The 47011-nt window shown below is 36.8% G+C and carries 50 protein-coding genes, 4 tRNA genes and 1 pseudogene; 46 read left to right on the top strand and 9 right to left on the bottom strand.

Features of this window, described 5'->3' with window-relative positions; all coding sequences use genetic code 11:
• The first annotated feature begins 81 nt into the window (after positions 1-81).
• The 10 genes from GKP30_RS21300 to GKP30_RS21255 all read left to right on the top strand — a co-directional run bounded on the left by GKP30_RS21300 (position 82) and on the right by GKP30_RS21255 (position 8017).
• Positions 82-156: transfer RNA gene (locus GKP30_RS21300), tRNA-Gly, on the top strand.
• A gap of 75 nt (positions 157-231) precedes the next feature.
• A tRNA-Gly gene (locus GKP30_RS21295) sits at positions 232-305 on the top strand.
• Between the two features lie 11 nt (positions 306-316).
• Positions 317-392 (top strand) — tRNA-Ala (locus tag GKP30_RS21290).
• A 204-nt stretch (positions 393-596) separates the two neighbouring features.
• Positions 597-1160 (top strand): RNA polymerase sigma factor SigW, encoded by a 564-nt coding sequence (gene sigW / locus GKP30_RS21285; protein ID WP_216831478.1) that lies wholly within the window; start codon positions 597-599, stop codon positions 1158-1160.
• 13 nt (positions 1161-1173) lie between these two features.
• Entirely contained in the window at positions 1174-1812 is a 639-nt protein-coding gene (locus GKP30_RS21280) for an anti-sigma factor family protein (RefSeq protein ID WP_216831477.1), read from the top strand.
• A gap of 131 nt (positions 1813-1943) precedes the next feature.
• On the top strand, positions 1944-2765 hold the full coding sequence (gene cdaA, locus GKP30_RS21275) for a diadenylate cyclase CdaA (protein WP_216831476.1): 822 nt from the start codon (positions 1944-1946) through the stop codon (positions 2763-2765).
• Complete coding sequence (locus GKP30_RS21270) at positions 2758-4008, top strand: CdaR family protein (protein ID WP_216831475.1); 1251 nt, start codon at positions 2758-2760, stop codon at positions 4006-4008. The genes cdaA and GKP30_RS21270 overlap by 8 nt, the downstream gene beginning before the upstream one ends.
• Before the next feature lie 25 nt (positions 4009-4033).
• A complete protein-coding gene (gene glmM / locus GKP30_RS21265) occupies positions 4034-5380 on the top strand; it encodes a phosphoglucosamine mutase (protein WP_216831474.1) in 1347 nt (448 codons plus the stop codon).
• Between the two features lie 454 nt (positions 5381-5834).
• Complete coding sequence (gene glmS / locus GKP30_RS21260; protein ID WP_216831473.1) at positions 5835-7637, top strand: glutamine--fructose-6-phosphate transaminase (isomerizing); 1803 nt, start codon at positions 5835-5837, stop codon at positions 7635-7637.
• Positions 7638-7813: 176 nt separating this feature from the next.
• Positions 7814-8017 (top strand): small, acid-soluble spore protein, alpha/beta type, encoded by a 204-nt coding sequence (locus GKP30_RS21255; protein WP_216831472.1) that lies wholly within the window; start codon positions 7814-7816, stop codon positions 8015-8017.
• A gap of 48 nt (positions 8018-8065) precedes the next feature.
• On the opposite strand, the gene GKP30_RS21250 is transcribed toward GKP30_RS21255, so the two are convergent.
• Positions 8066-8521: a DinB family protein gene (locus tag GKP30_RS21250; protein ID WP_216831471.1), complete on the bottom strand. Its 456-nt coding sequence runs from the start codon at positions 8519-8521 to the stop codon at positions 8066-8068.
• A 184-nt stretch (positions 8522-8705) separates the two neighbouring features.
• Between GKP30_RS21250 and GKP30_RS21245 the strand changes: the two are divergent.
• Positions 8706-9021, top strand: a pseudogene (locus GKP30_RS21245) (YbjQ family protein).
• 67 nt (positions 9022-9088) lie between these two features.
• Here the strand turns inward: GKP30_RS21245 and GKP30_RS21240 are convergent.
• Complete coding sequence (locus tag GKP30_RS21240) at positions 9089-9925, bottom strand: MBL fold metallo-hydrolase (protein WP_216831470.1); 837 nt, start codon at positions 9923-9925, stop codon at positions 9089-9091.
• A gap of 149 nt (positions 9926-10074) precedes the next feature.
• Here GKP30_RS21240 and GKP30_RS21235 point away from each other — a divergent pair, with 149 nt between their 5' ends.
• From GKP30_RS21235 to GKP30_RS21225, 3 genes are all read left to right on the top strand, one after another.
• Positions 10075-10992 carry a YncE family protein gene (locus GKP30_RS21235; RefSeq protein WP_216831469.1) on the top strand — a complete coding sequence of 306 codons (918 nt, stop codon included), beginning with the start codon at positions 10075-10077 and terminating at the stop codon, positions 10990-10992.
• 140 nt (positions 10993-11132) lie between these two features.
• A complete protein-coding gene (locus tag GKP30_RS21230; RefSeq protein WP_216831468.1) occupies positions 11133-12131 on the top strand; it encodes a Gfo/Idh/MocA family protein in 999 nt (332 codons plus the stop codon).
• Positions 12132-12212: 81 nt separating this feature from the next.
• A complete protein-coding gene (locus GKP30_RS21225) occupies positions 12213-13760 on the top strand; it encodes a peptide chain release factor 3 (RefSeq protein WP_216831467.1) in 1548 nt (515 codons plus the stop codon).
• A 60-nt stretch (positions 13761-13820) separates the two neighbouring features.
• On the opposite strand, the gene GKP30_RS21220 is transcribed toward GKP30_RS21225, so the two are convergent.
• Together GKP30_RS21220 and GKP30_RS21215 are read right to left on the bottom strand one after the other, a co-directional pair.
• Positions 13821-14624: an alpha/beta hydrolase family protein gene (locus GKP30_RS21220; RefSeq protein WP_216831466.1), complete on the bottom strand. Its 804-nt coding sequence runs from the start codon at positions 14622-14624 to the stop codon at positions 13821-13823.
• 142 nt (positions 14625-14766) lie between these two features.
• Entirely contained in the window at positions 14767-14958 is a 192-nt protein-coding gene (locus GKP30_RS21215) for a hypothetical protein (protein WP_216831465.1), read from the bottom strand.
• 151 nt (positions 14959-15109) lie between these two features.
• On the opposite strand from GKP30_RS21215, the gene GKP30_RS24065 reads away from it, so the two are divergent.
• Positions 15110-15223 carry a KxYKxGKxW signal peptide domain-containing protein gene (locus GKP30_RS24065; protein WP_216831464.1) on the top strand — a complete coding sequence of 38 codons (114 nt, stop codon included), beginning with the start codon at positions 15110-15112 and terminating at the stop codon, positions 15221-15223.
• Between the two features lie 45 nt (positions 15224-15268).
• On the top strand, positions 15269-15688 hold the full coding sequence (locus GKP30_RS21205; protein ID WP_216831463.1) for a hypothetical protein: 420 nt from the start codon (positions 15269-15271) through the stop codon (positions 15686-15688).
• A gap of 61 nt (positions 15689-15749) precedes the next feature.
• Here the strand turns inward: GKP30_RS21205 and GKP30_RS21200 are convergent, their stop codons facing one another.
• Positions 15750-16352: a DedA family protein gene (locus GKP30_RS21200; protein ID WP_216831462.1), complete on the bottom strand. Its 603-nt coding sequence runs from the start codon at positions 16350-16352 to the stop codon at positions 15750-15752.
• A gap of 346 nt (positions 16353-16698) precedes the next feature.
• Here GKP30_RS21200 and GKP30_RS21195 point away from each other — a divergent pair, with 346 nt between their 5' ends.
• The 4 genes from GKP30_RS21195 (at position 16699) to GKP30_RS21180 (ending at position 19710) form a co-directional block, all read left to right on the top strand.
• Positions 16699-17118, top strand: a complete 420-nt coding sequence (locus tag GKP30_RS21195) for a universal stress protein (RefSeq protein WP_216831461.1) — start codon at positions 16699-16701, stop codon at positions 17116-17118.
• A 184-nt stretch (positions 17119-17302) separates the two neighbouring features.
• On the top strand, positions 17303-17497 hold the full coding sequence (locus GKP30_RS21190; RefSeq protein ID WP_216831460.1) for a transposase: 195 nt from the start codon (positions 17303-17305) through the stop codon (positions 17495-17497).
• Positions 17498-18044: 547 nt separating this feature from the next.
• Positions 18045-18578, top strand: coding sequence for an RNA polymerase sigma factor SigX (sigX, locus tag GKP30_RS21185; protein ID WP_216831459.1), 534 nt, complete (start codon positions 18045-18047; stop codon positions 18576-18578).
• 1 nt (position 18579) lies between these two features.
• A complete protein-coding gene (locus GKP30_RS21180) occupies positions 18580-19710 on the top strand; it encodes a hypothetical protein (protein ID WP_216831458.1) in 1131 nt (376 codons plus the stop codon).
• 199 nt (positions 19711-19909) lie between these two features.
• On the opposite strand, the gene GKP30_RS21175 is transcribed toward GKP30_RS21180, so the two are convergent.
• Positions 19910-20497, bottom strand: coding sequence for a YitT family protein (locus GKP30_RS21175; RefSeq protein WP_216831457.1), 588 nt, complete (start codon positions 20495-20497; stop codon positions 19910-19912).
• Positions 20498-20702: 205 nt separating this feature from the next.
• The gene (gene mgtE, locus GKP30_RS21170) at positions 20703-22061 is read right to left on the bottom strand and encodes a magnesium transporter (RefSeq protein WP_216831456.1); all 1359 of its coding nucleotides are present in this window, start codon (positions 22059-22061) and stop codon (positions 20703-20705) included.
• 332 nt (positions 22062-22393) lie between these two features.
• On the opposite strand from mgtE, the gene GKP30_RS21165 reads away from it, so the two are divergent.
• The 10 genes from GKP30_RS21165 (at position 22394) to GKP30_RS21120 (ending at position 32977) form a co-directional block, all read left to right on the top strand.
• A complete protein-coding gene (locus GKP30_RS21165; RefSeq protein WP_209125174.1) occupies positions 22394-22654 on the top strand; it encodes a metal-sensitive transcriptional regulator in 261 nt (86 codons plus the stop codon).
• A 134-nt stretch (positions 22655-22788) separates the two neighbouring features.
• Positions 22789-24309 (top strand): spore germination protein, encoded by a 1521-nt coding sequence (locus GKP30_RS21160; protein ID WP_216831455.1) that lies wholly within the window; start codon positions 22789-22791, stop codon positions 24307-24309.
• Positions 24299-25399 carry a GerAB/ArcD/ProY family transporter gene (locus tag GKP30_RS21155; RefSeq protein WP_216831454.1) on the top strand — a complete coding sequence of 367 codons (1101 nt, stop codon included), beginning with the start codon at positions 24299-24301 and terminating at the stop codon, positions 25397-25399. Before GKP30_RS21160 ends, GKP30_RS21155 begins: the two co-directional genes overlap by 11 nt.
• Complete coding sequence (locus tag GKP30_RS21150) at positions 25389-26540, top strand: Ger(x)C family spore germination protein (protein ID WP_216831453.1); 1152 nt, start codon at positions 25389-25391, stop codon at positions 26538-26540. Before GKP30_RS21155 ends, GKP30_RS21150 begins: the two co-directional genes overlap by 11 nt.
• A gap of 98 nt (positions 26541-26638) precedes the next feature.
• Positions 26639-27694 carry an ABC transporter ATP-binding protein gene (locus tag GKP30_RS21145; protein ID WP_216831452.1) on the top strand — a complete coding sequence of 352 codons (1056 nt, stop codon included), beginning with the start codon at positions 26639-26641 and terminating at the stop codon, positions 27692-27694.
• 278 nt (positions 27695-27972) lie between these two features.
• Positions 27973-29085, top strand: a complete 1113-nt coding sequence (locus GKP30_RS21140; protein WP_216831451.1) for an extracellular solute-binding protein — start codon at positions 27973-27975, stop codon at positions 29083-29085.
• A 37-nt stretch (positions 29086-29122) separates the two neighbouring features.
• Positions 29123-30808: an ABC transporter permease gene (locus tag GKP30_RS21135; protein WP_216831450.1), complete on the top strand. Its 1686-nt coding sequence runs from the start codon at positions 29123-29125 to the stop codon at positions 30806-30808.
• Between the two features lie 210 nt (positions 30809-31018).
• On the top strand, positions 31019-31342 hold the full coding sequence (locus GKP30_RS21130) for a DUF2325 domain-containing protein (RefSeq protein WP_216831449.1): 324 nt from the start codon (positions 31019-31021) through the stop codon (positions 31340-31342).
• Between the two features lie 15 nt (positions 31343-31357).
• The gene (locus GKP30_RS21125) at positions 31358-31855 is read left to right on the top strand and encodes a hypothetical protein (RefSeq protein WP_216831448.1); all 498 of its coding nucleotides are present in this window, start codon (positions 31358-31360) and stop codon (positions 31853-31855) included.
• 249 nt (positions 31856-32104) lie between these two features.
• Positions 32105-32977: a metal ABC transporter substrate-binding protein gene (locus tag GKP30_RS21120; protein ID WP_216831482.1), complete on the top strand. Its 873-nt coding sequence runs from the start codon at positions 32105-32107 to the stop codon at positions 32975-32977.
• A gap of 153 nt (positions 32978-33130) precedes the next feature.
• Here the strand turns inward: GKP30_RS21120 and GKP30_RS21115 are convergent, their stop codons facing one another.
• Positions 33131-33877 carry a rhomboid family intramembrane serine protease gene (locus GKP30_RS21115; RefSeq protein WP_216831447.1) on the bottom strand — a complete coding sequence of 249 codons (747 nt, stop codon included), beginning with the start codon at positions 33875-33877 and terminating at the stop codon, positions 33131-33133.
• 182 nt (positions 33878-34059) lie between these two features.
• Here GKP30_RS21115 and acpS point away from each other — a divergent pair, with 182 nt between their 5' ends.
• From acpS to GKP30_RS21045, 14 genes are all read left to right on the top strand, one after another.
• Positions 34060-34422: a holo-ACP synthase gene (acpS, locus tag GKP30_RS21110; RefSeq protein WP_216831446.1), complete on the top strand. Its 363-nt coding sequence runs from the start codon at positions 34060-34062 to the stop codon at positions 34420-34422.
• 384 nt (positions 34423-34806) lie between these two features.
• Positions 34807-35823 (top strand): LolA family protein, encoded by a 1017-nt coding sequence (locus tag GKP30_RS21105; protein ID WP_328703196.1) that lies wholly within the window; start codon positions 34807-34809, stop codon positions 35821-35823.
• A 274-nt stretch (positions 35824-36097) separates the two neighbouring features.
• Positions 36098-37276: an alanine racemase gene (gene alr / locus GKP30_RS21100; RefSeq protein ID WP_216831445.1), complete on the top strand. Its 1179-nt coding sequence runs from the start codon at positions 36098-36100 to the stop codon at positions 37274-37276.
• 109 nt (positions 37277-37385) lie between these two features.
• Positions 37386-37670, top strand: coding sequence for a CopG family ribbon-helix-helix protein (locus GKP30_RS21095; protein WP_236035276.1), 285 nt, complete (start codon positions 37386-37388; stop codon positions 37668-37670).
• A gap of 3 nt (positions 37671-37673) precedes the next feature.
• Positions 37674-38024: a type II toxin-antitoxin system PemK/MazF family toxin gene (locus GKP30_RS21090; RefSeq protein ID WP_075387512.1), complete on the top strand. Its 351-nt coding sequence runs from the start codon at positions 37674-37676 to the stop codon at positions 38022-38024.
• Positions 38025-38562: 538 nt separating this feature from the next.
• Complete coding sequence (locus GKP30_RS21085) at positions 38563-39381, top strand: STAS domain-containing protein (RefSeq protein ID WP_216831443.1); 819 nt, start codon at positions 38563-38565, stop codon at positions 39379-39381.
• A gap of 33 nt (positions 39382-39414) precedes the next feature.
• On the top strand, positions 39415-39771 hold the full coding sequence (locus GKP30_RS21080; protein ID WP_216831480.1) for an STAS domain-containing protein: 357 nt from the start codon (positions 39415-39417) through the stop codon (positions 39769-39771).
• A gap of 2 nt (positions 39772-39773) precedes the next feature.
• Positions 39774-40187, top strand: coding sequence for an anti-sigma regulatory factor (locus GKP30_RS21075; RefSeq protein WP_216831442.1), 414 nt, complete (start codon positions 39774-39776; stop codon positions 40185-40187).
• An 11-nt stretch (positions 40188-40198) separates the two neighbouring features.
• Complete coding sequence (locus GKP30_RS21070; RefSeq protein WP_216831441.1) at positions 40199-41221, top strand: PP2C family protein-serine/threonine phosphatase; 1023 nt, start codon at positions 40199-40201, stop codon at positions 41219-41221.
• Positions 41222-41277: 56 nt separating this feature from the next.
• Positions 41278-41610: an anti-sigma factor antagonist gene (locus tag GKP30_RS21065; RefSeq protein WP_216831440.1), complete on the top strand. Its 333-nt coding sequence runs from the start codon at positions 41278-41280 to the stop codon at positions 41608-41610.
• Positions 41607-42083, top strand: coding sequence for an anti-sigma B factor RsbW (gene rsbW, locus GKP30_RS21060; protein ID WP_216831439.1), 477 nt, complete (start codon positions 41607-41609; stop codon positions 42081-42083). Before GKP30_RS21065 ends, rsbW begins: the two co-directional genes overlap by 4 nt.
• The gene (gene sigB, locus GKP30_RS21055; protein WP_216831438.1) at positions 42052-42840 is read left to right on the top strand and encodes an RNA polymerase sigma factor SigB; all 789 of its coding nucleotides are present in this window, start codon (positions 42052-42054) and stop codon (positions 42838-42840) included. Before rsbW ends, sigB begins: the two co-directional genes overlap by 32 nt.
• Positions 42837-43439 (top strand): PP2C family serine/threonine-protein phosphatase, encoded by a 603-nt coding sequence (locus GKP30_RS21050; RefSeq protein ID WP_216831437.1) that lies wholly within the window; start codon positions 42837-42839, stop codon positions 43437-43439. Before sigB ends, GKP30_RS21050 begins: the two co-directional genes overlap by 4 nt.
• 467 nt (positions 43440-43906) lie before the next feature.
• Positions 43907-46063: a Tex family protein gene (locus GKP30_RS21045; protein WP_216831479.1), complete on the top strand. Its 2157-nt coding sequence runs from the start codon at positions 43907-43909 to the stop codon at positions 46061-46063.
• A 33-nt stretch (positions 46064-46096) separates the two neighbouring features.
• On the opposite strand, the gene cmpA is transcribed toward GKP30_RS21045, so the two are convergent.
• Complete coding sequence (cmpA, locus tag GKP30_RS21040) at positions 46097-46237, bottom strand: cortex morphogenetic protein CmpA (RefSeq protein WP_216831436.1); 141 nt, start codon at positions 46235-46237, stop codon at positions 46097-46099.
• A 108-nt stretch (positions 46238-46345) separates the two neighbouring features.
• Between cmpA and GKP30_RS21035 the strand changes: the two genes are divergently transcribed.
• Together GKP30_RS21035 and GKP30_RS21030 are read left to right on the top strand one after the other, a co-directional pair.
• Positions 46346-46813 (top strand): SprT family protein, encoded by a 468-nt coding sequence (locus GKP30_RS21035; protein ID WP_216831435.1) that lies wholly within the window; start codon positions 46346-46348, stop codon positions 46811-46813.
• Between the two features lie 124 nt (positions 46814-46937).
• Positions 46938-47010, top strand: a tRNA-Asn gene (locus tag GKP30_RS21030).
• The last annotated feature ends 1 nt before the right edge of the window (position 47011 follow it).

The following is a 47011-nucleotide window of genomic DNA, read 5'->3' as shown; positions in this document are numbered from 1 at the left end:
CATTAGCTCAGTTGGTAGAGCATCTGACTTTTAATCAGAGGGTCGAAGGTTCGAGTCCTTCATGGCTCACCATTTTTATTAGCGGAAGTAGTTCAGTGGTAGAACATCACCTTGCCAAGGTGAGGGTCGCGGGTTCGAGTCCCGTCTTCCGCTCCAAAAGGTGTAAATATCTACACGTACTTGATTGATATTATGAGTTGTGTTATAATAATAAAATAAACAAGTGATTATGCGGGTGTAGTTTAATGGTAAAACCTCAGCCTTCCAAGCTGATGTCGTGAGTTCGATTCTCATCACCCGCTCCATAACTTTATAAGGGGCCTTAGCTCAGCTGGGAGAGCGCCTGCCTTGCACGCAGGAGGTCAGCGGTTCGATCCCGCTAGGCTCCACCAAAATTAATCGTAACCTTAGATGACATATCTAAGGATTTTTTATTTGTGTAAAAGTTGAAACTATTATTCTATCTTTCCTTTCATTACCATTTTAAAATGGTAAAATAGAAGTAGATATTGAGAAAAAAATTCATAAAAACGTGAAACTTTTTCTTGAGTGGTTCGTATATAAACTAACCGCAATTTAAGCGGAGGTAATAAATAATGGATAGAATAGTACAGCAGTTAATAAAAGAAGTAAAAAAAGGCGATCAACAAGCGTTTGGAGAAATTGTAGAATTGTTTAAGGATAAAGTATATCAGCTATCATACCGTATGGTCGGTAATGTACATGAGGCACAGGATATTGCACAAGAGGCTTTTTTACGTGCTTATACTAACATTGATAGCTATGACACTTCTCGCAAATTTTCTACGTGGCTCTTTAGAATTACTACAAACCTTTCTATTGATCGTTTAAGAAAGAAAAAACCAGACTATTTTTTAAGTGATCCGATCTCTGGTAGTGAAGGTTTGACGGTTCAGTCTCAAATTGCAGCCGATCAAGATTTACCAGAAGAGCAGGTAGTAATAATTGAAATGCAAGAATGGATTCAGGATGAAATAAATCAACTTCCTCCGAAGTATCGTTCGGCGATCATACTCAAATACATTGAAGATCTTTCCCTAAAAGAAATTAGTGATATTTTAGATTTACCTGTATCGACGGTAAAAACAAGAATACATAGAGGGAGAGAAGCTTTAAGAAAGAGAATGCGAAATAAATAAAGGGGGATTTAATATGGCTTGTGAGCCAAAGTATGTATCCTTAATGCATAAATACTTTGATGGTGAAGCTTGTGAAAAAGAACGAGCAGATCTCTATGAACATATAAAACAATGTGAAGCTTGTAATGAACATCATAAAGAATTAAAGCGTACGATTGCATTTGTTCAAAGTGCTTCTCATATTTCTGCACCGAAAGATTTTACAGCTAATGTGTTAAAGCAATTACCAGAGTATAAAAAGACGACATCGCGTACATGGAAAAGGTGGATGAGACGCCATCCTTTTTTAGTAGCTGCTGCTTTATTTTTAATATTTATGTCATCTAGCGTTGTATCTCTTTGGAACCATCAAGAAGGGCAACTAATGGTTTCTGGTGCTGGGAATATCCAGATTGATAAGGAAACGGGAACAGTTGTTGTCCCAGAAGGTGAAGTAGTTGAAGGCGATCTAACGATACGCAATGGAAAACTTGAAGTAGCTGGAGAGATCAAAGGAAGTGTACTGCTAATTAATAGTGAGCAGTATTTGGCATCTGCTGGATCTGTAAGCGGTGAAATAAAAGAAATTAACCAGGTATTGGACTGGACTTGGTATCATATAAAGGAGTTTTTGTTAGAAGTGATCAATGTATTTGATCGGGAAAACAAATAAATAAAGATTTCATTATGTTTTATAGTTTGAACATAAAAGCAAAAATATTGAGGTATTTCTTTATGTTATAATGAAAAGGCTACTTAATATAATTTACAGTTATGTTTTATTAATATATGGAGGATACAAGCATGTTTCCTGACGGTGAAATTCAATTTCTTAGACATTTAGGAAGTATAGTTGATATATTACTGGTCACCTATGTCATATATAAGTTAATTATGGTTATTCGGGGTACGAGAGCCGTCCAATTACTAAAGGGAATTACAGTTATATTAGCTGTCTGGTTCTTAAGTAATATTTTAGGTTTACGTACACTTCATTGGCTTATGACACAAACGGTGACATATGGTTTACTAGCAATCATTATTATTTTCCAGCCTGAGCTTAGAAGAGCGTTAGAACAATTAGGTAGAGGGCGGTTTTTCTCGAGAACAAATGCACCACAAGAGGAATTAGCCACAAAATCGATTGAAGCTATCTTAAAAGCATCGAGTTATATGGCTAAGCGGAGAATTGGTGCTCTTATCTCTATAGAGAGAGAAACGGGAATGAATGATTATGTTGAAACAGGGATTGGTATGAATGCGAAATTAACATCAGAATTATTAATTAATGTATTCATACCGAACACTCCTTTACATGATGGAGCAGTCATCATTAAGGAAAATTCGATATTAGCTGCTGGGTGTTACCTTCCGCTTTCGGAAAATCCATTTATCTCAAAGGAATTAGGTACACGACATCGTGCAGCGCTTGGTATTAGTGAGGTTACTGATAGTATCACGATTGTTGTTTCAGAAGAAACCGGGAATGTGTCTCTTACAAAGAATGGAGAACTTCACCGCGATTTGAATGAAGAACAATTACGGCATCTTTTAGAAAAAGAACTAATTACTGAAGCATCAACTACATCCTCTCGTTGGCAATGGGGAGGTAAGAAAAATGGATAAGTTTATTAATAGTCCTTGGTTTGTAAAAATTATTTCATTTTTCATTGCTTTAATGCTTTTTATGATGGTGAACTATGATAACTTACATAATCAACCCCCAGGCGTACTGCCTCCAGTAAGCCCTGGTACTTATACATTAGAGGAAGTTGATGTTACAGCGACCTATGATGAAGAACGATTTGCAGTGACCGAAATGACAGAGAGTGTCCAAGTGAACTTGAAGGGTCCTCAAAGCTCAATAACACTCTTTCAATTCACACGCCCATCTTATGAGGTATATGTTGATTTAACGGACCGAGAAGCTGGTGTGCATCACGTAAGTATTGAACATCGAGGGTTCCCTAATGATGTTACGGTTTCAATTGTGCCGCAATTTGTGCGTGTTGTTCTGCAAGAAAAGAAAACAGTTTCTTTACCAGTAGAAGTGGAACTAGTTAATTCAAATGAAATCGAAGAAGGGTATTCCATTGGTACACCAATTGTTACCCCAGTAAATGTTGAAGTTACGGCTGCAGAAGAATTTATTGACCAAGTAGCAATAGCAAAGGTTTATGTAGATGTAAAAGGTGCGGATAGGACACTAGAAAAAAGTGCACCTGTGAAGCTTTACGATCATTTTGGTAATGAGCTGCACCTAGATACGGACCCTTCTGTAGTGGATGTACGTATTCCGGTTACAAGTCCATTCAAAGAGGTTCCCGTGAAAGTAACTAAAGAAGGCGAACTCCCTGAAGGGTTAAGTATTAATTCGTTGACGGTCGAACCAAAAGTAGTTACAATTTTTGGTCCACAAGATGTTTTAAACAATATATCCTTGATTGAAGGAATTGTATTAGATCTAAGTCAAATTACACAAAGTCAAACGGTACAGTTAAACGTAACAAAGCCCCGTGGAGTGGAAAAGGTAGATCCAGAGGTTATCAATGTAACTGTTGAGTTAAGTGTAGAAGAGACCTTAACCATTGAAGATATACCAGTTGAAATTACTGGGTTACCTGAAGGATATGCAGCTGAATTTTTAATCCCTGAGGATCAAGCTACTGATATTATACTCAGAGGTTCACGAGCACTTTTAGATAAAGTGAGTAGGGGAGATATTCAAGCATTTGTAGATATAAACCAACTTTCTCCAGGAGAACATGAAGTTGATATACAAGTAGTTGGCCCACAAAACTTATTATTTGTAACTGAATTTGAAAAAGCGTTAATTATAGTAGAAGAAATTGAAGAAGAAGATCAATAAGGGATTTATTAAGGAGAGATAATTCATGGGTAAATATTTTGGAACTGATGGAGTACGTGGTGTAGCTAATTCCGAGCTAACCCCAGAACTTGCATTTAAATTAGGCCGTGCTGGTGGATATATTCTGACTAAAAATACACAAAAGCCTAAAGTATTAATTGGACGTGACACTCGTATCTCTGGTGAGATGCTTGAAGGAGCACTCGTTGCTGGGTTGCTTTCAATTGGGGCAGAAGTGATGAGGCTCGGGGTTATTTCTACTCCAGGTGTTGCTTTTCTTACAAAAGCATTGAGTGCACAGGCTGGAATTATGATTTCAGCTTCTCATAACCCCGTTGCAGACAATGGAATTAAATTTTTTGGGCCAGATGGATTTAAATTATTAGATGTTCAAGAAAAAGAAATAGAAACTCTTTTAGATGAAGAAGATACATTACCTCGACCAGTCGGTTCGGATTTAGGTCAGGTGAATGACTACTTTGAAGGTGGCCAAAAATATTTGCAGTTTTTAAAACAAACTGTACAGGAAGACTTTTCTGGCTTAAGTATTGCGCTTGATTGTGCTCATGGTGCAGCATCTTCATTAGCTCCACATCTATTTGCCGACTTAGAGGCAGATATCTTTACAATGGGCACTTCACCTAACGGAATTAATATTAATGATGGAGTCGGGTCTACACATCCAGAAGCACTTGCGTCTTTAGTTGTAGATAAAGGAGCACATATTGGGCTTGCATTTGATGGGGATGCCGATCGTTTAATTGCAGTTGATGAAAAAGGAAATGTTGTTGATGGCGATCAAATTATGTATATATGTGCTAAATATATGAAAGAACAAGGTTGGTTAAAGCATAATACAGTTGTCTCAACAGTAATGAGTAATCTAGGGTTCTATAAGGGAATAGAAGAAATTGGTGTTGAAGCGAAGCAAACAGGTGTTGGTGATCGTTATGTTATGGAAGAAATGAGAAAGGGCGGTTATAACCTTGGTGGTGAACAATCAGGACACATTATTTTCCTTGATCATATTACAACAGGCGACGGGATGCTGTCAGCGCTACAGCTAGTCAATATCATTAAGGCAACTGGAAAACCACTGTCACAGCTAGCAGGTGAGATGAAAAAATTCCCTCAAGTTCTCGTAAATATTCGCGTGACGGATAAAAACGCCGTCGAGGAAAATGAAAAAGTGGCAGAAGTGATTGCGAAAGTAGAAGCAGAAATGGCCGGTAATGGCCGAGTGCTTGTACGCCCATCGGGAACAGAACCTTTAGTTCGTGTTATGGTAGAAGCTAAAACAGAAGAACTTTGTGAACAGTTTGTGAATGAAATCGCAGATGTTGTGCGAGAGCAAATGGGATTAGTAGAATAGGAAAAAGCGGCACAAGACGTGCCGCTTTTGCATATTTTTTACTATATGACTCATTTTTTATTATTAGTAAAAGTGGTAAATGATTGTAATCAATTGACATTTTTATAATTTAATTAGGAAATCGATTGACCACTTTTGACGTCATATTGTATGATTATCTTTGACTTTGAAAAAAGAGAGGAGGTCAGACAACTTTATTAATTTTTGAAGCGCCTGAACTATTCTAGGGAAATGAATAGTTGACGAGGAAGGGGTTTATCGAAGATCGGCGGATGCCCCTCGGTTGAACATCACAACCGAAAGTTTTTGTAAAAAGCAGAGAGGTGACTTTCTGTACAAAATCAAAAGCATTGGTGTCATTAAGGAATTTAGATGAGTGGGGGCAAGATTATGCCCTAAGGATAAGTAAATCAACATGGGTGTTCCTTGCCTCCAGATTAGGAGGAAATGAACCATGTGTGGAATTGTTGGATATATCGGAACGGAAGATGCTAAAGAAATCCTATTAAGAGGTTTAGAAAAACTAGAGTATCGTGGATATGACTCTGCAGGAATTGCGATTGTAAATGAAGAGGGTGTGCACCTTTTTAAAGAAAAGGGACGGATTGCAACCCTACGTGAAGTGGTAGATGAGAATGTTAATGGAACGGTTGGAATCGGTCATACACGTTGGGCAACACACGGTGAACCGAGTAAAATCAATGCTCATCCTCATCAAAGTACTTCACATCGTTTTACGATTGTGCATAACGGAGTCATTGAAAATTATGCACAACTTAAGCGTGACTTCTTACAAGACGTTACATTCGAAAGTGACACAGATACTGAAGTTATTGTTCAACTAGTTGAAAAATCTCTTAACGAGGGCCAAACGGTAGAAAAAGCCTTCCGTCAAACATTATCATTACTAAAAGGGTCGTATGCGGCAGCATTAATTGATGAGAAAGATCCAGAGAAGATCTATGTCGGAAAAAATAAAAGTCCTCTTTTAGTTGGTATCGGTGAAGATGTGAATGTTGTTGCTAGTGATGCAATGGCGATGTTACAAGTCACAGACACATTTGTTGAATTAATGGATCAAGAGATTGTTATTGTAACTCGTGACAACATCGAAATTAAAAACTTAGCTGGAGTAACAATTTCTAGAGACCCTTTTAAAGCGGAGTTGGATGCAAGTGACATTGAAAAAGGTACGTATCCGCACTTCATGTTAAAAGAAATTGATGAGCAACCAGTTGTTATTCGTAACATCATATCTAAATATAAAGATAGTGAAGATAAGATCCAATTAGATAATAATATTCGAGAAGCGATGAAAGAAGCAGATCGTATTTATATTATTGCAGCAGGAACAAGTTATCATGCAGGTCTAGTAGGTAAGCAACTGATTGAGCGACTTGCAAATAAACCTGTAGAAGTTCACATTGCAAGTGAGTTTTTATATAACATGCCGATTTTATCGGAAAACCCACTCTTTATTTTTATATCACAAAGTGGTGAGACAGCAGATAGTCGTGGCGTTTTAGTCAATGTGAAAAAGCTTGGCTATCGTGCACTAACAATCACGAATGTTCCTGGCTCAACCTTATCACGTGAAGCTAATTATACGCTTCATACGTATGCAGGACCAGAAATTGCGGTAGCTTCAACAAAAGCTTATACAGCACAGATGGCTGTTCTTGCTATTTTAGCTGTAGACACTGCTAAAGCTCAAGGAATTGATATTGACTTTGATCCAATTTACGAGCTAAGTCTTGTTGCTACTTCTATTGAAGCTTTATGTGACCAAAAAGAAACACTTGAAAAATTAGCTCGTGATTTCCTATCAACGACTCGTAATTGTTTCTTTATTGGTCGTGGGCTTGATTATTTTGTCGGTCTAGAAGGAGCTCTAAAGTTAAAAGAGATTTCTTATATCCAGGCGGAAGGTTTTGCAGGTGGAGAACTAAAGCATGGTACGATTGCTTTAATAGAAGATGGGACACCTGTGATTGCGTTAGCAACACAAGACCATGTAAACTTAAGTATTCGCGGAAATGTGAAAGAAGTTGCAGCTCGTGGTGCAAACCCTTGTATTATTAGTATGGAAGGTTTAGAGGATGTAGATGATGCATTTGTTATTCCAAATGTTCATGAATACCTTGCTCCACTAGTGAGTGTAATCCCATTACAGCTTATTTCCTACTACGCAGCTTTACATCGCGGTTGTGACGTTGATAAACCACGTAACCTAGCAAAATCTGTAACTGTTGAATAATACGACATACTTGTAGGGTATGGATGATACAAGAAGAAAAGAAGTCTAAAAAGACGAGGCCAAAACGGTCTCGTTTTTTTAAAAGCATAAATCTATATTAGGGAATAAATTACCATGTTTAAAATCACAACTCTAGAAAACAATATAATTAAATCTTATTAAGGAGTTGATTTCTAGTGGCAAACAACAATTCTTCAAACCAACTAGTAGCACCAAATGCACAGCAAGCAATTGATCAAATGAAAATGGAAATTGCACAAGAATTCGGTGTACAACTCGGAGCAGACGCTACTTCCCGCTCAAACGGTTCTGTAGGTGGGGAAATTACGAAACGTTTAGTACAGATGGCTGAGCAACAACTTAGCGGTTATCAAAGATAATAGTATTTGAGGAAGAGTATATACTCTTCCTCTTATTTTTTTATTGCGCTATTTAGTTTTCTTTAATAAGTATTTAGTAGTGGTGAAGTGGAGTCCTTCATGAAATGAAATAAAACTAAGAGCGTCTGAAACATTATCAAAACTGGTTCCAAATAAAACAAATGGTTTAGCAAAAGTAGCATTACCATGCTCGCTACTTAACTTCTGAACGGCTTCTATTTGCTTTTGAGACATTTCAACTATTTCAGCAACAGATGGTGCTTCCTCTGTCCATTCTGACGGCTTTGTCCCCATATCAAACAATTTTTTATATAGACTAGGTAAAACAGGTTCATAATGTTCAGAGTGTCTTAACACACTTTCCGCGATTACTAGAACATGTCCAGCATTCCAGCGAATTGAATTATTAAACCCTTCTGGTATTGCGTCTAATTGATGTTCTTTTGCAGCATTAAGAACTTGAATATTGGCGAATCGAGCAAATGTAAATGCAGTTAAAGCCATGTAACCACTCCTCATTTTTTTGATAATTCCGATAATATTGTAATTGATTTTTAGTCAAAAGGGAAATAGTATGCTCAAGGTAAGAGGCAGAAAATAAAATAGTGCTGAATTGATGGTAATTATAGTAAATTATTTATAGGATAGATTTAGTTTGTAATTAAATAATGGTGGAGGCGAAAGACCAATGATCGTAACAACGACACATGTTTTACAAGGAAGAGAAATTGAGTCTTACTACGGTATTGTTAGTGGAGAAGCTATAATGGGCTAATGTTGTACGGGACTTTTTAGCAGGTATAACCGATATTATTGGTGGTCGAAGTGGAGCCTATGAAAGTAAACTTGCTGAAGGGCGTGAGCTAGCCATTAAGGAAATGGTTGAAAGAGCACGTAAGATGGGGGCTGATGCTGTCGTTGGAGTCGATCTTAACTTTGAAACCTTAAGGGATGGTATGATGATGTGTATAGCGAGCGGGACGGCTGTAAAGTTAAAAGTATAGTAAAAAAGTGAATGACTTTTAAAAGGTGTCAAACCTGCTCAGGAACGACACCTATGAGACATTCACTTTATTTAATGGATTGTATATGGTTACTCGTAGTGATCGAATCAATGATCGAGTGTATGAGGTGCTTAGGCGCCATTTCACCACCAGAGAAAAGCTGTATGGCTGATTGGCGTGATAGTAGTTTTTTAGTAATCTTATCTTCACTCCAACCTCTATTGTAAAGAGAGGTCGTTTCAGATATGAGCGTTTGAAGAAATTTTTTCTTTGCTTCAAGTGCTTCGTGCCCATGTCCTACAATGCCTGCATGCCCGCAGAATATTGTATCAAAACGATAGTCTAAAATATGATTAACCGAAGTGAATAATTGTGGTATCGATTCACCTTTCATTCCATATAAAAGCCTCTTACCTAAAAACAGATCACCTGCAAAAAGCCAACCATTTGTTTCATTTACTAAACAAATATGATCGGTAGAGTGTCCTGGTGTTTTAACAATCGAAAACTGATGATTTTCAGTTTCAATCGAGGTTTCAACGATCTCCCCATGAACTGCTGTTAACTTTTTCCCCCAGATTAATCGTCGATAAAAAGGAATAGAAGGAGGGTTCTGGAGTAAATCAGCTGACAGTTTGCAAAGTTTTATTGGTATATTAAGAAGTTTAGATAAAGCGGCCGCATTGCCAGCATGATCTTCATGATGATGTGTAAGAATAATTTGTTTGGGTTGAACGTCTTTTGCAAATTCAAGCACTGCATCCTTTACACACATTGGCCCTGTATCAATTAATAAACCATCCACGTAATAAACATTAAATGTAAAGCTTCGTCCAAATTTCTTGATTGTTCCATGCAGACAAGTTACTTCGTCGTGTGTTGAAATTGTTTTAAAAAGTTTCAAAATGATCACCTAGATTTTCTATGAATGATTATTCAGTTTATATTTTACCACAAATTTGTAAAATCAATTAAGCAGTATTAACTGTTTGTGTAGAATTAGTAAGAATGATACATTTAGGGTGGCGAAACTTTTTTAGGAGGTATTAACATATGCAAGAATATCTAATTGTTCTTAATAAGGAAGAAGATACGATTTCTATTGTTAATTTAAAGACAAATAATATTGAAAAGACAATTGAAACCGCGTACAATCCACACGAAGTAGTTGTAACTCCAGATGGTAAAAAAACGTACGTTACGTGTTCATTAGGAAATAAAATAAATATCATTGACAATGATACATTTGAAATCGTAAAAACACTAGAGCATCCTGACTTCAACTTCCCACATGGCCTTGGAGTAACGAGTGATGGAAAGAAGATTTATATGGCATCAACTTATAGTGAGAAAGTATTTATTATTAATAGTGATACTGATGAAATTGAAAAGGTATTTCCTACATATCAGAAATTATCACATATGATTTCATTTTCTCCAGATGGAAGAACGGTCTATATCCCGAATATTGGTTCTGATAATATGACGGTTATTGATACAGAAAAAGAAGAGATTGTTAACCATTTTCCTGTTGGTAAAGCCCCAGAGGGAGTTGCTGTTCATCCAAATGGTGTGCATTTATATGTAGCTAATCAAGGTGATAATAATTTATACGTTATGAATACAAAGACACTTGAAATTGAGTATAAGCGTCGTGTAGGGAATGTTCCTATTCGTATCGTCTTTTCACCCGATGGAAAATATGCGTTAGTTCCTAACCGAGAGTCTGGTGACTTATCGATCATAGAAACGGCTCACGAACTTAAAGGAAATGTTCGACCGTGGGAAGTAAAACGAATCCGTGTAGGTGTATGGCCTGGAGGTACTGTATTTAATGAAGAGGGTACACTTGCTTTTGTAGCTAACAATAAAACCAATGATATTTCTGTTATTAATATGGAGACATTAAAAGAAGAAGACCGAATTGAAGTTGGCATCCATCCTGATGGAATTGCATACTTGAAAAAATAACTCGTTAACGTTTAACAACATACTTTGACAGATAAAAATATTAAAAGTCAAGTAGCACTATAAATAGAAGATCCTATTGTGTAGAAAAATAAATACATGATAGGATTTTTCTATGGCTGTACAAACTGGAGGTTGTAAAAATGCAACAAATTATAAATTGGGGTATTTTAGGTGATGCTGGTATTGCAAAAAAAGCAATTATTCCTGCTATCCAGAAAGCCCATAATGCAAATATAATGGCTATCGGTAGTCAAAAAAGAGCACCCAAGCAAACGGCAGAAGAATTTAACATCCCGAAAGCTTATGACTCATACGAACAATTGTTATTAGATCCAAACATCGATGCGATCTATATTCCTCTACCGAATTCATTACATAAAAAGTGGGTGATAGAAGCAGCGTTAAACAAAAAACATATACTTTGTGAGAAACCAGCAGCGCTCTCTAGTAATGAAGTAAAAGAGATGTTATCTGTTTGTAATCAAAATAAGGTTAAATTTTTAGAAGCATTTATGTATCAATTTCATCCGCAACACCACAGAGTCAGAGAGATTTTGTTATCAGGTGAAATTGGAGAAGTTAAACAGATGAATTCGACGTTTACCTATTTGCTAGATATAACGGGAAATAACATTCGCCTTAACCAAAACCTTGGTGGTGGCAGCTTATATGATGTTGGTTGTTATTGTATTCATGCAATCCGATCTATCTTGCAGGATGAACCGATTTCTGTCTATTGTAAAGGGAATATAGATGAAGGAAATGAGGTGGATCTTACTGTACAAGGAGTTATGACTTTTCAAAATAAAGTGATGGCAACATTTACAAGTAGTTTTGAACAACATCCAAGTAATACTTATGAAGTAATCGGAACAAAAGGAAAAATAATAGTACCTCATGCCTTTCGTCCAGATAAGCAAGACGGTGTAGGAGAATTAAAAATTATTACTAAAGAAGGCACTCGTTTAGAACATGAAGTAGAAGACCAGTACCGTGCTCAAATTGAATATTTTTCAAAAGCTATTTTAACGGATAAAGAAGAGCTAATAAGTAATGAAAAGCATACTATACAAAATATGCAGGTTATCGATGCTTGCTTTCAGTCACTTATAGAAAATAAGAGTGTCGACATTGTTTAAATAACAAAAAATTAGTTTGTATGTCATGAAAACTTTCATTATACTATTGGGATAAGAGCAAGACAGGAAGGAAGCAATCGAATGAGTAAACAAGAAGTATTACCGAGAAAGACATTTGCAATTATTTCCCACCCAGATGCTGGGAAAACAACATTGACTGAAAAAGTTCTTTTACTCGGTGGTGGAATTAGAAAAGCTGGAACAGTAAAAGGAAAAAAATCAGGTGTATATGCTACATCTGACTGGATGGAGATTGAAAAGCAACGTGGGATCTCTGTCACATCGAGTGTTATGCAGCTCGAATATGAAGGAGTTCAAATAAATATTTTAGATACGCCTGGACACCAAGACTTTAGTGAGGATACGTACCGTACATTAACAGCAGTAGATACGGCAGTCATGGTTATTGATGGTACAAAAGGTATAGAGGCACAGACGTTAAAATTGTTTAAAGTATGTAAGATGCGAGGAATTCCAATCTTAACATTTATAAACAAGCTTGATCGTGAAGGAAAAGATCAGCTAGATTTATTAGCTGAAATTGAAGAAGTGCTAGAGATGGAAACTTACGCAATGAATTGGCCGATTGGAATGGGAAAGACTTTAAAGGGCATTTATAACCGGACAGATCAAACAGTTGAAGTATTTATAGAAGGGCAAGAACATCAAGTTGTGAGTCTAGAAGAGGCCAATCTTCGCGATTATGAAACCGAAAAGCTAGAAGAAGATATTATGCTTCTTGATGAAGCGGGAAATTCTTTTTCGATGGAAAAAGTAAGAGAAGGAAAAATGACTCCAGTTTTCTTTGGGAGTGCATTAAGTAACTTTGGGGTTCAAGGCTTCCTTGATCAATTTGTACGACTAGCCTCACCACCACAGCCTAGACAATCCTCAAATGGAGAGATACAACCTAACTCACCACAATTCTCTGGGTTTATTTTTAAAATTCAAGCCAATATGAACCCAAAACATCGCGACCGGATTGCGTTTTTACGTATCTGTTCGGGTGCTTTTGAGAGAGGTATGGATGTTACCCTTGCACGAACTGGGAAAAGGATTAAGCTAGCCCAGTCCCATCAGTTCTTTGCTTCGGAGCGAGAAACGGTTGATGATGCTTATGCAGGTGACATTATTGGAATTTACGATTCAGGAGTATACCAAGTAGGGGATACATTATTAACAGGTAATGAAATTTTTCAGTATGAAGAATTGCCACAGTTCCCACCAGAGAGATTTGCCAAAGTTATAGCGAAAAATGCGCTAAAACATAAGCATTTTCATAAAGGGCTTCATCAGCTAGTTCAAGAGGGAACGATACAGTTATACCGAACTCCTTATTTTGATGATTATATTTTAGGAGCTGTCGGTGAATTACAGTATCAAGTGTTTGAATATCGAATGAAAAATGAATACAATGTTGATATTGAATTAAGCTATTTACCGCATTCTCTTGCTAGATGGGTAGTTGAAGGTGAAATAACTGACAGAATGACAGATAGTCGAAAGCTACTCGTTAAGGATTTACATGATCGCAAAGTTATCTTATTTGAAAATGAATTTACGTATAATTGGTTCATTGATAAGTATCCAGAGATAAAGCTTTCATCTGGTTGGGATATGTTATTTTAAGGGATAAAAAAAGCTGACACTTTACTAAGAGGTGTCAGCTTTTTACGTTGAGCGATTGATCTATATAATTTCAGCCTTATTCTGCGTAGCATTTATTTCAGAAAGCCATTGAGATGTATAATCAAATAATTTAAGTTCAAAGGAATAGCTCGAGAACGTATGATCTGCCTCCTGAACAAATGAATAATGAGTAGGAGCACCTCTGCCTCTTAAAGCATGATAATAATCTAAGGCGTTTTCAGAAGGTACATCCTGATCTAAGGCAGCATGGATGATGTATGCAGGTCCTCTATAGTTGTGAACTGATTTTAATGGATGATGGAGCTTAAGATCCTCAAAGAATGACTGGCTTAAGTTAAACCCCTGGTAATCAAAAACTCCTTCTTTATTTGCATGGCTGACAGCCTCATGGCTAGTAATTCGAACGATATCCTTATATGGCCTAGCAACGGGAGACCAGAGAATAAGCTGTTTTATTCGCTCATCTCTACTTGCTGTAATAGAGGAAACGGCCCCACCTAAACTGTGACCAACGATTGTTAATAAGTTAGGATCCACTTGATCAATTGATAACACATAATCAATTGCTGATTGGAGTTCTTTAACCTGTTTTGTTAATGTGACCTGACCATAATCTCCTTCACTTTCACCACAGCCGCTAAAGTCAAAGCGGAAAACAAGAAATCCACGTTCTGAGAAATAGTTTGCTGCTTTTACAAAAAGTCGGTGCTCCCCAACTTTACTCCCGACAAAACCGTGTACAAAAATGATAGCGGGGACGGCTTCTTTTAATGAGTATTTAGGAAAGTGAATCATACCAGATAACAACGTATTTCCTGATGAAAAATAAACAGGCTTAATCATAAAAACTGCCTCCAATTACAATTAATCATATTAGTTTACTTGGTTTTATTATAAAGGGAAGCTATACCTTTTTCAAGATGAATTTAAAGGTGAGATAATACTTTGTCATTTATTTTGCAAAGTTACGAAAAAAAAACCGAGATTAGAGCTTTAAAGCTCTAATCTCGGTTTTATTTTGATCAATTTGGTGGTCCCACTTTTGAAGTGAAGCAATAGCTTCCTCATACATTTGCTTATCTACATGTTTTGTACCGTTTTGGTCATAATGAATATAGTAAGCTAAACCCTCTCCCGTAGTGTGAATACTTACACCACGAACTTTATCTTTTTGCATAACTATCGACTCCTATGAAGATATCTTTTATGTAAAATACATTAAAAAGTGAAGTAGTAATTAACCATACAATTTTATATAATACATGATAACTTAGAATAAATAAATATGGATTTACAAATAATAATCGTCAAATTATCGAAAAAAGTAAATGAAAAAGGCTAAAAGGAAAATCACTTTCAGAAAAGTCATATTTTGGAGAAGATTTAAACTTTATAAAAGTAAAAACTTTCTACTTTATCTCAAAATTCTTTTTGTTATATAATAGCCGATGAGAGAAAAATTGAAATATATAGGGGATGAAACAGATATGAAAAAGTTTTTAATGGTTATGGCAGCTGGTATGTTACTAGTTGGCTGTGGAACAGCAGACACTGAACCTTTAGAGGAAACAGAACAAGCAGGCGGTGCAACAGAAACAGAAGAAGTAGCAGAGGTTGAGGAAGTGGGCTACTTAACAGCTGACGAGTTCAAAGAAAGAGCACACGAAGGAAAAACTTATAGTTCTTATGCAGCTGAATTACTATTATGGGGTTCTGCTCAAGAAATTCGCTATATTGATACAATTGATACAGATAAAGAAGAATATGGTGCTTATAAAGTAGATATCATTCAAGTTGAAGATGGTTATGTTGCAGTTGCTTTTGATGGTGAAGAGTTAACTGGAACATGGTTATTTGATACAGTAGATGAGCTTAAAGAGGAAATTGAAGCAGCATCAGCAGAATAATAATAAAAAGTGAGGAGCATAGTTCCTCACTTTTTTTCGTTTTTTTTCTCAGAGAGTGTTGCTATTTTTTATCTAATCGTTTTTTTAAAATATTATATCGAACAATAAGGTAAATACTAATTAGGATAAGCAAAATAAATAAAACTAATCCAATCTTTAAAAAGTATCTCTCTACTATGTACCATTTGCTACCGAGCTCCTGTCCTAGTGTGATAAAGATAAACACCCATGCAAAAGCACCTGTATACGCAAATAAAGAGAATTTCGTAAACTTATATTTAGATATCCCAGATAAGTATCCAGTAATATGACGCACACCAGGAATAAAGTAACCGATGAACAGGAGTATAGGTCCATACTTATAAAATAACCGTTGAGTATAATCAATCTTTTTATGTGAAATATGAAAACGTGGTCCATATTTCATTAAAAACGGCAACCCAAGTTTTGCACCTAAGAAATAACTAATCGATATTCCGATAGCTGAACCTAAGAAGGCTGACAATAAAGCCAATACATAAGACATTTTGCCAAGATATGTATAATAACCAATTAATGTGAGTAAAACTTCATCTGGTATAGGAAGGCCAACAATTCCTCCTACAAGAATTATTATTATGGCAATATAGCCATACTTCATAATCAAAAACTCAAATAACTCCATAATTTCCCTCAATCATTAATCAGGATTTTGCCTACAATGTTAATTCATTATAAACTTTAAATTTTAATTTCGTAAACGAGAAATTTTTAATACTTTTTTCTGGCTGGCTGGCTATTGGACCGTTAACCAAGAATGGGCTTGGTATGTCAATTGGCGAATGAACTTCTAGATCATATAAGGTATAATCTAGATAAGAAAAAAGTAGTAAGTATCATACATACTAGCTTAGACTAACGATTGTGAAACAAAACATTGATAGAGGAAATTTAAGAATTGAGTTAAGTCCGAAGATCATTAATAACACAGATAAAAATATAAAAAGAGTATTTAAAGGAGAGGGTCCCATATGTTTAAACGCATTCTGCTTCCTGCTGATGGGTCAGCGCATTCAATAAGAGCTGCTGAAAAAGCGATTGCTATAGCAAAAGGTACTACTGGAGCAAGTATAACAGTATTATATGTGGTAGATGGAAGTACGTCTAAAGCCGATGTCTTAAAAAACTGGGATGCTTTAGGAATAATTGCCCAAAGGAAAGAGAAGCTTAGTGAGGTTGAGAAACAAGCTAAGAGTGAGAACCTTACTTATGAAATAAAGATCATACGAGGTGAGCCAGCACCTGCAATTATTAAATATGCCAATGAGCATCATTTTGACTTAATTGTTATTGGTAGTAGAGGTTTAAATACACTACAAGAAATGGTTTTGGGGAGTGTAAGCCATAAAGTCGCAAAGCGCGCAACTTGTCCAGTTATGATTGTAAAATAACACAAGTTAAATGTAATGGTTTTAATAGAATTGTAATGTTATAAACCTTGACAAATTGTCATTATTTTTTTAAAATTCAGACATATACATTAGTAATAACGAAAAACAGCCTAAAAGAGGTTGTTTTTTTATAGGTAACAATGAAAGCGTTTACAAAATAGGGTGATGGAATGGGGGATGAGTATTGAAGCGAGCAAGTTATTCTAAGGAGTTTAAGGTAAAGGTGGTGAAAGAAGCAATCGAGTCTGGGAATAAATCATTAATTGCTAGGAGGTATGTATTAAGCGTAGGTTTAGTTCACCGTTGGGTTGTTGAATACCAATCGGGCAAGTTTCAAAAGAGGCGCTTAAGAAATAATATTGCTTTTGAAGAAAGCTAATGAATGAGTATACAGTCAATCTATAATCTACTAGTCATCTTCTATTATTTGTCCTATTTTCTATGAGGTACTTATCTGGAGTTTGTGAGCGCTTAATCAGTTTTTACTAGAAAGTCAAAAGAATTTGGTTGATAGTTAGTTGGTTTTGGGCTTATTTTATTGATTTAATGAGCCCACATTTACTTATATAGATTAGTGGTATCTGCTATTAACTGAGCGTTCATTCTCTTTATCCACTCACTATGCTATAATGGATCAATAATAAATAGGGTGGTGGATGGAGTTTGAAATTATCCAATAAAGCATTATTTCTTTTAATTGCAGGAATTGCTTTACTCTACGGTTTTTTATATTGGATTATTGGCAGTAGAATTGTCGAATAATTTCTGTTGTTAATTTCCATAATTTCACATATTCTTATCTCAAGGAGATAAACAAAAAATTGTGCACGAAGCTCACAAGGATTCTCCCTTTTGGGCTTTTTTTGTGTGTTTTTTTTGTAACTGATACAGCTGTTTATCGTCTAACTAAAGGGAGGTGTCCTTTTTTGGAGAGCACATTCGATCGTTTGTATGAAAAGTATCATCAGTCATTATTTCAATTTATCTTTTATATGGTAAGAAGTCGGGAAACAGCAGAAGAGTTAGTTCAAGAAGTTTATATAAAGGTTCTCCAATCTTATGTGTCTTTTGAGGGGAAGAGTAGTGAAAAGACATGGTTATATTCCATAGCAAGAAATGTTGCTATCGATTGGATAAGGAAACAAAATCGTCAGAAAAGAAAGTGGTTAGGTTTACTGGGCCCAATTGAAAAAGAAGATATCCGAGATACAGCTCCTTTACCAGAGGATGTTGTAACGCAATCAGAAGAATTACGTCTAATTTATAAAGGGTTAGAAAAGTGCTCTGCTGACCAGCAGCAGGTCATTATCCTTAGATATGTTCAGTCACTAACTATTACTGAAACAGCAAAAGTTCTTGGATGGTCTGAAAGCAAAGTAAAAACAACAACACATCGAGCAATTAAAGCTCTAAAGGATTACGTAGGACAGTCAAGCCTTGAAGCTGTAAAGGAGGGATAATGTGGACAATAAAGACAACTTTGATTTTGATAAGTTGGAGAATAAGCTAAAGCAACTACCAAAAATCGAAGACCAGCGATCAAAAGAAGTTATTTTTCAAAATATAAAAAAGCAAATGAATACTGCTCCTAAGAAAAGACGAAGGCAATGGTTAATGCCAACTATTGCAAGTGCAACAGCTGCTGTCCTTTTATTTGCATTAATCCCAATGATGTTAAATAACGAAATGGAAGAAGCTTTACCAAGCGGCGAAGAAGCTGAAGTAGTAAATGAGATGTTTAGGATTGATGCAGAAGATACGCAAGAAGTTGTAGAAGAAGCATTAGATGAAACGGTGGAGTATACCAATTATATACCCGCGATACTAGGCGACAATCTTGACTCCAATCAAAGAGTTGTTACGGTGCCATTCCTTGACGACCAGGCCAATTTTATTGTGCCATTAAGCTTTATCGTACGAGATGATGATACCATCTTAAATCAAATTGCGGCCATATTAGAAGAGTACGATCCAACGCATGTAGGCCTTCTCGATACACCACTTAAAGGAATTACGATGGAGGAAGTTTCGACTACAACGGTTGATGTGAATATCCCACAAATACTAGCCGGATCTGCTAACGAAACTATGTTAATTGAGCCATTAAAGATGTTGTTAGCCCCATTAGGGTATGAATACTTCAACGTTTTAGTTGACGGTCAAAGAGGAGTTGACATCGGTCAGTATGGTCCGATGGAAAATCAGGGAATTTCGAGCCCGCCTGCAGGATACACAGTCTATGAGAATTTTACAGGAAGAACGTTTTTAATTGCTGGTGGACTGGGGGAAGTTGTTGGGCTGTCGCTTGGGGACATCATTGAGCCAATGGTATCTAATCTGGTAGAAGGTTTAGAGATTGAACAGATGGAATACCAGACAGGTCAACCTGTGACTATTTCATTTAAGCCTGGAACTAATCTTGCAGGAAATCCTGATGGCTTAATGTTATTAGAAGCAATCTTGTTAACAGCAAAAGATTTTAATGTTGAGGAAGTTGCCTTTAGTAATACGGGAGTAAATGAGCTGGGTCCATATAACTTAGATGAAGCCGTTCCAACAAATATATATCCAAATGGAATTGCTTTTCGTTAATTAGTAATAAAGGGCAGCCTATTATAGGACTGCCCTTTATTACTGTATTTGTTATCGCATACTTTGTTGCTTTTTGGATGTTTTATAGATCAATACGCAAGGCGAAATCTAAAAATCTTACTATCTCTTTACATTTCGACAAAACGGGAAATGCTATTAGTCGAACATTGCTTTCCCGGGAAATGAAGTGTCGAAAATACTAAAATGAGGAGTGGTTGGAGCCATGAGTATCTAAAGTAAGTAGCATAGTTGAAAAACCTGTTGCTGTTACAGCAATTACTGACAAAAGTATTTCTGTAGGGGAAATCACAAAGATACCTCCAATAACGACAATAAAGTCAATAATGAAAATCATAATGCCTATATTAATTTTAGAGAAATCAGCAATCATTTGCGCAAGTAAATCAAGGCCACCTGTACTAATATCAACTCGAAACATAATGCCCACCCCAGCGCCTAAAATAAGCCCACCCAAAATCGCACTTAAAAGTGGGTTTATTTCATAAGGTATTGCTAGAAAACGAAACCAATCAATGAAAAAAGACGAAACGAGAAAACCTGGAATACTATAATAAAAGAAAGCACGATAATATTTCCAGGCAAAGATATAAATAGGGATGCTTAATAAAATGATTGTGATTCCAACATCGAGCTGCCACACGTAATGAATGATTAATCCTACTCCAATCATCCCTCCGTCGAGAATATGGTGTGGAATGAAGAACTGATTAATACCGTAACTTATTAAAAGACTACCAAACAGAACAGCAAAAAAACGTTTAATCATGAGAAGCACCTTTCGCTTGTAGGAGTTTAGGAGCTTGGCTCTCTAATAAGTAAGGTATATGCATGTCTTATTATGTTAGAACTAAAATCAAAGAAGCCCGGCTTTTAAATAAGTCAGGCTCCCTTATTGCAGTAGCTTACGAGTCGAAAATTCTTTTAAAAGAGTTTTTTCGTTTAATGAAGCAGGCGCATTTTAAAAATGATAGTTATATTAGATGGGACAGAAGAGCGCTAGCAATACCGAAGTAAATTAATAGTGAAAATATATCATTTAAGGTTGTAATTAACGGTCCAGATGCTACCGCTGGGTCTACCCCCAGCCTGTATAACGTAAGAGGAATAACTGTTCCAGCCATCGTCCCGACAATTAAAGTAATTAATAAAGATACTCCAACGACTACACCTAGAATTAAGCTACCTTGCCAAATAAAAGCAATAAGGAGAATGAGAATACCACAAACAATTCCAATCGTAATTCCGACTCGAAGTTCCCGGAAAATTAACTTAATGACTGTTTTTCTGTCAACAGTCGTTGTTACCATTCCTCTTACAACAACAGCAAGTGACTGTGTACCTGTATTTCCTGTCATACCAGCAATCATCGGCATAAAGAAGATAAGTGCAAGGACTTGATCTAATGTTTCCTCAAAGCTACTAAGAATTTGCCCTGATACGAGACCAATAAACAAAAGTAATATAAGCCATGGGAGCCGCCGTGCTGATGCTGTTAACGCTTTTGTGTTGAAGTCGATGTCTTTACCAGAAGCAGATAACTTCTCAATATCTTCGTTCGCCTCTTGTATAACGACATCGATGGCATCATCGACTGTAATAATCCCTAATAAGGTATGATCACTATCAACGACAGGGACAGCAATAAAATCGTAACGTTCAATGATTTGAGCAACATCTTCTTGATCGGCATCCACTGGTACAGAAATGACACGACTAAACATGATATCGGAGATTTTATCATCAATATGGGCAATTAATAGGTCACGATAAGAAACAACTCCGACAAGCTTTCTATCTTCATTAATGACATATAGATAGTAGATGTTTTCTGATATACCAGCATAAACTTTAACTTTATCAACAGCTTCACGAACGGTATAATTTTCTTTAATCCAAATAAACTGGTTGGTCATTAATCCCCCAGCAGTGTCGGGAGGGTAGTTCATTAAATCTCGAACATTATTTGATTCTTCTTGCTTCATTGCATTTAGAAATTCTTGAATTCTATCACCAGAAAGGTCGGTTAATAAATCAACAACATCATCATTATCCATTAAATCCATAACTTTTGATGATCGTTCAATACCGAGCTTGTGTAGCATTTCAATTTGTAGGTCGCGTTCTAATTCAGCAATTAAAGCTGCGATTTGATTGGGTGTTAAAAATGTTAGAAATCTGTGGTGATGCTTATCTGGTAAGCCGCGGTATAATTGGGCAAAATCATAAGGGTGAAGCTCATCTAATAGTTGCTGAAGGGCATTTCGCTTTGACTCTTTTAAATATTTAATGACCAAAACTAGCATTTGGTCTTCTGACATGTTAGCCACCATAATATCACCCACTTTAGTTCGTTGTGTATTCTATGCAAGGTTTGTTTTATTGGATTGGATAAAGCACTATTAAAATGTACTAGAATATGTTCGATTAGTAAATAATTTTTCTATGTTAAAGCATGCTTTAAAAATCGTTGGTTTAATGTTCATTGTGTGTGAAATATAAGTTCTAATAGTGAGCCAAAGTGAACATTCAACGTTAATAGAGCTTTTATTATAAAAATACAAGTATGTGTAATACTTTAATGAGAGAACCTTGAATTAGATGTTAAACAAATAGGAATAGTGTATAATGAAAAAAATGTTAATTGGGGGCGTAAGAGATGGGCATGAAATACGATGATAAAGTGAAGAATAGATTGAAGCGTATTGAAGGTCAAGTCCGCGGCATCCTTAAAATGATGGAAGAAGAAAAAGAATGTCAAGATATTGTCGGACAAATGGCTGCAGTACGTAATGCGCTTGACCGTGCAATTGGAGTTGTCGTAAGTACGAATTTAGAAGCTTGTATTCGAGAACAGATTGAGAATGGGGAAAATACAGAAGAAACGATTAAAGAAGCCGTAAATTTATTAGTAAAAAGTAGATAATAAAAAAATGTTAAGTAAGACTGACTTCATTGTAAGTCAGTCTTTTTGTTTTATTAGGATGAAACCAAAGAAGTATACGATGCTTTAAAAATCACATAATAAAGGGAGAACAAGTAAGAAATGGAGCGCTTAGTATGTTCTTCTTAAATAAATTGAAAAAACAACCTAAATTTAATACGTATGATTATAATGATTACCTTAGAACAAAAATTGGTCTAAAAGATATAAATCACATTACAAGTGATATTAATAGTGTGAAAGATACCGTAACTAAAGTCTTTGAGAATATGGATGATTTCTATATTCGGGAAATTAAAATAACGGAAGGTCACGTAGTGTATTTCTATTTTTTTATTGGACTCATTGACACAAGTATGTTTCAAGAAAGTATTATCAAGCCGATTACAGATCGTAGCAAAAGTGAACAGAACATAAATGTGGATTCGCTAGGCGATCTAATGAATATGGTTCAATACTTTGAACCAAAGAATTGGCAGGAATTATTTGAACGTTGTATGCGTGGAGAAGTAATATGTCACTTTTCAGGAAATAAACCTGTGACGATCGCACTCGGAGATGTGGAAACGCGAAGCCTTCAAAATCCATCGACGGAACAGCAGGTGTACGGACCAAAGATTGGATTTATTGAGGATGTTCATAAGAATGTTGCAATTATGAGAAAGTACTTTCCTGATCCAAGATTGAAAGTTCAAAAATACCAAGTTGGTTCAGTTACTCATACACAATTGGCTCTTGTTTTTCTTGAAGAATACGCTGTCCCAGCTGTCGTACGAAAAATTCAAGAACGTCTAAAGAATGTAAGGACCGACCAAATTTTAACCTCTAAAATGTTAAGTCAGTATTTGGTTGATTTTTCTAAGACTCCATTCCCGCTCACAATGAAGTCGGAGCGGCCAGATCGGGTTGCATTTGCCTTAACACAAGGGAAAGTTGCTATTCTCATAAATAATTCAACCTTTTCATTAATATTGCCTATTTCTTTAATTAATTTTTATGAAACGGGTGATGACAATGACGAGTCTTCAACATGGAGTCATAGTTTTATTATGTTTCTACGTATAGCCTGTGTTGTTGTCGCAGCGATGTTTCCATCAGTATATGTAGCATTGGTTGCGTTTCACCCCGAATTAATTCCAACTACATTAGCTATGACATTGGCAGCATCACGAAATAACATTCCGCTTCCAGCAGGGTTTGAAGCACTTCTCATGATGTTTGCACTCGATGTCCTTGTTGAATCAAGTATTCGATTACCGAGTTTTATTGGACAGACGATTGGTATTGTCGGAGGTTTAGTAATAGGGCAGGCAGCGGTTGAGGCGGGGATTGTCAGTAGCACGATGGTTATCGTTATAGCATTCACTGCAATTGCCTCCTTTACTGCACCATCTTGGGAGATTGCATCAACATGGAGAGTTGTTCGTTACGTGTTACTTATTATTACATTATTTTTAGGGCTATACGGTCTTACCCTCATCATTTGTTTATTGTTTATTCATCTGTGTGCATTACATTCGGTTTCGAAACCGTACTTAACACCTTTTGCACCTTTAAATGTAAAAGAAGCAATAAATACGTTTTTTAGATTAAATCCCGAGGCAAGACAAGAAGAAGGTGAAACAAATGAAAAATGATGAAAAAATTTTTCGTTCTTTTGATCTGTTTGCGTTTACTGTTTGTTCAACATTTGGTGTTGGATTAGTATTTCTTCCGTTTGTCTCTGGGGAAGAAATTCGAAGTGCTTGGTTAAAGCTTATTGTCGGTGTTATTCCATATTTCATTCTTGTTTATTTAATTCATCGATTTGTTCAGAAATATGAAAGTCAGAATTTGTTTTTAGAATCCAAGAAACAACTGCCTAAATTTATTTTTTACTTAACCGTTATTTATTTCATTGTAAGCACTTTATATAGTGGAGTAGTTGTAATTAAAGGAATGGATACAATTGTTCAAACGTACTTACTTCCTGAAACGCCCAGGGGGATTATTGTAGGAAGCTTTTTACTGGTAGTGGGTGCCGCAGCTTATTATGGAGTCGCTGCGATTACAAGGTTTGTAGTGTTCTTTGTTTTATTTGACGTTATTATTTTACTTTTTTTAGTCGCGTTATTTTTCGGGGAACAATTCAGGTGGATCTATATTCCACCAGTTATTGCGGTTGATCCAATTACCTTTTCACTCAGTACATTATCAGACACGATTCGCTATGCTGGTGTCTTTGTACTGCTTGCATTTGTGAGTCATGTGAAAAAGAAAGAAAAAGTATTGCACTCAATGAACTACGGTCTTATTTTTGTTATGGTTACTTATGTGGTTTTAAGTCTAGTAGCAGTTGGTATTTTCGGATTTGAAGAAAGTTTAGCATTACTATCTCCTTTTATCGCTCTTGTTCAAACGTTTGGTGGAGAAGCAGGCGTGCTAGAGAGAATTGACTTATTTTTTGTAAGTTTTTGGATTATTGCTTTTTACAAAATGGTCATCATCCACGTTTGGTTTATGGTTTACTTAGCAAGGATTGCTTGGCCTAAAATTCACCCTACGAAGTGGGTGGTAACTTATATACTTATTCTCTTTATAAGTATAGTAGCAACAGCAGATTTTACAAATGAGTCGTGGCGCCCCTATCATGTAAACACGTTAATATACTCGTTTTTATTACCTATGATACTTCTCTGTTACTTCTTATTTAGGAAAAAGAGAGGAGGAGCTACACATGATGGTTAAACGCCTTCTATTCATTGCTTTATTACTTCTCATTTGTAATGGTTGTGTTCCAGATTCAAGGGAGTTAGATCAACGCTCGATGATTCTTGGAATGGCGATTGATAAAGGTGAGGAAAAGAATTACGCTGTGACCATTCAACTACCAATTCTCACTGAAGGACTTGGACAAGGAGAAGAAATGGCTGTAGGCAGGCAATTTGAATCCTTTCATGAAGAAGCAGATACGATCTGGGATGCAATTGTTCAAATTGAGTCACTCACCCCGACTGTTCTCTTTTTTGGTCACTTAAAAGCAGTAGCTATATCTGAAGCAATTGCAAGAGAAGACCTTGAAAAAGTAATCAATTTTTTGGACCGTGAAACAACAGTCGCTAATCAAGTGTATCTGCTAGTTGTTGAAGATGAATTAGCAACGGATTTTATTAAAAGGGAATCACCGCTTGTCCAATTACCAGCCCTTTATTTAAGCCGTTTTTTTGATGCTGATCAAAAAATGGCAAGAGCTCAAGGGGTGAAATTATTTGAATTTCTACGAGATAGTAATATGATTTCTGGGGCATCATCATTGCCTATAGCAAGGCCAAAAGGAGATCAAATGGAAATCGAAGGAATGGCTGTGTTTGAGGATTATAAAATGGTAGGGAAACTTCTTAAACGTGAGGTTGGTATAGGTGAGTTATTACATGATAATGATATAAGTTCAATGAATTACACGACGGTGTTAGATCATAATGGAGTGAAGATAACGGTATCGTTGACTCGAATGAATTTAATAGCAAATATCGATTATAAAAAATCAAAACCAGTCAAGTTTCTTATAGATGTCAAAGGAGATGCAGAGGTCATCGACGTAGCGACGGTAAAGGAATTTACCGATTTAGAGTTCATAACTAAATTAGAGAGAAAAATGGAAAAAGAAGTTAAGGGAGAGATAGAGCGAACAATTGCTAAAATGCAAGAAATTAATGTAGAGCCGTGGCTATTAGGTCATCGGGTCTGGGCAACTGCCCCGTCATACTTTGAAACATTAAACTGGAAAGAAACAGGATGGCGTAACGCTCAATTTGAGATTGATGTCTCTTTTAATATTTCGAATACAGGGCAACGTGGTAAATATGATAAACAAAAGATTGGCCGATAAATCCGTCTTTTCATTGACGCTTAGACTTCTCCTATGCTAAAATTTTAACAATGAATATCATTCTCATCGATTAAGTTGAGGAGCATCGGAGGTTAGCTATGAGCTTCATTCAGTTTGATAACGTTACCAAATATTATAACAGAGCGGCTACTCCTGCCGTCGACCAGTTAAATCTTCAGATTTTAGAGGGTGAAATCATCACGCTTTTAGGACCAAGTGGCTGTGGGAAAACGACCACGTTGAGAATGTTAGCAGGATTTGAACAGCCTACTAAAGGAAAAATTCGAATCGGTGATGAAGTCGTTTACGATGACCGCCGCTCCTTGCCTCCAGAAAAAAGAGGAATAGGGATGGTGTTTCAAGACTATGCCTTGTTTCCGCACCTTACAATTGAAAAAAATGTTACGTTTGGTTTAAATAAATGGAAGACACGAGACAAGAAAAAACGTGCTCAAGAAGTACTTGAGTTAGTTGGTTTAGGTGAATTTGGCCATCGCTTACCAAGTGAGTTATCAGGTGGACAGCAACAACGAGTAGCTTTAGCTCGTGCGTTAGCACCAAAGCCAAAAGTGATTTTAATGGATGAACCGTTTAGTAACTTAGATGCTGGTCTAAGAGAAAAAATGCGTTATGATGTAACGAATATTTTGAGAAAAGCAAAGGCCACCGCGATTATCGTAACTCATGACCAAAAAGATGCTTTTGCAGTGTCTGACCGTGTCGTTGTTATGAATGAAGGAATCATTCAGCAAATTGCTGCTCCTAAGGAAATGTATCGTTGTCCAAAGAACTGTTTCGTAGCTCAATTCGTTGGTAAAACGAATTTAATTTCTGGAACTTTATGTCCAGATTTAAAACATGTTGAAACGCATATTGGTCGTGTTTGTTTACCGCAACAATCCGATAAGTCAATTGATAATGTAATGGTATCTATTCGCCCAGAAGGCTGTCGTCTGGCTGAAGAAGGACGTTACGCTGGTATGGTGGAACGAGTTACATACAGCGGTGAATACCAAGAAGTACATGTCCGTTTACAATCAGATCAAGCAACTAATGAGCCAATGGTTATCTATGCACCGATCGAACAAGACATTGAGATCGGAAGTGTAGTGACATTTGATATAACTCCAGAATTAGTAGCTTTAGTAGATTAATAAAATAAATGCTGGACTGACTCATAAAGTGCCCGCTTTTCGCAAACGATAGGTAGCTTAAACAAATCTATCTTGCGGATTGCGGGCTTCTCTTCTGTGTCAGTCCTTTTTTCGCCATAAAGTTGTAACTTTTTACAGAACTATAATCTTTTTTTAAAAAGTTTATTGACAATGATTATCAGTTGCACTATACTACGAATTGTAGTTGAGATTGAGAATGAATTTCATTCCAATTACAAATTAAAAAAGTTACATATTTATGGGGGGAAACATACGCAATGAAGAAATCATTGAAACTTTTATTGCTTGCTATGATGGCACTTGCATTAGTGTTTGTAGCAGCAGCTTGCGGTAATCAAGGAGACCAAACAGAAACAGAAACAGGTGGAGAGCAGCCACAAGAAGAGCAACAAGAAGAAGGGCAAGAAGAAGCAGTTGCTGAATTAGAAGGTGAGATCGTAGTTTACTCAAACCGTAATGAAAAATTTGTTCAACCGTTACTTGATAAGTTTGCAGAAGAAACAGGTTTAAATGTAAGACCTTTACATGAAGCTGATGCGCTTCAGTTACGAGAAGAAGCTGGAAATGTTCAAGCGGACATCTTTATTTCAAATGATATTGGTGCATTAGAATATTTACGTATGGAAGAGTTATTAACAAATTTTGACGGTGAAGGTGTCGAAACTATTGACGCGCAATACCGTGCTGATGACAATTCATGGATCGCTTTATCAGCAAGAGCACGTGGTTTCATCTATAATAAAGATATGATTACAGAAGAAGAAATGCCGAAGACAATGGAAGAGTTAATGGATGATAAATTTAAAGGACAATTTGCTATCACTCGTGGTGGAAATGGTGGTATGATTGGTAATGTATCAGCGCTTCGTAATGAGTGGGGCGATGAGAAAACAGCTGATTGGATCGCAGCAATTAAAGAAAATGCAGCTGGTATTTACAACGGTCACGGCGATATTCGTATGGCAGTAGGTGCTGGTGAGCATGCATTTGGTTTAGTTAACAACTACTACTATCACCAACAACTAGAAGAACCAACGAATAACAATGTAGGCTTCATCTATCCAGACCAAGGAGAAGGTGAAATGGGAGTTATTGCTAACGCTGCTGGTGTAGGTCTTGTAAAAGGTGCGCCGAATGAGGCAAATGCAAATGCATTCATCGAGTGGTTACTTTTACCTGAAAATCAATTAGCTTTCGTTGGAGAGTCGTTGGAAGTTCCAATGAACACTGATTTAGAACCACCATATGAGGCGGCAATTAAATTAAGTGATCTAAAAGTTCAAAAGATGCCATTAAAAGAGCTTGGAAATTATTTTGAAGATACAAAAGATCTAATTGAACAATCAGGCTTAGACCTTGAATTAAGATAATTGCAATAAATGATTTTGCGACTTAGGAGAGGGCATAATGAGTAATGAAAATCAACGTAAAAGTCAATTGAATAACGATCAAAATGCCGAGGTTGGAGAGAATTTCTCTCCAACCATTCTCCGTTTCTTTAGAAGAATGTGGATGGATATTTGGCGAGGTAACCCACCAGGACCAGTTTTGTTATTATTTGGTTTAATTACTGGTTTAATTATGTCGGTACCGATCATTTATGTTATCTGGCAGTCACTATTTGCTGGTGTAGACCGATGGAAGCGTTTATTAGATGGGCGAATCCCGCAATTATTATGGGATACGTTTTCACTTACTTTTGCGGTCACGGTTTGTGCTGTGGCTATTGGAGTTACACTAGCATGGGTCGTTGTACGAACAGATATACCTGGTCGAAAAATGTGGCAATGGTTGTTAGCACTTCCGCTCGTTATTCCACCATATGTTGGAGCGATGACCTATATTATTGTCTTTGGACCAACAGGGTGGATGCGCGACTTTTGGCGTGATACACCATGGTTAGTTAATTTTTTAGGTGATTACCCGCTAAATATCTATTCATTTTGGGGTGTGTTTTTTGTTTTAACGATGTTTACATACCCGTATGTATTCTTAATTGCTAGTGCATCACTTCGTAAGATGAACCGTAACTTTGAAGAAGTAGCCCGTTCACAAGGGATGAACACAAGACAAATCTTTTGGAAGGTTAATATACCGTTCCTACGTCCTGCAATTGGGGCGGGTGCGATCCTTATATCGCTATACGTTTTATCTGACTTTGGTGCCATCGCGATGATGCGTTATGTTACATTTACAGCTGCAATTTATTTTCAACGAGCAAGCTTTGATACAGCTTCAGCTTCCGTATTAAGTTTAGTACTAATATTACTTACAGTAGTAATATTATGGATCGAGGCAAAAACTCGGAAGAAAAGTAAGTATTACCAAACATCAAATACGTTTAAAGAACCAGATATCTTATCGCTAGGTAAGTGGAAAGTTCCGACACTTATGTTTGTGGGTGCTGTGTTTTTTGTGTCTGTACTATTGCCTATTGCTGTACTCGTATATTGGTCCATCATCGGGATTGGTATGGGTGCACTTGATGAACGTTTCTTCGGATTTGCATGGAACAGCTTGAGAGTTTCTGGATTTGCGGCATTGTTGTGTATGATTCTTTCTATGCCAATAATTTATTTGAAGTCTCGCTATCCATCGGTTATTTCAAGCTCAATTGATAAATTAAGTTACGCAGGGTACGCATTGCCTGGTGTAATTGTTGCTTTAGGGATGATCTTTATTTTCAATAATCACATCCCAGCTTTGTATAATACGTTTTATATGGTAGCTCTTGCGTTTGTTGTCCGGTTCTTACCACAAGCGATGCAAGCAGGGGAAGCATCATTGAGCCTAGTATCACCAAGGATCGATGAAGCAGCACGAAGTTTAGGACAACCCCCTTGGAAAGTTATGTTTAAGGTAATTTTGCCTTCGATACTGCCAGGCGTTTTAGCTGGTGGTGCACTAGTATTTGTTAGTTCGATTAAAGAACTTCCAGCAACACTTATGCTACGTCCTCCAGGGTTTGACACTTTAGCAGTAAGGGTTTATGTTGAGGCAAAAGAGGCGTTTTATTACTTAGCTGCACCATCCGCTTTAATTATTATTCTCGTATCTATTATTCCGTTAAGATACTTGTTGAAAAAGTATTAAATAAACGTTTGTTTAATAAAGAAAGGCTGACTCTATAGTGCCTGTCCTCTTCAATGTTTATGTTGAAGGAGGGTATGTACTAGTTTATAGAGTCAGCCTTTTATGTTTTTTTTTGTAAACAAGTTGACACCGATAATCATTATCAATTAAAATATAGTTAGTGAAAATGAAAATTATTATCAATTGATATTACTAAAGGAGGAATTAAGTGTGTCTGCTCTTCTTATTGTCGGTGCTGATCATTTAGGGAAAATACCAAGTAAATTAGCTACCGTAGGGTTCAATGAAGTGATTCATGTCAGTGGAAGAAAGGTTCAACAAGTGAAAAGGGAAATTCCTGCTCATATCGACTTAGTCCTCGTTCTTACTGATTACATAAATCATAATTTATCTTCTGTTTTAAAAAAGAAAGCGAATGAACAGGGCGTTCCTATCTGTTACGCGAAACGTTCGTGGTGCTCAATTTATCAAGCAATTGGCAGCTGCCAGTATGAAGGCTGTCCAAATAAAAATAACTGTCAAATTTCAAACTAGAATGTAGGTGTTCAAATGTCTCGAAGTCATTTACGGTTAGAGAAAGGTTGTTTTTTAGGGAAAGAGGTCTTAAAGAACAGATTACAAGCAATTGTTAATCAAATAATAGATGAGTATTATAGCATTGATAAAAACGAAAGAAGTTCATATCATGTATTGTTATTAATTGCTGAGCATTGGAAGAAAATAAATATTGAAGAATTTCACTCAACTACTGATTATTACACGGTCTTAGCTAAAACGACTGACCTATTACTAAAAGGTTTCGCTTATAATGAAGGTGCTTGCTGCTGCAAAATTATCAATGATCAGCCAGTGATTATTAGCCAAATGTCCAAAAGTAATGGGATCCGTGCAACTATTTTTGTAATCGAGACAGATGTACAAGAAGCAATGCTAATGTGTAATCAAGTCAAAAGCTATTTGGAGAAAATGAGTACAACTAACCATTTATATGTAAGCATTTGTTCTTTAATTGATGGAAACGTTTATAAGTTATATGATAGGAAATAAAAATGAGTACCAAGGTGCCCATTTTTATTTTTTTTTTGGAGAAACGTCTAGACAAATAATCATAAATATGAAAAAATAATTGTTGTATTAAGTCAACATTATTGATTGTGGTAAAGACAAGGTATTTTTTTACCTAAAAACTTGCCTAAGGGAAACAATTTTATATGAATGAAAGAACTTGTACTAACGTACGTATATGTTGAAGGGGGAATTGTTGTGAAGAAACGATTACTTTTATTAGCGTCAGCTATGGTAATGTCGTTATTTTTAGTTGCATGCGGCGGCGGAGACGAGGAACAAGCAGGTACAAAAGAAGGGCTAGATATCACCACTAGTTTTTCTATTTTAGGTGATATTGTTGGAAATGTAATTGGAGATCGTGGGACGGTAGAGTATATCGTTCCAATTGGGGAAGAACCACACGAATATGAGCCAATTCCTAGTGATTTCCAAAAGGTTAGTGATTCTGATGTTTTTTATATAAATGGATTGGGACTTGAAGAGTGGCTTGAAAAGCTCGTTCAAAACGCTGGAGATATTCCAGTTGTAACTCTTTCTGAAGGTGTTACTGCGATTCCACTTACTAATGAAGATGGTGACGATCCTCACATTTGGCTTGATGTTCAAAATGTCATCTTAATGGTTAATAATCTAGTTGATGATTTAGTTGAAAGAGATCCTGATGGGGAAGATACGTACCGCGCAAATGCAGAAGCTTATATACAAGAATTAGAAGAGTTGGATGCATGGATAAAGGCTGAAATGAGTACAATCGCAGAAGACTTCCGTATGATTGCTATAAGTGAAGATGCATTTCGCTACTTTGGGCAGGCGTATGGAATCGATACTGCAGGCATTTGGGAAATCAACTCACACGAAGAAGGTACACCTAGTCAAATTTCAGGGTTAGTAGATAAAATTCAAGAAAGAAATTTACCCGCTGTATTTGTTGAAACGACAGTAGATCAGCGTTATATGGAAACAGTTGCTAATAATGCTGGAGTTGAAATTGCTGGAGAAGTGTATACTGATGCTGTCGGTCAAGATGGTTCAGGAGCAGAGACTTATATTAAAATGATGGAACATAACGTTAATGTTTTCGTCAATGGATTAAGTCAATAATTTATAAAATTAAATAAGATACAAGTTTGAAAGAGCACAAATGTGAAGTGTGCTCTTTTTCTTTTGTCTTAATTAATACAAGGATAGTCATATATATATAGAAAATGAAAAAGCTGACTCATTCATTATGGGTCAGCCTCTTAAACATTAATTTTAAAAGAAACGCATGATAACCCCAATTAGAACTAATAGAGCAAAACCTATCCAAAGCGCTTTTTGAATAACTGCACCGTTCAAACGACGTTTGCGCCAACGATTTGGGTTAAAAGTGACTTCGTCTGGGTCATGAACGTGTCTGTAAGCGTAAAAAGGGCGTGCATTTGCAAGGAAGAGGGGTGCGAGTGCAGCCCCACCAATTAAACCAAATAAGTGGGCAAGAATATTAATATTCGAATTTACGAATGTCATAACAAGACCAATAATTAAAATTGTCATTACGATTTGTGAATTAGCTTGGTCGATTAGGTCTTTTCTGTTTAATACCATGTAGAGGTAAACACCGAATAAACCAAAGATCGCTCCAGAAGCTCCTAAATGTGGTGGGTATGAAAGGCCGCCCAAATAGAAAGTAGCAATGTTTGCAATAATACCAGCTAATAAGTAAATTGAAATAAATTTAACCTTACCAAGCATCTTTTCTAATGCAGGACCAAATAAAACGAGTGAAAAGGAATTGAATAGCACGTGACCTACGCCTAAATGCATAAAAATAGGTGTAATGAGACGCCAGTATTCACCTTGAGCAACAGCTGGATTAAATCCTATTCCAATATTACGAACGAGATAGCCAAAAGGTAAAAAGTTCATCCAAATAAAAAGAATAAGGTGAATAGCTACAATAACTGTAATGACAGGGTAATTTCGTCGGAAAGAGTAAAAGCTTTCATTTCGAATAAACATAGAAAACCACCTTTTTACTTCATTTCTCTTCCATACTATCATGAAATGAATAGGTTATGATAAGTTTATGATTGCAAGGTGAGAATATCACTACTTCAAATTAGTATGTTTATTATAGTTGAGGTTGAATTTTTATTATAGTAGGCAATAATGGTGGTACCAGAATAAGGAGAACGAGGCCAATGATTATAGGAATAGGAATTGATATTGTAGAAATTGCAAGGATTGAGAAGGCGATCGAACGAACAGATAAATTTATCATGCGGATATTAACTAAAAGCGAAAGAAGTAAATACAACACCCTTTCACATAAACGCCAGATTGAGTTTGTAGCAGGACGCTTTGCAGTAAAAGAAGCGTTTGTTAAAGCGTTGGGTACGGGCATTTCAAAAGAGGTTGGGTGGCATGATATTGAAATTTTAAATGACGTACATACTGGTAAGCCTAAAATCTTTTGGGAAGGTAATGATATTGTACATGTATCTATTTCTCACTCAAAAGAATTCGCTGTTGCTCAAGTAATTATTGAAAGCTTGTCAAGCTAGTCTGCATATTGTGTGAGTTTGTCTCATATAGTGATAGTGCGGTTAGGAGAAAGCCAGTTTACAACTAGAGTAATTGACTCATAGTCTCGGAGTGGAAATGACGTGCACTATTAATTATGAATGTCTAACACGGGGTTTGTGATAAGCGATAGAATAGAAAATTTTGGACTTCTTTTTCATTGGCATCATTGATAAACTTCTTAGCTAGAAGTCGCTTAGGCTAGTATTTTCTGTCGGCTATGGCTTTGACTTAAGTCCGTGACATTACAAATTAAATGATAGGCACGCTCTTCTTCTTTAGCTCGGAAGACAATTAATTACTTTATAACGTATAACTGATGTCTTTCTTTTGTCGTGAAATATGAGACAAAGGGGTGAACTGTAGTGAGAAGGAAAGGACTAGTTGCATTGTTCGTCAGCGTCATTCTCACTCTTGTATTAGCGGGTTGCGGTGAAAAAACGCAAGAGGACATTATTGAAGGGTTAGATCAAAAGCTTAGCGAAATGACCGGCTATAAGACAGATGCTACGATGGTATTACAAACAGGAAAAGAACCACAGCAGTATGATGTTGAAGTATGGCATCAAGTTGAAAATCATTATCGTGTCGCGTTAAAGAATGATGAGAAAAATCAAAGTCAAATCATTCTTCGTAATGATGAAGGGGTATTCGTATTAACACCAGCTCTAAACAAAAGCTTCCGTTTTCAAAGTGATTGGCCAAAAAACAACAGCCAGGTTTACTTATACGAATCTTTAATTGCTGATATCCTTAATGATCCAGATCGCACGTTCCAAGCTACAGAGGATCACTATGTGTTCCAAACAAAAACAAATTATCAAAACAAAAACTTAAATAGCCAAGAAATTATGTTAAACAAAAAAGACCTTACACCAGCATCTGTAAAAATCATGAATTCAGATTTACAGCCACTTGTACAAGTGAACTTCAGTTCGTTCTCTATGAATCCGAGCTTCAATGAAGACGATTTTGATATGGAACGTAACATGACAGCTGCACAAATGGGTCAAGAAGTTCCAACGTTAGCGGAAGAAGCGTCACCTTTAACTGTACTTTATCCGATGTATGAGCCACAGGGCACAGCATTAACGAATTCAGAAACGGTTCGAACTGAAGACGGTGAAAAAGTCGTTCTTACGTATTCTGGAGAAAATAACTTTACTCTAATTCAAGAGAAGAGCCGAGTTGTTCCAGCTAGTACACCAATGAACGTAAGCTCTGGTGATCCAGTAGACCTAGGCTTTACTGTCGGTGTCATGTCAAACGGTTCATTAATGTGGACTTACCAAGGAGTTGACTTCTATCTAGCATCGAACGACCTAGAGGCTGAAGAAATGATGTCTATCGCTCGCTCGGTATACGGAACACTGGAAAAATAACAAGCTAAATAGCAGGAGGCTGATTTCAAAGTAGATTTGCCATGTACTGTAACTGATATAATGAAACATGAATTATATTATACAGACGAGGCTTAGACACTTAATAGTCAGCCTCTTCTTTTTTTGCTCTAATGTATTGAATTTTTAAAAGTAAAAATGGGATAAAAAGCTAGTTTTAATTTGAATATGACTTTTGGGTTGTTGACAGTATGTTCAAAGAAAACGATAATCACAATAAAGAGAACTAGCTTCATTTTGGAAGGTGGAGAACGCTTTGCAACGTTGGAACGACTCTTATTATCGTGATACATGGGTCGAGGTTAACCTTGATTGTATAATTGAAAATGTAAAGAATATTAAAGCAAGCTTTCAACATAGTATGGATATTATGGCAGTTGTAAAGGCAGATGGTTACGGTCACGGTGCAGTACCAGTTGCCGAAGCGGCAATTGAAGCAGGTGCATCCTATTTAGCTGTAGCGGTCTTAGATGAAGCACTTCAGTTACGTCATGCTAATATAACAGCACCTATTCTAGTACTAGGTGCTATTCGCCCTGAAGATTTAGAAATAGCTGCAAAATATGATGTGACAGTAACTGTTTTCGCAGCTGAATGGTTAGAGCGAGCAAAAGGACTGTATAATGGAAAGAAGCAAATAAAAATCCATTTGAAATTCGATACAGGTATGGGGAGAATTGGTATAAGAGATAGAAAAGAGGGAAAAACTGTAATTGAACTAATAAAAGACGATAACCGTTTTTTATTAGAAGGAATATATACTCATTTTGCAACAGCAGATGAACTTTGTGACGAGTATTTTAATAAACAGCATGAACGCTTTACACAAATGATATGCTCATTGGAAGAGTGGCAAGTAGATCTTTCGATTATTCATTGTGGCAATAGTGCAACTGGTTTAATGCACCCTGATAAGGCATTTAACATGTTTCGCCTCGGAATCTCGATGTACGGACTTACTCCTTCTATTGAAATAAAAGACAAGTTACCAGTACAATTAAAAGAAGCATTCTCGCTACATTCAAAGCTCATACAAGTCAAACATGTTCCGCCTGGAGAGGGCATCAGTTATGGTGTGACTTATAAGACTAGTGAGTGGGAATGGATTGGAACGATTCCAATTGGCTATGCAGATGGGTGGTTTAGATACCATTCTTCTCAAAGGGGTTCAGTTTTAGTAGGTGGAGAGTATGTTCCATTTGTTGGCAGGATATGTATGGATCAATGTATGGTAAAATTACCTTATGAATTTCCTGTTGGTTCAAAGGTGACATTAATTGGTTGCCAAGGTAACCAAACGGTTTCAATAGATGATGTGGCCAAGCGATTATCGACGATTAACTATGAAATTCCTTGCATGATTGGCCCTAGAATTCCAAGAGTTTATCTAAAGAATGGCGAGGTATATGCAGTAAAAAATAAATTAATACCTTAATGAAAAAATAAATAGTTACAAAATAATTAAGAACGACTTTGCAATTCAGCCTAGACAGTGCTATTATTATTACGGAATGTAAATAGGTCGTACCGTACGTTGGGGGTGTATGTTTGTGTCTGAACAAGCCACAAAGCGAATTATGATTAGTTTGCCGCAGAACCTTTTAAACGAAGTAGATGGGGTAGTAAAGCAAGAAAATGTTAACAGGAGTGAGTTTATCTCCCAAGCAACAAAGATGTATCTTCGTGAACGAAAAAGACGTCAAATTCGTGAGTCGATGCAGCAGGGTTATATGGAAATGGCGAAGATCAATTTAAACATTGCATCAGAAGCCTTTCTTGCTGAGGAGGAAGCAGAGAACACCCTAGATCGCTTAGTAAGTGGGGTGTAGCTGTTGATTGTAAAACGTGGCGATGTTTACTTTGCTGATCTATCTCCTGTTGTTGGTTCAGAGCAAGGTGGAGTTAGGCCTGTTCTCATCATTCAAAATGATATCGGGAATCGGTTTAGTCCAACTGTCATCGTCGCGGCGATAACAGCCCAAATTCAAAAGGCAAAGTTACCGACTCATGTTGAGATTAACGCTAAGCGTTATGGATTTGATCGAGATTCGGTGATCTTGTTAGAACAAATCAGGACGATTGATAAACAACGACTAACTGACAAAATCACACATTTAGACGATGATATGATGAGTCGAGTGGATGACGCTCTTCAAATTAGTTTAGGTCTTATTAATTTTTAATTTTAGAGTACGCTTATTTTTGAAAAAAGTTACTTCTCCTGTAAAAAGATGAGGTAGCTTTTTTATTTTATTAATAATGTTATAGATATAAATTAGAAAAAGCGTGTGAAATAGATATTTCATACGCTTTTTTTGATGTATTCAAGTTCAGCTCGCTCCAGTCCCTACGCTGCTATGTGGTCGCTTCCGCTTTTCTAACTGTCTAGCTTCAGGTGCCATCGGCTCGAGGTCGCTTCGGTCCATCGAACGTGTCCAAAAAGCAGGACACTTAGCGTTGGTCCTCCAGCGCTTGTCGCCGATAAGCTGGCACCTTTCACTTTTCTATTTGTCTAGCTCCAGCGACCAGCGTCTAGTGGACTTCGCTCTCCTCCTTACGATAAGTCAACATCAGCTCGTGCCTCGCTGTGTATCCTTTATCTCATACGGAGGGCTCCAGTCTATACGCCGCTAAACGGTCGCTTTCACTTTTCTAGTAAAGTACATCTTTTGCAACTTTTTGGAAGACGTGAAATAATAGTTAGTAGTGGAGGTGTATTTTATGGAACCAGATATTATAGAAATTATATTGAAAAATAAATTAGATTTAAAAGCACGCTGGTTAAAGGAAATTGAGGCTGTTCGAAAAGAGACGTACATGAAAAACGTAACTGAACACGTCTTTGATAGTACAAATCAAGAGTTTGTTGAATTAATTTTAGATACATTAAATTGGAGTCAGGCAGAAGCCACAGAACGAATTGGGCAATACTCAGAGCGACTGGTTCGTGCTGGTATGCAGTTAGAGTATATTACTCAAGGCTTGCAAGCTTTTCGTCGTGTTATCCTTGAGATGCTAACAGAAAGAGAAAGTGACAGTAAGAGAATTGTCTCGCTCTTTTATGAGATTGAAACGTGGATAGATGGAATTATTAATAAGGTCATTCATAATTACACGGGGTCATGGGAGAATACATTTGAGTTACAAAAGTTGTCATTATTAGAGCTATCTGCACCTTTAATTCCTATCTTCGAAAATATTTCAATTATGCCGTTAATAGGAACGATTGATACAGCTAGGGCAAAATTAATAATGGAAAACTTATTAAATGGTGTAATTAAGCACCGAGCTGAGGTTGTATTAATTGATATAACGGGAGTGCCAGTGGTTGACACGATGGTTGCGCATCATATCATTCAAGCAGCTGAAGCAGTTCGTCTCGTAGGTTCAAGATGTATTCTTGTAGGAATTAGACCTGAAATAGCACAAACTATTGTCAATTTAGGAATAGATTTGAGTCAATTCCCAACCAAGAGTACCCTTAGAAAGGGAATGGAATCTGCGCTTGAATTAACAAATAAAAAAATAATAGATTTATAGAATGAAAAAGGAGTAGGTGGCCTGAGAATGAGTATGCGAATACCTATTTTAAAACTGAAAGACTATTTACTCGTTAGTGTTCAAATTGAATTAGATGACCAAACGGCTTTGCAATTTCAAGAAGATTTACTTAACAAAATACATCGTGAAGGTTCAATGGGTGTTGTCATTGACTTAACGTCAGTAGAGATGATTGACTCATTTATTGCTAAGGTACTTGGTGATGTGGTTGATATGTCTAATTTAATGGGAACAAAAGTGGTGCTAACTGGAATACAGCCTGCTGTAGCCATCACACTGGTAGATATGGGAATTGAGTTAGGTGGTGTCCAAACGGCGCTCGATTTAGAGCAAGGGATGGATAAGTTGCAGCAAGAGTTGGAGGGGTAAAAATGGCAATCCAATCTTGTGTAGAAGTAAAGAGTGAGTGGGAAATTGTCGCAGCTAGACAAGCTGGTAGGAATTTAGCAAAAGAAATTGGCTTTGGTACAGTGGATCAGGCAAGAATAGCAACAGCTATTTCCGAACTTGCTCGCAATATTTACTTATATGCCCAACAAGGAACCATTTGTATTGAAAGGGTTAATGGTAAGAATGGAAATTCGTTTCAGACAGGAATTAAAATCATTGCTTCTGACAGAGGGCCTGGAATAGACGATATACGTCAAGTGATGGAGGATGGCTTTACAACTTCTGGAGGACTAGGGGCAGGACTTCCTGGTGTAAAAAGGTTAATGGACGATTTCCAAATTGAAACAAATGTAGGCGAAGGAACTGTAATAGCGGTTACAAAATGGCTTAGGTAAGGAGGTAAACGATGATAGAGGCTGAAAGTCAGGATCTAACTTTGCAATCTGAATATAAGGATTTACTCCGTGCGTTTTTAGAAAATAAAAGTGAACAGGATTTGTATGATGCTCAGCAATATAGTAAACGTTTGCTAGAAAACCAAATTTCACCAGAGGAAATGGTGAGCTTACATTGTGCCGTATTAGAAGAGATATTTGAGGGTCTTCCCATTGAAATAACCGAATCATTTTCCTTTTTACTTGAGGTAATGATAGGGTACGGTCTAGCGTACAGAGAGCATCAAAGTTTAAGGGACAAGCAATTAGAGTTAGAAATGCAAATAGATGTAGCTGCAAATATGCAACAAACATTATTGCCTAAAAAAATACCTCAAATTCCAGGTGTAGATATAGGGGTTATTAGTGTTCCTGCGGGGAAAATGAGTGGGGATTATTATTATTGTGTAAAAAATGAAAGTGGACATTTTGGGGTTGCGATTGCGGATATTATTGGAAAAGGTATTCCAGCTGCCATGTGTATGTCGATGATAAAATATGCGATAGATAGTATGCCTTCCTATAGTCTAGAACCTGGTGTTTTACTTAAGAATTTAAACCGCGTCGTTGAACAAAATATTGATCCTAGTATGTTTATAACAATGATGTATGGGTCATATGATGCGGTGAACCACACATTTGTGTACTCAGGAGCAGGGCATGAGCCAGGATTTTACTTTAATGCAAGCGAAGGGAAATTTAGAGATTTGTACGCCAAGGGGCTTGTACTTGGAGTTTCGAATAAAACGAATTTTCGTGAACAAAAAATAAAAGTAAGTGTAGGAGATGCCATAGTTCTGCTATCAGATGGAGTAACAGAATGTCGGATAGGGGATCGTTTTATTGAAAGAGAAGAAATTAACGATCTGCTTATCAATTATATAGACCTCCCAGCACAAGAGATGGTAGAGAGGGTTTACGATGAACTAGCCCAATTGCAAGATTTTAAGCTAAATGATGATTTTACGTTGATGGTTTTACGAAGACAGGTTTAAAAAAATAAAAGCGTGGTAAATAAATGGAGAATTGAATTTTCTGTAGGAGGGCTATTATGAATTTAGAAATACGTCAAGAAACTAAGGAAAATTTTCATTTGTTACATTTATCAGGAGAGGTCGATGCGTTTACTGCTCCGAAATTGAGAGAAGTACTTATTCCACTAACTGAAGAAAGTGGTATGAAAGTAATTGTAGACCTATCTGATGTTCATTATATTGATAGTACAGGTCTCGGTATTTTTATAGGGGCGCTTAAATCTACACATAACTATAACAGCCATATTCAACTTCAAGGTTTATCTAGTCGCTTGCACAGATTATTTAAAATTACAGGCCTAGATGAAGTAATAGATATTGAAGCTCAAGAGAAGGAGGAAACGCAATGACCCGTCAAAGTGATCGCATCGAGATGAGAGTTCCTGCAAAACCAGAGTATGTAGGAGTCATCCGTTTGACTGTTTCTGGAATTGCAAATCGCATTGGCTACACCTATGATGACATTGAGGATATTAAAATTGCTGTTGCAGAAGCATGTACGAACGTTGTCGAGCACGCTTATGAAGGTGACGGTTGCATAACAGTTACTTTTCATGTGTTTACGGATCGTTTAGAAGTAGTTGTAGCAGATAGCGGAGAAAGTTTTGATATGGACGGTATTAGAGACAAGTTAGGGCCAATTGATGCTAGCCAGCCTATTAATGAGCTGAAAGAAGGAGGGCTGGGGCTCTTTCTCATTAACACACTAATGGATAAAGTAGAGATCAGTGAAGAAGATGGCGTCATTTTAATGATGACAAAGTACTTAGAAAGAGATGGGGTGGAACGCTATGTCGACGAAACCTCAGCATCGACCCAGTAGTAAAGACAGTGTAGTACAATGGATCACAGAGTATCAACAAGGTGAATCAGATGTTGCACAGACCAAGTTAGTCGAGCACTATAAGCCGCTGGTTCTAACGTTATCACGAAAATTTGCAAGAGGGCCAGAACATGCTGAAGACTTATTTCAAGTTGGGATGTTGGGTCTTCTAGGAGCGATTAGACGATTTGATCCAACAGTTGGGAAGAGTTTTGAGTCATTTGCAGTACCAACAGTTATTGGTGAAATCAAACGGTATATTCGTGATAAAACGTGGAGTGTCCATGTGCCTAGGAGAATTAAAGAGCTAGGGCCAAAGATAAAAAAAGCAGTTGATCAACTAACAAATGATTTGCAACGCTCCCCAAAAGTCAATGAGATTGCAGAATTAATTAATGTCTCTGAAGAAGAAGTTCTTGAAGCGATGGAGATGGGAAGAAGTTACCAAGCTTTATCTGTCGATCGACCAATAGAAGCTGACCAAGAAGGTGGAGAAGCGACATTGCTAGACTTAGTCGGTCGCCAAGAAGAAGGTTATGAACAAACGGACCAACAAATACTCTTAGAAAAAGCTTTCCAAGTACTATCTGAACGTGAAAGGCAAATTTTACAGCTTACCTATTATGAAAACTTAAGCCAAAAAGAAACTGGAGACCAGTTAGGGATTTCTCAAATGCATGTATCAAGATTGCAAAGAAGGGCACTCCAGAAATTACGTGAAACTATTAATATCAAGCCTACCGAGTGTTTGAAATGATTGAATTTAAAAGGAAACAACATGTAAGTGTTTCTGCTTACCAAAAACCAAAAGAAGGAAACTTTCTTTGCGGGGATTCCTATGTGGTGGTTGAAAGCGAAGAGTATGTCATTTGCGCTGTTGCGGATGGACTGGGTAGTGGTGAAGAGGCCCATGCGTCTTCTACTACGGTGGTGAATGTAATAAAACAGCATCATCATGAAAGTGTAAAGAGACTAGTTGAGCTTTGTAATAATAATCTTGTTTCACAACGAGGGGTCGTTTTAACAGTCGTAAAATTTGATCAGCGTGAAAAAAAAGCCCATTTTGGTAGTGTTGGAAATATTGGATTTCTGTTCTATTCATCAAGTGGCCAAATTATTAGACCTATGCCAAGACGTGGATTTTTATCTGGAAGAAGAATAAATGTTAAAACTGAATGTTTTCCTTTTGATCCTGGCAGCATTTTTGTTATCTATTCCGATGGAGTTCATTTAAGTGGCATAAAGCATGAAAACTTAACTGACTTACGTTCGCAGGAAGAGGCTAGTCGGTTTATTGAAAAACATGTGAAGGCTAATGATGATGACATGACTTTACTAGTTGGACAATTACATTAACTGTTTTGGGAGTCTGACTTACTATCGACGTCAGACTCCTTTTTACGGTTTAGCTTTGTTAAAGGATTCTGTTAATATAAGTTGAATTTTGGGCTCATCGTGTGAAGTGTTAATTTCACACGCCTTTCAGGAACTGAAAGGTTGAAAAATAGACTGAAATGAACGAGAAAATGCATTTTCACAGAGAATTTCAGTCTGTTTTTTCAGTAATGAGCCCAAATTCAACATCCTTTAACAGCAGCGCTTACGGTTTAAAAAAGGGTTAATGCTTTTGAGGAATTGTTAATTGAGTCTAAATCACTAATTAAGATTAACGCCGCCGTTCTAATAAAGGATTGAGAAGTGTGATGTCGAAGGTTATAAGGAGAGTTACTTTTAAGCATAATTCAATATAGTAGAAGAAATGCTAACAAGGCAAGCTGTATAGAGGAGAGATGAATTTGAGTAACCCAGAATTACGTCAACAAATGATGATGAAAATAGGTAAAGAGTTAAATTTACCGACCAAAACTGTACAACAAGTAATTGAACTAATAGAAGAAGGAAATACAGTCCCTTTTATTGCTCGTTATCGAAAAGAACTTACTGGTGGTATAGATGAAGTTCAAATCCGTTCAATAACTGAAACATGGCAGTATGCAGTGAATTTAAGTGAGAGAAAAGGCGAGGTCATTCGTCTTATTGACGAGCAAGGAAAACTAACGGATGAATTAAAAGCGGCAATAGAAAAAGCAGAAAAACTTCAGGAAGTTGAAGATTTGTATCGGCCATACAAACAAAAACGCCGTACAAAAGCAACGGTTGCAAAAGAAAAAGGCTTAGAGCCGCTAGCGACATGGCTATTCTCATTTCCTAAGTCAGCTGATGTGGAAGGAGAAGCAAAAAAATATATTTCTGAAGAACATGAAGTCTTAAGTGTAGAAGAAGCCTTACAAGGAGCAAAGGATATTATAGCTGAATGGGTTTCTGACGATGCTGATGTTCGAAAACATATTAGGGAACTGACTTTTAGAGATGGAATTATCACTACAAAAGTAAAAAATGCAGAAAAAGATGAAAAAGAAATATATGAGATGTACTATGAGTACGAGGAGCCGTTGAAACGCGTTGTTCCGCACCGTATTCTTGCCATGAACCGTGGTGAAAAAGAAGAGGTTTTACGTGTTGGAATAACGTTTCCTGTCCAAAAGATCGAAGCGTATCTAAATAAAAACTACATAAGAAATCAAATTTCAAATGCAGCATCCTATGTAATGGAAGCAATAGAGGATGGCTTTAAGCGTTTAGTTGAACCTTCCATTGAACGTGAGATACGTAATGAGCTTACGACAAGAGCTGAAGAACAAGCTATACATATCTTCTCTGAAAACTTACGAAATCTACTGTTACAACCACCTATTAAAGGACATACTGTGCTTGGTTTAGACCCAGCCTACCGTACTGGTTGTAAGCTGGGAGTTGTTGATGACACAGGTAAAGTCTTAGATATTACCGTTATATATCCAACACCGCCACATAATAAAGTTGACGAAGCTAAAAAAGTAGTTAATCGCTTAATACAACAGCATAATATCGATGTTATTGCGATTGGTAACGGTACCGCATCGAGAGAGTCTGAACAGTTTATTGCTGATTTAATAAAAGAAAGTGATTTACCTATCTCTTATTTAATTGTAAATGAGGCAGGTGCGAGTGTTTACTCTGCTTCCGATCTTGGTCGTGAAGAGTTTCCAGACTTAAAAGTTGAGGAGCGTAGTGCAGTTTCCATTGCTCGTAGACTTCAAGATCCATTAGCGGAATTAGTAAAAATTGACCCTAAATCAGTAGGTGTTGGTCAATATCAGCATGATGTTTCACAGAAGAGGTTAGCTGAATCATTAGGATTTGTGGTTGAGACAGCTGTTAACCGAGTAGGAGTCAATGTAAATACAGCATCTCCATCATTACTTCAATATGTAGCTGGGCTATCCAAGGTTGTTGCCAATAATATTGTTAAGAAACGTAATGAAGAAGGGAAGTTTACATCGCGTCAGCAGTTGAAGAAAGTGCCAAGGCTTGGTGCTAAAACGTATGAACAATGTATAGGCTTTTTGAGAATACCTGAGAGTGATAACACTCTTGATAACACAGCAATTCATCCAGAGTCCTATACTGAAACAAAGAGGTTGCTAGAAGCTGTAGGTGCAAGTATGGATGATCTAGGTACAGATACTTTAAAAGAAAAACTACAACAGGTCTCTATGGAAGAGATGGCTCAAACACTATCCATAGGGGAACCCACATTAAAAGATATTATTGAGGCGTTAATTCGCCCAGGGCGTGACCCTCGTGATGATTTAGCAAAACCTTTATTGAAAAAAGGTGTTTTAGCACTCGAAGATTTACAAAAGGGAATGGAACTACAAGGAACTGTCCGAAATGTAGTGGATTTCGGAGCATTTATTGATGTCGGCGTAAAACAAGATGGACTTGTTCATATTTCTAAATTGAGCAATCGTTTTGTAAAACACCCTCTCGAAGTTGTAGCTGTTGGTGAAGTAGTTACTGTCTGGGTTGACGATGTGGATATTAAAAAGCAAAGAGTAGCTTTAACGATGGTCGAACCAGAAAAACAGATAAATTAATTAAACAAGAGGCTGACTAAGTCAGCCTCTTGTTTAATTGCTTTTTTCAATTGCTGTATTTCTTTTGTAATGTGTTCTTTGATAATAGAACCAACACTGGTTGAGTAATTTAATTTGGTATCGATTTTTTTGAAAGAAAGCAGCCTTTAGTTGCTTCCTTAGCCAATAGGGCATAAGCTAGCAGCTCCTTATTCATTTATGTTACTATGTTTAGTATATGTATAACAGTTTGTCAAAGTTGATAGAAATTTGAAAGTTATTTACTAAAAGGAGATAACTACGGTGAAGCAAGAGGAATTACAATCTATTGTGGAGGAAGTATCTTTAACCCATTTTAAGAGGCCTTTTTGTCATCAAGCAAGGTTCAATCATCGGCTCAGAACAACAGGGGGACGGTATTTACTCCATACACATGACATCGAAATTAACCCGAAGCAGTATGAGGCTTTTGGTAAGGAAGAATTGATCTCTATTATTAAGCATGAATTGTGTCATTATCATTTGCACATTCAAAAAAAGGGATATCAGCATAAAGATAAAGACTTTAAAGACTTATTAAAACAAGTAGGTGGAGCTAGGTACTGTAAAGCATTATCTAATGAAAGAACCTATTCTAAGAAAAGGTACATTATTCAATGTACAAGCTGTTTTTTAAAATACACTAGAAAAAGAAAATTTGATCTCTCACGTTATGCGTGTGGAAGATGTGGTGGAAAATTGAAGATGGTAAAAATCGATGTTGACCTCTAATTCCTCCTATGATATATTATAGAGGTCGCTACAAGATAGCTTGTCCATCTCTGTAGCATAAAAAAACTAGAAGGTCTTGACGTGTCATTAAAAATTATGTAAAATAGTTCAAGTCCGATACTATTCCACAGTAGCTCAGTTGGTAGAGCAATCGGCTGTTAACCGATCGGTCGCAGGTTCGAGTCCTGCCTGTGGAGC

The sequence above is a fragment of the Alkalihalobacterium elongatum genome (genome assembly GCF_019024285.1).
In the GTDB taxonomy this organism is placed as follows: domain Bacteria; phylum Bacillota; class Bacilli; order Bacillales; family Bacillaceae_F; genus Alkalihalobacterium; species Alkalihalobacterium elongatum.
This window is presented reverse-complemented; position numbering and strand designations above follow the sequence as displayed.

Excerpts from the sequence above, each read along its gene's own strand:
- GKP30_RS21225 (WP_216831467.1), top strand. The coding sequence starts at position 12,213 with ATGAGTAAACAAGAAGTATTACCGAGAAAGACATTTGCAATTATTTCC.
- GKP30_RS21140 (WP_216831451.1), top strand. The coding sequence starts at position 27,973 with ATGAAGAAATCATTGAAACTTTTATTGCTTGCTATGATGGCACTTGCA.
- GKP30_RS21250 (WP_216831471.1), bottom strand. The coding sequence starts at position 8,521 with ATGGCTTTAACTGCATTTACATTTGCTCGATTCGCCAATATTCAAGTT.
- GKP30_RS21125 (WP_216831448.1), top strand. The coding sequence starts at position 31,358 with ATGTCTCGAAGTCATTTACGGTTAGAGAAAGGTTGTTTTTTAGGGAAA.
- GKP30_RS21280 (WP_216831477.1), top strand. The coding sequence starts at position 1,174 with ATGGCTTGTGAGCCAAAGTATGTATCCTTAATGCATAAATACTTTGAT.
- glmS (WP_216831473.1), top strand. The coding sequence starts at position 5,835 with ATGTGTGGAATTGTTGGATATATCGGAACGGAAGATGCTAAAGAAATC.
- GKP30_RS21150 (WP_216831453.1), top strand. The coding sequence starts at position 25,389 with ATGATGGTTAAACGCCTTCTATTCATTGCTTTATTACTTCTCATTTGT.
- GKP30_RS21270 (WP_216831475.1), top strand. The coding sequence starts at position 2,758 with ATGGATAAGTTTATTAATAGTCCTTGGTTTGTAAAAATTATTTCATTT.
- GKP30_RS21050 (WP_216831437.1), top strand. The coding sequence starts at position 42,837 with ATGATTGAATTTAAAAGGAAACAACATGTAAGTGTTTCTGCTTACCAA.
- GKP30_RS21085 (WP_216831443.1), top strand. The coding sequence starts at position 38,563 with ATGGAACCAGATATTATAGAAATTATATTGAAAAATAAATTAGATTTA.
- GKP30_RS21175 (WP_216831457.1), bottom strand. The coding sequence starts at position 20,497 with ATGATTAAACGTTTTTTTGCTGTTCTGTTTGGTAGTCTTTTAATAAGT.
- GKP30_RS21070 (WP_216831441.1), top strand. The coding sequence starts at position 40,199 with ATGATAGAGGCTGAAAGTCAGGATCTAACTTTGCAATCTGAATATAAG.
- GKP30_RS21215 (WP_216831465.1), bottom strand. The coding sequence starts at position 14,958 with ATGCAAAAAGATAAAGTTCGTGGTGTAAGTATTCACACTACGGGAGAG.
- GKP30_RS24065 (WP_216831464.1), top strand. The coding sequence starts at position 15,110 with ATGAAAAAGGCTAAAAGGAAAATCACTTTCAGAAAAGTCATATTTTGG.
- cdaA (WP_216831476.1), top strand. The coding sequence starts at position 1,944 with ATGTTTCCTGACGGTGAAATTCAATTTCTTAGACATTTAGGAAGTATA.
- rsbW (WP_216831439.1), top strand. The coding sequence starts at position 41,607 with ATGACCCGTCAAAGTGATCGCATCGAGATGAGAGTTCCTGCAAAACCA.
- GKP30_RS21115 (WP_216831447.1), bottom strand. The coding sequence starts at position 33,877 with ATGTTTATTCGAAATGAAAGCTTTTACTCTTTCCGACGAAATTACCCT.
- GKP30_RS21230 (WP_216831468.1), top strand. The coding sequence starts at position 11,133 with ATGCAACAAATTATAAATTGGGGTATTTTAGGTGATGCTGGTATTGCA.
- GKP30_RS21220 (WP_216831466.1), bottom strand. The coding sequence starts at position 14,624 with ATGATTAAGCCTGTTTATTTTTCATCAGGAAATACGTTGTTATCTGGT.
- GKP30_RS21165 (WP_209125174.1), top strand. The coding sequence starts at position 22,394 with ATGAAATACGATGATAAAGTGAAGAATAGATTGAAGCGTATTGAAGGT.
- sigB (WP_216831438.1), top strand. The coding sequence starts at position 42,052 with ATGTCGACGAAACCTCAGCATCGACCCAGTAGTAAAGACAGTGTAGTA.
- GKP30_RS21120 (WP_216831482.1), top strand. The coding sequence starts at position 32,105 with ATGGTAATGTCGTTATTTTTAGTTGCATGCGGCGGCGGAGACGAGGAA.
- GKP30_RS21155 (WP_216831454.1), top strand. The coding sequence starts at position 24,299 with ATGAAAAATGATGAAAAAATTTTTCGTTCTTTTGATCTGTTTGCGTTT.
- GKP30_RS21075 (WP_216831442.1), top strand. The coding sequence starts at position 39,774 with ATGGCAATCCAATCTTGTGTAGAAGTAAAGAGTGAGTGGGAAATTGTC.
- glmM (WP_216831474.1), top strand. The coding sequence starts at position 4,034 with ATGGGTAAATATTTTGGAACTGATGGAGTACGTGGTGTAGCTAATTCC.
- GKP30_RS21235 (WP_216831469.1), top strand. The coding sequence starts at position 10,075 with ATGCAAGAATATCTAATTGTTCTTAATAAGGAAGAAGATACGATTTCT.
- GKP30_RS21200 (WP_216831462.1), bottom strand. The coding sequence starts at position 16,352 with ATGGAGTTATTTGAGTTTTTGATTATGAAGTATGGCTATATTGCCATA.
- acpS (WP_216831446.1), top strand. The coding sequence starts at position 34,060 with ATGATTATAGGAATAGGAATTGATATTGTAGAAATTGCAAGGATTGAG.
- sigW (WP_216831478.1), top strand. The coding sequence starts at position 597 with ATGGATAGAATAGTACAGCAGTTAATAAAAGAAGTAAAAAAAGGCGAT.
- GKP30_RS21160 (WP_216831455.1), top strand. The coding sequence starts at position 22,789 with ATGTTCTTCTTAAATAAATTGAAAAAACAACCTAAATTTAATACGTAT.
- GKP30_RS21095 (WP_236035276.1), top strand. The coding sequence starts at position 37,386 with ATGTTTGTGTCTGAACAAGCCACAAAGCGAATTATGATTAGTTTGCCG.
- cmpA (WP_216831436.1), bottom strand. The coding sequence starts at position 46,237 with ATGCCCTATTGGCTAAGGAAGCAACTAAAGGCTGCTTTCTTTCAAAAA.
- mgtE (WP_216831456.1), bottom strand. The coding sequence starts at position 22,061 with ATGGTGGCTAACATGTCAGAAGACCAAATGCTAGTTTTGGTCATTAAA.
- GKP30_RS21080 (WP_216831480.1), top strand. The coding sequence starts at position 39,415 with ATGCGAATACCTATTTTAAAACTGAAAGACTATTTACTCGTTAGTGTT.
- GKP30_RS21135 (WP_216831450.1), top strand. The coding sequence starts at position 29,123 with ATGAGTAATGAAAATCAACGTAAAAGTCAATTGAATAACGATCAAAAT.
- GKP30_RS21195 (WP_216831461.1), top strand. The coding sequence starts at position 16,699 with ATGTTTAAACGCATTCTGCTTCCTGCTGATGGGTCAGCGCATTCAATA.
- GKP30_RS21205 (WP_216831463.1), top strand. The coding sequence starts at position 15,269 with ATGAAAAAGTTTTTAATGGTTATGGCAGCTGGTATGTTACTAGTTGGC.
- GKP30_RS21045 (WP_216831479.1), top strand. The coding sequence starts at position 43,907 with ATGATGATGAAAATAGGTAAAGAGTTAAATTTACCGACCAAAACTGTA.
- GKP30_RS21065 (WP_216831440.1), top strand. The coding sequence starts at position 41,278 with ATGAATTTAGAAATACGTCAAGAAACTAAGGAAAATTTTCATTTGTTA.
- GKP30_RS21145 (WP_216831452.1), top strand. The coding sequence starts at position 26,639 with ATGAGCTTCATTCAGTTTGATAACGTTACCAAATATTATAACAGAGCG.